56 protein-coding genes, 2 pseudogenes and 4 riboswitches (2 of these 62 cut by a window edge) are annotated in these 57,671 nt (G+C 46.5%); of the genes and pseudogenes, 22 read left to right on the top strand and 36 right to left on the bottom strand.

The window, feature by feature from the left end:
• Both ACMX2I_RS01925 and ACMX2I_RS01920 read left to right on the top strand, forming a co-directional pair.
• Positions 1-104 carry the 3' portion of an SDR family oxidoreductase gene (locus ACMX2I_RS01925; protein WP_414956011.1) on the top strand. Its footprint begins 655 nt before the window's first position, so only the last 104 of its 759 coding nucleotides appear in the window; its start codon lies beyond the left edge, outside the window; its stop codon occupies positions 102-104.
• A gap of 141 nt (positions 105-245) precedes the next feature.
• A complete protein-coding gene (locus ACMX2I_RS01920; RefSeq protein WP_289348710.1) occupies positions 246-1,337 on the top strand; it encodes a branched-chain amino acid aminotransferase in 1,092 nt (363 codons plus the stop codon).
• Between the two features lie 31 nt (positions 1,338-1,368).
• Here ACMX2I_RS01920 and licH read toward each other — a convergent pair whose 3' ends face one another.
• The 7 genes from licH to ACMX2I_RS01885 form a co-directional block, all read right to left on the bottom strand.
• A complete protein-coding gene (gene licH / locus ACMX2I_RS01915) occupies positions 1,369-2,697 on the bottom strand; it encodes a 6-phospho-beta-glucosidase LicH (protein ID WP_414956010.1) in 1,329 nt (442 codons plus the stop codon).
• Positions 2,694-3,026: a PTS lichenan transporter subunit IIA gene (gene licA, locus ACMX2I_RS01910; protein WP_148963361.1), complete on the bottom strand. Its 333-nt coding sequence runs from the start codon at positions 3,024-3,026 to the stop codon at positions 2,694-2,696. The genes licH and licA overlap by 4 nt, the downstream gene beginning before the upstream one ends.
• A gap of 18 nt (positions 3,027-3,044) precedes the next feature.
• Entirely contained in the window at positions 3,045-4,403 is a 1,359-nt protein-coding gene (gene licC, locus ACMX2I_RS01905) for a PTS lichenan transporter subunit IIC (protein WP_087993232.1), read from the bottom strand.
• 15 nt (positions 4,404-4,418) lie between these two features.
• The gene (gene licB, locus ACMX2I_RS01900; RefSeq protein WP_087993233.1) at positions 4,419-4,727 is read right to left on the bottom strand and encodes a PTS lichenan transporter subunit IIB; all 309 of its coding nucleotides are present in this window, start codon (positions 4,725-4,727) and stop codon (positions 4,419-4,421) included.
• Positions 4,728-4,855: 128 nt separating this feature from the next.
• Positions 4,856-6,781, bottom strand: a complete 1,926-nt coding sequence (gene licR, locus ACMX2I_RS01895) for a transcriptional regulator LicR (RefSeq protein WP_414956009.1) — start codon at positions 6,779-6,781, stop codon at positions 4,856-4,858.
• Positions 6,782-6,941: 160 nt separating this feature from the next.
• Entirely contained in the window at positions 6,942-7,100 is a 159-nt protein-coding gene (locus tag ACMX2I_RS01890; RefSeq protein WP_087993235.1) for a hypothetical protein, read from the bottom strand.
• Positions 7,101-7,128: 28 nt separating this feature from the next.
• Positions 7,129-7,719: a DNA-3-methyladenine glycosylase gene (locus ACMX2I_RS01885; RefSeq protein WP_414956008.1), complete on the bottom strand. Its 591-nt coding sequence runs from the start codon at positions 7,717-7,719 to the stop codon at positions 7,129-7,131.
• Positions 7,720-7,847: 128 nt separating this feature from the next.
• Between ACMX2I_RS01885 and katX the strand changes: the two genes are divergently transcribed.
• Both katX and ACMX2I_RS01875 read left to right on the top strand, forming a co-directional pair.
• A complete protein-coding gene (katX, locus tag ACMX2I_RS01880) occupies positions 7,848-9,491 on the top strand; it encodes a catalase KatX (protein ID WP_414956007.1) in 1,644 nt (547 codons plus the stop codon).
• Positions 9,492-9,589: 98 nt separating this feature from the next.
• The gene (locus ACMX2I_RS01875; protein ID WP_414956006.1) at positions 9,590-10,792 is read left to right on the top strand and encodes an MFS transporter; all 1,203 of its coding nucleotides are present in this window, start codon (positions 9,590-9,592) and stop codon (positions 10,790-10,792) included.
• Here ACMX2I_RS01875 and ACMX2I_RS01870 read toward each other — a convergent pair.
• The 6 genes from ACMX2I_RS01870 to sigY are packed head-to-tail and all read right to left on the bottom strand — an operon-like array spanning position 10,789 to position 13,693.
• Positions 10,789-11,565: an ABC transporter permease gene (locus ACMX2I_RS01870; RefSeq protein ID WP_289348722.1), complete on the bottom strand. Its 777-nt coding sequence runs from the start codon at positions 11,563-11,565 to the stop codon at positions 10,789-10,791. The genes ACMX2I_RS01875 and ACMX2I_RS01870 overlap by 4 nt on opposite strands.
• The gene (locus tag ACMX2I_RS01865) at positions 11,562-12,449 is read right to left on the bottom strand and encodes an ATP-binding cassette domain-containing protein (RefSeq protein WP_414956005.1); all 888 of its coding nucleotides are present in this window, start codon (positions 12,447-12,449) and stop codon (positions 11,562-11,564) included. The genes ACMX2I_RS01870 and ACMX2I_RS01865 overlap by 4 nt, the downstream gene beginning before the upstream one ends.
• A 6-nt stretch (positions 12,450-12,455) precedes the next feature.
• On the bottom strand, positions 12,456-12,644 hold the full coding sequence (yxlE, locus tag ACMX2I_RS01860) for a sigma Y negative regulator YxlE (RefSeq protein WP_162103693.1): 189 nt from the start codon (positions 12,642-12,644) through the stop codon (positions 12,456-12,458).
• Entirely contained in the window at positions 12,641-12,847 is a 207-nt protein-coding gene (yxlD, locus tag ACMX2I_RS01855) for a sigma Y negative regulator YxlD (protein ID WP_414956004.1), read from the bottom strand. The genes yxlE and yxlD overlap by 4 nt, the downstream gene beginning before the upstream one ends.
• Complete coding sequence (locus ACMX2I_RS01850) at positions 12,844-13,164, bottom strand: YxlC family protein (protein ID WP_414956003.1); 321 nt, start codon at positions 13,162-13,164, stop codon at positions 12,844-12,846. The genes yxlD and ACMX2I_RS01850 overlap by 4 nt, the downstream gene beginning before the upstream one ends.
• A complete protein-coding gene (gene sigY / locus ACMX2I_RS01845) occupies positions 13,157-13,693 on the bottom strand; it encodes an RNA polymerase sigma factor SigY (protein ID WP_414956002.1) in 537 nt (178 codons plus the stop codon). Before sigY ends, ACMX2I_RS01850 begins: the two co-directional genes overlap by 8 nt.
• A 212-nt stretch (positions 13,694-13,905) precedes the next feature.
• Here sigY and ACMX2I_RS01840 point away from each other — a divergent pair, with 212 nt between their 5' ends.
• Positions 13,906-15,279: a cytosine permease gene (locus tag ACMX2I_RS01840; protein ID WP_414956001.1), complete on the top strand. Its 1,374-nt coding sequence runs from the start codon at positions 13,906-13,908 to the stop codon at positions 15,277-15,279.
• 27 nt (positions 15,280-15,306) lie between these two features.
• On the opposite strand, the gene ACMX2I_RS01835 is transcribed toward ACMX2I_RS01840, so the two are convergent.
• The 5 genes from ACMX2I_RS01835 to cydA all read right to left on the bottom strand — a co-directional run bounded on the left by ACMX2I_RS01835 (position 15,307) and on the right by cydA (position 22,052).
• Complete coding sequence (locus ACMX2I_RS01835; RefSeq protein ID WP_414956000.1) at positions 15,307-16,137, bottom strand: NAD(P)H-hydrate dehydratase; 831 nt, start codon at positions 16,135-16,137, stop codon at positions 15,307-15,309.
• An 84-nt stretch (positions 16,138-16,221) separates the two neighbouring features.
• Positions 16,222-17,949, bottom strand: coding sequence for a thiol reductant ABC exporter subunit CydC (cydC, locus tag ACMX2I_RS01830; RefSeq protein ID WP_414955999.1), 1,728 nt, complete (start codon positions 17,947-17,949; stop codon positions 16,222-16,224).
• Complete coding sequence (gene cydD, locus ACMX2I_RS01825; RefSeq protein WP_414955998.1) at positions 17,946-19,649, bottom strand: thiol reductant ABC exporter subunit CydD; 1,704 nt, start codon at positions 19,647-19,649, stop codon at positions 17,946-17,948. Before cydD ends, cydC begins: the two co-directional genes overlap by 4 nt.
• The gene (gene cydB / locus ACMX2I_RS01820) at positions 19,649-20,662 is read right to left on the bottom strand and encodes a cytochrome d ubiquinol oxidase subunit II (RefSeq protein ID WP_333519011.1); all 1,014 of its coding nucleotides are present in this window, start codon (positions 20,660-20,662) and stop codon (positions 19,649-19,651) included. The genes cydD and cydB overlap by 1 nt, the downstream gene beginning before the upstream one ends.
• Positions 20,649-22,052: a cytochrome ubiquinol oxidase subunit I gene (cydA, locus tag ACMX2I_RS01815; protein ID WP_414955997.1), complete on the bottom strand. Its 1,404-nt coding sequence runs from the start codon at positions 22,050-22,052 to the stop codon at positions 20,649-20,651. The genes cydB and cydA overlap by 14 nt, the downstream gene beginning before the upstream one ends.
• Positions 22,053-22,607: 555 nt before the next feature.
• Here cydA and cimH point away from each other — a divergent pair.
• The 3 genes from cimH to ACMX2I_RS01800 all read left to right on the top strand — a co-directional run bounded on the left by cimH (position 22,608) and on the right by ACMX2I_RS01800 (position 26,036).
• Positions 22,608-23,960, top strand: a complete 1,353-nt coding sequence (cimH, locus tag ACMX2I_RS01810) for a citrate/malate transporter CimH (protein ID WP_414955996.1) — start codon at positions 22,608-22,610, stop codon at positions 23,958-23,960.
• A 123-nt stretch (positions 23,961-24,083) separates the two neighbouring features.
• Positions 24,084-25,772, top strand: coding sequence for a M56 family metallopeptidase (locus ACMX2I_RS01805; protein WP_414955995.1), 1,689 nt, complete (start codon positions 24,084-24,086; stop codon positions 25,770-25,772).
• Between the two features lie 57 nt (positions 25,773-25,829).
• Complete coding sequence (locus ACMX2I_RS01800; RefSeq protein ID WP_253268677.1) at positions 25,830-26,036, top strand: hypothetical protein; 207 nt, start codon at positions 25,830-25,832, stop codon at positions 26,034-26,036.
• A 13-nt stretch (positions 26,037-26,049) separates the two neighbouring features.
• Here ACMX2I_RS01800 and ACMX2I_RS01795 read toward each other — a convergent pair whose 3' ends face one another.
• The 4 genes from ACMX2I_RS01795 to ACMX2I_RS01780 form a co-directional block, all read right to left on the bottom strand.
• Positions 26,050-26,889, bottom strand: coding sequence for a polysaccharide deacetylase family protein (locus tag ACMX2I_RS01795; protein ID WP_414955994.1), 840 nt, complete (start codon positions 26,887-26,889; stop codon positions 26,050-26,052).
• A gap of 99 nt (positions 26,890-26,988) precedes the next feature.
• Positions 26,989-27,717, bottom strand: coding sequence for a ZIP family metal transporter (locus tag ACMX2I_RS01790; protein ID WP_414955993.1), 729 nt, complete (start codon positions 27,715-27,717; stop codon positions 26,989-26,991).
• A gap of 100 nt (positions 27,718-27,817) precedes the next feature.
• Positions 27,818-28,915 (bottom strand): maltodextrin ABC transporter ATP-binding protein MsmX, encoded by a 1,098-nt coding sequence (gene msmX / locus ACMX2I_RS01785; protein WP_087993252.1) that lies wholly within the window; start codon positions 28,913-28,915, stop codon positions 27,818-27,820.
• A gap of 119 nt (positions 28,916-29,034) precedes the next feature.
• Entirely contained in the window at positions 29,035-29,928 is an 894-nt protein-coding gene (locus ACMX2I_RS01780) for a PucR family transcriptional regulator (RefSeq protein ID WP_414955992.1), read from the bottom strand.
• A gap of 184 nt (positions 29,929-30,112) precedes the next feature.
• Here ACMX2I_RS01780 and ACMX2I_RS01775 point away from each other — a divergent pair, with 184 nt between their 5' ends.
• Complete coding sequence (locus ACMX2I_RS01775) at positions 30,113-31,570, top strand: aldehyde dehydrogenase family protein (RefSeq protein WP_414955991.1); 1,458 nt, start codon at positions 30,113-30,115, stop codon at positions 31,568-31,570.
• A gap of 41 nt (positions 31,571-31,611) precedes the next feature.
• On the opposite strand, the gene ACMX2I_RS01770 is transcribed toward ACMX2I_RS01775, so the two are convergent.
• The gene (locus ACMX2I_RS01770; protein ID WP_087993255.1) at positions 31,612-32,448 is read right to left on the bottom strand and encodes a YitT family protein; all 837 of its coding nucleotides are present in this window, start codon (positions 32,446-32,448) and stop codon (positions 31,612-31,614) included.
• Between the two features lie 69 nt (positions 32,449-32,517).
• Positions 32,518-32,620, bottom strand: a riboswitch (guanidine-I (ykkC/yxkD leader).
• Positions 32,621-32,896: 276 nt separating this feature from the next.
• Between ACMX2I_RS01770 and ACMX2I_RS01765 the strand changes: the two genes are divergently transcribed.
• Positions 32,897-33,826: a zinc ribbon domain-containing protein gene (locus ACMX2I_RS01765; protein WP_414955990.1), complete on the top strand. Its 930-nt coding sequence runs from the start codon at positions 32,897-32,899 to the stop codon at positions 33,824-33,826.
• 34 nt (positions 33,827-33,860) lie between these two features.
• Here the strand turns inward: ACMX2I_RS01765 and galE are convergent, their stop codons facing one another.
• On the bottom strand, positions 33,861-34,883 hold the full coding sequence (gene galE, locus ACMX2I_RS01760) for a UDP-glucose 4-epimerase GalE (RefSeq protein WP_289348748.1): 1,023 nt from the start codon (positions 34,881-34,883) through the stop codon (positions 33,861-33,863).
• Between the two features lie 116 nt (positions 34,884-34,999).
• Positions 35,000-35,506 carry a YbhB/YbcL family Raf kinase inhibitor-like protein gene (locus ACMX2I_RS01755; RefSeq protein ID WP_333516364.1) on the bottom strand — a complete coding sequence of 169 codons (507 nt, stop codon included), beginning with the start codon at positions 35,504-35,506 and terminating at the stop codon, positions 35,000-35,002.
• A 131-nt stretch (positions 35,507-35,637) separates the two neighbouring features.
• Between ACMX2I_RS01755 and ACMX2I_RS01750 the strand changes: the two genes are divergently transcribed.
• From ACMX2I_RS01750 to ACMX2I_RS01700, 11 genes and pseudogenes are all read left to right on the top strand, one after another.
• Positions 35,638-36,516 carry a LysR family transcriptional regulator gene (locus ACMX2I_RS01750; RefSeq protein ID WP_414955989.1) on the top strand — a complete coding sequence of 293 codons (879 nt, stop codon included), beginning with the start codon at positions 35,638-35,640 and terminating at the stop codon, positions 36,514-36,516.
• A 78-nt stretch (positions 36,517-36,594) separates the two neighbouring features.
• Positions 36,595-37,068 carry a DUF1453 domain-containing protein gene (locus tag ACMX2I_RS01745; protein WP_289348751.1) on the top strand — a complete coding sequence of 158 codons (474 nt, stop codon included), beginning with the start codon at positions 36,595-36,597 and terminating at the stop codon, positions 37,066-37,068.
• A 17-nt stretch (positions 37,069-37,085) separates the two neighbouring features.
• The gene (locus ACMX2I_RS01740) at positions 37,086-38,324 is read left to right on the top strand and encodes a sensor histidine kinase (protein ID WP_414955988.1); all 1,239 of its coding nucleotides are present in this window, start codon (positions 37,086-37,088) and stop codon (positions 38,322-38,324) included.
• Positions 38,290-38,946: a response regulator gene (locus ACMX2I_RS01735; protein WP_414955987.1), complete on the top strand. Its 657-nt coding sequence runs from the start codon at positions 38,290-38,292 to the stop codon at positions 38,944-38,946. Before ACMX2I_RS01740 ends, ACMX2I_RS01735 begins: the two co-directional genes overlap by 35 nt.
• Before the next feature lie 49 nt (positions 38,947-38,995).
• Positions 38,996-40,228, top strand: coding sequence for a peptidase T (pepT, locus tag ACMX2I_RS01730; protein WP_414955986.1), 1,233 nt, complete (start codon positions 38,996-38,998; stop codon positions 40,226-40,228).
• 105 nt (positions 40,229-40,333) lie between these two features.
• On the top strand, positions 40,334-40,459 hold the full coding sequence (locus ACMX2I_RS01725; protein WP_277986971.1) for a hypothetical protein: 126 nt from the start codon (positions 40,334-40,336) through the stop codon (positions 40,457-40,459).
• Between the two features lie 299 nt (positions 40,460-40,758).
• A pseudogene (locus ACMX2I_RS01720) lies at positions 40,759-41,015 on the top strand (hypothetical protein).
• A gap of 67 nt (positions 41,016-41,082) precedes the next feature.
• Positions 41,083-42,324: a glycosyltransferase gene (locus ACMX2I_RS01715; RefSeq protein ID WP_414955985.1), complete on the top strand. Its 1,242-nt coding sequence runs from the start codon at positions 41,083-41,085 to the stop codon at positions 42,322-42,324.
• Positions 42,325-42,368: 44 nt separating this feature from the next.
• Positions 42,369-42,467 (top strand): annotated as a pseudogene (locus ACMX2I_RS01710) (hypothetical protein); the annotation flags it as partial.
• A gap of 66 nt (positions 42,468-42,533) precedes the next feature.
• A riboswitch (SAM riboswitch) is annotated at positions 42,534-42,640 on the top strand.
• Between the two features lie 84 nt (positions 42,641-42,724).
• The gene (locus ACMX2I_RS01705) at positions 42,725-43,858 is read left to right on the top strand and encodes a 5-methyltetrahydropteroyltriglutamate--homocysteine S-methyltransferase (RefSeq protein ID WP_414955984.1); all 1,134 of its coding nucleotides are present in this window, start codon (positions 42,725-42,727) and stop codon (positions 43,856-43,858) included.
• 68 nt (positions 43,859-43,926) lie between these two features.
• A riboswitch (SAM riboswitch) is annotated at positions 43,927-44,033 on the top strand.
• A 77-nt stretch (positions 44,034-44,110) separates the two neighbouring features.
• On the top strand, positions 44,111-45,247 hold the full coding sequence (locus ACMX2I_RS01700) for a 5-methyltetrahydropteroyltriglutamate--homocysteine S-methyltransferase (protein ID WP_414955983.1): 1,137 nt from the start codon (positions 44,111-44,113) through the stop codon (positions 45,245-45,247).
• Between the two features lie 50 nt (positions 45,248-45,297).
• On the opposite strand, the gene ACMX2I_RS01695 is transcribed toward ACMX2I_RS01700, so the two are convergent.
• The 3 genes from ACMX2I_RS01695 to ACMX2I_RS01685 form a co-directional block, all read right to left on the bottom strand.
• Positions 45,298-45,954, bottom strand: coding sequence for a CoA transferase subunit B (locus ACMX2I_RS01695; protein WP_414955982.1), 657 nt, complete (start codon positions 45,952-45,954; stop codon positions 45,298-45,300).
• Positions 45,951-46,667 (bottom strand): CoA transferase subunit A, encoded by a 717-nt coding sequence (locus ACMX2I_RS01690; protein WP_414955981.1) that lies wholly within the window; start codon positions 46,665-46,667, stop codon positions 45,951-45,953. Before ACMX2I_RS01690 ends, ACMX2I_RS01695 begins: the two co-directional genes overlap by 4 nt.
• 222 nt (positions 46,668-46,889) lie before the next feature.
• A complete protein-coding gene (locus ACMX2I_RS01685) occupies positions 46,890-47,642 on the bottom strand; it encodes a (S)-benzoin forming benzil reductase (protein WP_414955980.1) in 753 nt (250 codons plus the stop codon).
• Between the two features lie 152 nt (positions 47,643-47,794).
• Positions 47,795-47,896: riboswitch (purine riboswitch) on the top strand.
• Between the two features lie 127 nt (positions 47,897-48,023).
• Here ACMX2I_RS01685 and ACMX2I_RS01680 point away from each other — a divergent pair.
• A complete protein-coding gene (locus ACMX2I_RS01680) occupies positions 48,024-49,217 on the top strand; it encodes a NupC/NupG family nucleoside CNT transporter (protein ID WP_202327847.1) in 1,194 nt (397 codons plus the stop codon).
• Between the two features lie 20 nt (positions 49,218-49,237).
• Here the strand turns inward: ACMX2I_RS01680 and ACMX2I_RS01675 are convergent, their stop codons facing one another.
• From ACMX2I_RS01675 to ACMX2I_RS01640, 8 genes are all read right to left on the bottom strand, one after another.
• Entirely contained in the window at positions 49,238-50,605 is a 1,368-nt protein-coding gene (locus tag ACMX2I_RS01675) for an MATE family efflux transporter (RefSeq protein WP_414955979.1), read from the bottom strand.
• 13 nt (positions 50,606-50,618) lie between these two features.
• Entirely contained in the window at positions 50,619-51,380 is a 762-nt protein-coding gene (locus tag ACMX2I_RS01670; protein WP_414955978.1) for an ABC transporter ATP-binding protein, read from the bottom strand.
• Complete coding sequence (locus ACMX2I_RS01665; protein WP_414955977.1) at positions 51,377-52,183, bottom strand: ABC transporter ATP-binding protein; 807 nt, start codon at positions 52,181-52,183, stop codon at positions 51,377-51,379. The genes ACMX2I_RS01670 and ACMX2I_RS01665 overlap by 4 nt, the downstream gene beginning before the upstream one ends.
• A gap of 2 nt (positions 52,184-52,185) precedes the next feature.
• Positions 52,186-52,998 (bottom strand): nickel transporter permease, encoded by an 813-nt coding sequence (gene nikC, locus ACMX2I_RS01660; protein ID WP_414955976.1) that lies wholly within the window; start codon positions 52,996-52,998, stop codon positions 52,186-52,188.
• Complete coding sequence (gene nikB, locus ACMX2I_RS01655) at positions 52,995-53,936, bottom strand: nickel ABC transporter permease (protein ID WP_414955975.1); 942 nt, start codon at positions 53,934-53,936, stop codon at positions 52,995-52,997. Before nikB ends, nikC begins: the two co-directional genes overlap by 4 nt.
• A gap of 2 nt (positions 53,937-53,938) precedes the next feature.
• Positions 53,939-55,468, bottom strand: coding sequence for a nickel ABC transporter substrate-binding protein (nikA, locus tag ACMX2I_RS01650; RefSeq protein WP_414955974.1), 1,530 nt, complete (start codon positions 55,466-55,468; stop codon positions 53,939-53,941).
• Positions 55,469-55,625: 157 nt separating this feature from the next.
• Positions 55,626-55,916, bottom strand: coding sequence for a hypothetical protein (locus ACMX2I_RS01645; protein WP_414955973.1), 291 nt, complete (start codon positions 55,914-55,916; stop codon positions 55,626-55,628).
• Positions 55,917-55,965: 49 nt separating this feature from the next.
• Positions 55,966-57,671, bottom strand: the 3' portion of a protein-coding gene (locus ACMX2I_RS01640) for a catalase (protein WP_414955972.1). The gene runs 355 nt beyond the window's last position; only the last 1,706 of its 2,061 coding nucleotides appear in the window; the start codon falls outside the window, past its right edge — the gene reads right to left on this strand; the stop codon is at positions 55,966-55,968.

Raw genomic sequence — 57,671 nt, 5'->3', positions numbered from 1 at the left:
AAGGCAAACAAGAGATTACAAATGAACGTGTTGAAGGTCTTCGAAACGCCACTCGCGCCGATTATGACAGGGTGTTCAAACAAATGAACATGCAGGAGAATTAATTTCTCCTGCTTTTTTCTTATGAATTTCTTACAAATTTGAGCAAACCTATTGCGAATATTTGTTGAAAGTATACAATAGAATATAAATTATTTTCAAATAAGTTTGATAATATAAACAATTTAACAGCAGGGAGATTGACCATGACTAAACATACGATTCGCGTTGAATTGACATCAACAAAAAAACCGAAACCAGATCCTAATCAGCTTTCGTTCGGAAGAGTGTTTACAGACCACATGTTTGTAATGGACTATGCGGCGGATAAAGGATGGTACGATCCAAGAATCATTCCTTATCAACCTTTTTCAATGGACCCGGCCGCAATGGTATATCACTACGGCCAAACCGTGTTTGAAGGGTTAAAGGCTTACGTGTCAGAGAATGACCATGTCCTGCTTTTCAGACCGGAAAAAAATATGGAGCGCCTGAATCAATCAAACGACCGACTCTGCATCCCGGAAATCGATGAAGAACAGGTTCTTGAAGGTTTAAAACAGCTTGTCGCAATCGATAAAGACTGGATTCCGAACGCGGAGGGCACATCCCTTTATATCCGTCCGTTTATCATCGCAACCGAGCCTTTTCTCGGTGTTGCGGCATCTCATACGTATAAACTATTTATCATTCTCTCTCCGGTCGGCTCTTATTATAAAGAAGGCATCAAACCGGTCAAAATCGCTGTTGAAAATGAATTTGTCCGTGCGGTAAAAGGCGGAACGGGAAATGCCAAAACCGCGGGGAACTACGCTTCAAGCTTAAAAGCGCAGCAGGTAGCCGAAGAGAAAGGATTTTCCCAAGTGCTCTGGCTGGACGGCATTGAGAAGAAATACATCGAAGAAGTCGGCAGCATGAACATCTTCTTCAAAATCAACGGTGAAATCGTAACGCCGATGCTGAACGGAAGCATCCTGGAAGGCATTACGCGCAATTCAGTCATCGCCTTGCTCAAGCATTGGGGCCTTCAAGTTTCTGAACGGAAAATTGCGATCGATGAGGTCATCCAAGCCCATCAAGACGGCATCCTTGAAGAAGCTTTCGGAACCGGTACAGCGGCTGTTATTTCTCCAGTCGGCGAGCTGATCTGGCAGGATGAAACACTGCCGATTAACAACGGTGAAACAGGAGAAATCGCCAAAAAACTATATGACACGATTACAGGCATTCAAAAAGGCGCTGTCGCAGACGAATTCGGATGGACGACCGAGGTCGCAGCGCTGACTGAAAGCAAGTAAGAAAAAGCCGGCCCACTGAAGGCCGGCTTTTCTATGCTTCAATCTTGTTAAAGAACTGCGGCAGATACGCTTTGTGCGCCTCCAGCATTTCGTCTAAAATCTGTTTAGCGACCGTGTCGGACGGAACGAGCGGGTTTATCGCCATGGCGAGGAGCGCTGTTTGGTAGTCGCCTGTGACCGCCGCTTCTGCCGCGACACGTTCAAAGGATTTGATTTGCTGGACGAGGCCCCGGACAGATACCGGCAAGTCGCCGACAGCAATTGGCTGAGGGCCGTTTTTCGTCATCACGCAGTTCACTTCAACCGCGGAATCGTCTGGGATGCTGGCGATCGCACCATTATTGATCGTGTTTACCGGCTGAATATCGTGTTTATCATTGTAAATGGAGCTGATTAAATTACACGCGGCATCGCTGTAGTAAGCGCCGCCCCGTTTTTCCAGCTGCTCCGGTTTGATCGCAAGGTTCGGGTCTTTGTAGAGTTCGAATAGCTCTTTTTCGACCTTCTGCACCACTTCAGCTCTGGTGCCTTCCGTTTGTGATGCTTCCAGTTCGTGCTCCAGCATCTCTTTTGTTTTAAAATAGTAACGGTGGTAGCCGCAAGGGATGATATCGAGCGCTTTTAAAAATTCCGGCTCCCACTCTGCGCCTGAGATGTTTTTCATCGTCATCGCGTTTTTCGGATCACCCATTGCTTCGATGACTTGATCCTTCACACTGACGCCGTCCAAGAAGACATCCAGCCCGAACACCATATGATTCAATCCGGCGAATTGGACTTCTACGCGTTCCACATCTACATCAAGTGCTTCGGCAACGCCCATTTTAATGCCGATTGGAACGTTACAGAGACCGACGACTTTCTTCAGATTGGAGTAGCGAAGCAAGGCTTCTGTCACCATGCCGGCAGGGTTTGTGAAGTTAACGAGCCATGCGTTCGGGCAGAGCTCTTCTATGTCCTTTGCGATCTCAAGGATGACCGGAATCGTGCGCAATCCTTTAAACAGGCCTCCCGGGCCGTTTGTTTCCTGGCCGATGACGCCGTATTTTAATGGGATGCGCTCATCCTTGGCTCTTGCCTGCAGAAGTCCGACGCGGAATTGAGTCGTGACAAAGTCTGCGTCTTTCAGCGCTTTTCTTCGGTCGAGCGTAAGATGAATGTCAATCGGGACACCGGCTTTTTCAACCATCCGTTTGGCGAGCGTGCCGACAATATTGAGCTTTTCTTCGCCCTCGGGGATATCGACGAGCCATAATTCACGAACAGGCAGCTCCTCATACCGTTTAATCAATCCCTCTACGAGCTCTGGCGTGTAGCTTGAACCTCCGCCAATCGTTACAATCTTTAATCCTTTTGTCATATGCTTGCTCCCCTTTGCTCGGTGATTTTTTCATATAGCTCAATGATCTCCGCCGCCAGGTCCTTCACTGTCATCGCATTCATTAAATGATCCTGTGCATGAACCATCAGAAGCGTCATTTCCGTTTTTTCTCCGCCCGCTTCATTTTGAATCAGCTCTGTCTGATAGTGATGGGCTTTTGACAATTCTTCTGCGGCATCTTGAAGCTTGTTCCGCGCTTCTTCTGCGTCACCGCTTTTCGCAGCGGCAATGGCCTCCATTGCGGAGCTCCTTCCGTTTCCTCCGTGAAGGATGATTTGAAAAATGATTTGCTCCATTTTCTCATTCACGCGATTCACTTCCTTTCTCTACAGAGCCGCTTCTTTGTCATCTGATGCTGCAGGCGTTTGGGCCAGCTCCAGATCGTTTTCTTCTTTCAGCTTCTGTTTATCCCACATTCTGAAAAACGGATAGTAGACAACAAAGGATACGGCGAGATTAATGGCTTGCATGACCGCACCTGAGACTTTTCCCCCTGTCGCCAAATAGCCTGAAAAGATTGGCGGCATGGTCCACGGCACTGCGATCCCCGCCGGTTTGGCGACAAGCCCGGTGCTCATTCCGATGTATGTGAGTGTCACTGTGACAAGCGGCGTGATGATAAACGGAAGTAAAAGCATCGGGTTCATGACGATCGGCATACCGAAAATAATCGGTTCGTTAATATTGAAAATGGCCGGTCCGATCGCAAGCTTTCCGAGCTGCTTCATTTGTTTGCTGCGGGCGCGCAGGAACATCGTGACAACCAGCGCCAAAGTAGCGCCGCTTCCGCCGATATTGATCCAGATATCAAAAAATTGCTGGGTGAAAATCTTAGGCAGCTCCTCACCGGCTTGGAAGGCAATCCTATTGGCATCCATGGCGCCGTACCAAATCGGTGCCATGACGCCGCCGACAATGTTTGCTCCATGAAGACCGCAGGCCCATAAAAGCATTTTGACGGCTTCAGCGACAAGGCTGCCTCCGAGACTTCCGCCAAGAATAGAAAGCGGCGTCCCCAATAAAACGCTTACAATATTATGAAGGCTTTCAAACGGTGTTGCTTCAACAATCAGCCGGGCTGCCCAAATCAGAAAGATGACGGCAAAGCCGGGGATTAACGCGACAAATGACTTGCTGACCGCCGGGGGAACACCGTCCGGCATTTTGAAGACCAAATTGCGCTGGATAATGAGGCGGTAAATCTCAGTTGATACCATCGCGATAATCATGGCGACAAACAGACCTTTGCTTCCCATGAGTGTTAGCGGAATTCCGCCGCCGACCATGATTTCTTTCGTCGAACCATCAGGCGTAAACGGCACTTGATACGGTGTCGCTAACAAAAATGCCGCAAGTGAAATGGCTCCGGCCGACAAGGCATCAACACCATATTTCTCGGCGAGCCGGTAGGCGATGCCGAACGCGGCGACAAGGCCCATAATTTCAAAGGTGGCGTCGACTGGGTAGTCCAGTTTATCAGACCAGGAGCTGCCAAACGTTTTTGCCATAAACTCAGCGTAGCCCGGGATCGGGAGGTTGCCGATGATGAGGAAAAAGGAACCGATGATAATCAGCGGCATTGTGAGAATGATACCATCACGCAGCGCCTGCAAATGACGCTGGCCCGCAATTCTTCCCGCTATAGGCATGACCTTTTCTTCTAAGATCTGATTGACTTTATTCACATAGCCCGCCCCTCTCTATGACACATGTCCAAGCTGTTCAGCCGATTTCAGCACTTCCGCCCCGTTGCACGTGCCATAATGGACGGTATTAATGACGTCTACCGGAACCCCCTTTGCCTCTCCTAATTTTTTCAGCTGCGGAAGCATATAACGGACTTGCGGGCCGAGAAGCAATACATCCGCTTTATCAATATGTTGTTGTACAGAATCCCCTGAAACTGCCCAAATGGTATAGTCTTTTCCTTGTTCCTGCGCACTTTTTTCCATCTTGCTCACCAGTAAGCTGGTAGACATGCCTGCTGCACAAACGAGTAATATATTCATGTAAAAGACCTCCTAGAGTTTGATCAATTTTGTCATGTCCTGCTGTTGATATCATCATATTATGAAATCGCTTTCATAAACACTCAAGGTTTTTCCGCAGGAAACGGAAAAAAGGTATATACAGGCTGTCAGCTCAGCATTTTTTGGTCAAACACTTCCGAAAGCTCTTGATACGAACGGCATTTGATCAGCTGGTTTACCGCCGACGGGTCATCCAACATGCTGCCGAGCAATTTGTACATGCTTTGCAAATCCGCTTTGTTCTCCTTTTCAACACAAAGCAGACAAACAAATTGAACACGCTGATTCTCCCAATCTATCGGTTTTTTTAGCGTACAAACGACCCAAAACGTTGTTTTCGTCTGCGGAACGAGCGGGTGCGGGATGGCAACAAGATTGCCGAAGCACGTTGGCGACATGGCTTCTCGTTCAAAAATGGAAGCGATGAGTTCATCATCTGCATAGCCGCAATCAACCGCTTTCCGCCCTAAAAATTGAATCACTTCTTCTTTTGAGCGCAGATCCTTCTGGAAGAAAACGAGGTCTTTTTTTAGGTAGCGGACCGCTTTTTCTTTTTCATCCCTTAGAATGGATTCTATTTTTGTAAAGTCGATTCCGCCCAAGAGTGTGTTAACCTTCAGCACTGGTACAGGCAGCTCTTTTTTGATCGGGATGGTGCTGATGACAAAATCAATGGATTCATAGGATATCTGGTCAAGACTGTAATACTCAGCAGTTCCCAGAATATCGAGCCGCTTGCCGAAATGGGAACGGAGTTTTTCACGCAGAAGCTGGGCGCTCCCGGCACCTGATGCACACACAATGATACAGCGTTTCGGCGGGCTTTCTGTTTTTTTTCGTTCAATCGCGGCGCCAAAATGGAGGGCCAGATAACCCATTTCGTTTTCATGAATGTCGATGCCCGTTTCTTCCTTTATCACCATTCCCGCAATGATTCCGGCCTCAAAAGCGAGAGGATAATGTTCCTTGATCGCTGCCAGCATCGGATTTCGCAGGTTCATGCCGTATCGATTGCGGCTGATCGCCGGCTTCACATGCAGCGCCAAGCCAATTTTCAGCTCTTTGTCATGCAGAATGCCCAACTTCAGTTCACGATCAACTGCCTTGATCATAGCAAAAGTCAGCTGATCGGTTTCTTCGTCTATTGAAAATGTGTCTTCCCCGCATTGGGATTGTGTCATTCGTTTTGTGCCGAGGAGATGCATGGCGATATAGGCCGCCTCGTCTTTCGGAAATGTAACGGCGAGAGCTGATTCCAGCTCTTTTACGATGGCTTTTGCAGCTTGATATTCTTTTTGATGCAGGATATGATCCATATCTTCCGGGAAAAGAGAGACATAGTTTTCCGTTCTGATTCGTTTACAAGCGATGGCGATATGAATGATGAGGTTATTCAGTCCCAAGTTAGAGAGAGGAATGCGGTCGTTTTTCATTTTTTTCAGGATGGCGGTACGGATGATCTCAATTTCTTCCTTCGGCAAAATATTAGCCTTTTCATTCAGAACATCAATCTCCGTTTCTCTTTCATCGACAATGTACTCAGCCATACAATATCTCATCTGCACCTCGTCTCCGCGCAGCTTGAAGCCGTAATTCGGTCGTGTTTCCATGACGATGCGGTAAGGCAGCAGCCGTTTCTTTACTTCTTTTAAATCCGTTTGCAGCGTAGATTTTGAGATAAATAGTTCTTCAGCCAATTCATCGAGCTTGAGGTAATGCTCCGCCAGCAGCAGCCGTTTCATAAGATAAACCATTCTCTCCTCCGGCAACACCGGCAGGCCCTTTTTTTGCTGAAATACATCTTGCAGCAGCGTTCTGAATGTCTGCTCATCATGAATGCGGAGTTTGTAACCGGAGCCTCTTACCGATTTGATCAAGGCGCCATGGCCGCTCAGCACACCTTGCAGTTCCTTTATATCATTGCGGACCGTCCGCGTCGTTACGTTTAATTGCGCGGCAAAAAACGAGCTAGTCACCGGGGCTTCAGCCGCCATCAGCAAGCGCAGAATATCACGAAGTCGCCCATGAAGCATGAGAAAAACCTCCTATCAAGTAGATGCAGGGATAAAGTCAATAGGCAGAAAGGATGGTGAAGGAATGAAATGTATATAAATTCTATAATGGAGAGAATGGCAAGTCAATGAACATCGGGAGGACAAGAGGGGAAACGGACCCATAAAAAAACAGCCGGGTTCAGCCGGCTGTTCGGGATGAGGACGTGTTCTTTTGTTTTGACGCCTTCCGATCCTTCATGATTTTTCGTACAATCGGGTAAATGAGCGGCGCCCATTTGATAACGGTTTTGATCATCTTTTTCAAAGCTCCAATTCTCCCTTCTTTTTTCTCAACCATTCCCCTGATTGTCTTTTGCATAAACATGCTAACGCGACACGTACCTATTTCCCTTCACCCAGAAACGCCACGGATAATCGCGTGCCTCTCCGCTGTTGTCAATGCCGATGCGCGGGCCGGTTGAGATTTCTTCCGGTGTGTACCCGCTTTCAATGTAAAGGGGCTGTTCCGTGATCCAACGTCCGTAATCATTCATCGTGACGCCAAGCGCTTTCGTCAGCTTTCCAGGTCCGTTTGTCCATTCCCTCGGACGCCGGCCCGATCTTCTCTCCTCCATTAACAGCTGCCCTTCATAGGGCTCAATCGCCCTGATTAGTACCGCTTGTGGGACATCCTCTTCTGCGGCAACGACATTCAGCAGTGTATGGGTGTGCATGACGTATGTATACACCCGCCCAGCTTCCGCAAACATAATCTCAGTCCGCTTCGTCCGGCGGTTGTTAAAGCTGTGGGCCGCTCTGTCTCCAGCTCCCATATAGGCTTCTGTTTCCACAATATAGCCTGACGCTGTGCCTTGGTCTGTCTCTTTAACCAGAAGGCAGCCGAGAAGCGCCGGGGCAAGCTCAAGGGCGTTTTTTTGATAAAACGTGATGGGCAGCGGATGTCTTTCTCTCGTCACGAATCGACCTCTCCTTTCACCAATTTTTTTACATTGTACCATTCCCCAACCTGATGAAGAAAAACGGCTGTTTTAAAATCTTTCCATTCAGGGCATATTGTTATCGTTTAAAAAAGGAGGGTCAACCAATGAAAGATGAGCACCAAAACAAGCATCACGGAACAAATGCCCAAAGCAGCGAGGATACGCTTTCTCATAAGACATCCGGGAAAAACGAATCAGAGGATACTTTGACGAACAGGCAGGGGCACCCTGTCACCGACAACCAAAATGTGAGGACGGTCGGGAACAGAGGGCCTACAACACTTGAGAACTACGATTTTCTCGAAAAAATCAGCCACTTTGACCGTGAACGCATCCCGGAGCGGGTTGTCCACGCCAGAGGAGCGGGTGCACACGGGTATTTTGAAGCGTATGGAAGCTTTGGAGACGAACCGATTTCAAAGTACACCCGGGCCAAGCTCTTTCAGGAAAAAGGCAAGAAAACGCCGGCATTTGTCCGTTTTTCTACGGTGAATCATGGAAAACACTCACCCGAAACATTGAGAGACCCGCGCGGTTTTGCCGTGAAGCTTTATACCGAAGACGGAAACTGGGATTTGGTCGGGAACAACCTGAAAATCTTTTTTATTCGCGACCCGCTGAAATTTCCGGATCTTGTCCACGCATTTCAGCCTGATCCAGTGACCAACATCCAAGATGGTGAACGTATTTTCGACTTCATTTCCCAGTCTCCTGAAGCGACACATATGATCACCTTCTTGTTTTCGCCTTGGGGCATTCCGGCCAACTACCGGCACATGCAGGGTTCAGGCGTACACGCCTATAAGTGGGTGAATGAGGAAGGCAAGGCCGTCCTCGTGAAATATCATTTCGAACCGAAGCAGGGCATCCGCAACCTGACACAGAAGGAAGCGGAAGAGATTCAAGGGAAAAACTTTAACCATGCAACACAGGATTTGTATGAAGCAATTGAAAATGGCGATTATCCGGAATGGGAAGTGTATGCCCAAATTATGAGCGATAATGAGCATCCTGAACTGGACTTTGATCCGCTTGATCCGACAAAGCTGTGGTATAAAGACGATTTTCCATGGAAGCAGATCGGCAAACTGGTTCTTAATAAAAACCCGGAAAACTACCATGCGGAAGTGGAACAAGCTTCATTCGGAACAGGAGTGCTTGTTGACGGACTCGATTTCTCAGATGACAAGCTGCTGCAGGGGCGGACGTTTTCCTACTCTGATACACAGCGCTACCGTGTAGGCGCAAATTACCTGCAACTTCCGATCAACTCGCCGAATAAGCATGTCGCCACCAACCAGGAAGGCGGGCAAATGCAATATCGGGTCGATCGAGCAGAAGGCCAAAACCCGCACGTCAACTATGAGCCATCGATTATGGGCGGGCTGAAGGAAGCGAAGCAGGATGGCAAAGATCATACGCCGCATGTCGAAGGTGATGTAAAGCGTGAAGCGCTCGACAGAACGAACAACTTCGGACAGGCTGGAGAGACCTACCGGAGATTTTCAGAATTTGAACGGAACGAATTGATCACGAATCTGGTTAATACACTTTCTACATGCCGAAAAGAAATTCAGGATCAAATGATAGAGAATTTCACAAAAGCTGATCCCGACTACGGAAAACGCGTGGCAGAAGGGCTGAAAAAAGCCTCCGAAAACAACAGCAACGGACCGATCGGCACAACAGAGACTGAACAGGCTGCAATGCAAGCTGAACAGGAAAGTCATCCGTCTGACCCGTATTAAAACATCGAACAGGGCTTTTGGAAGTCCTGTTTTTTATTTTTCTATTGAAACGCTCTCAGCAATTGTGTTGTACTGGAAGAAAAAGGTGGAGAGGGAAGATGGAATTACAGCAGGACATGATGTCTCAGAAAAAAACAATCGGCGCTTTAGATCACGCCGTTTTCTTATGCATGGTATTTTGTTTTTGGTTTTCAGGCTATATTTACGTCCCTGTATTCAGCCTGTATTTGGAGGACCTGCACTTTTCATATGGCGCCATCGGAATCATTCTCGGCAGTTACGGGGTGACGCAAATTCTTCTTCGATTTCCGCTCGGCTTGCTGTCAGACATTCTGTTTTCTATGCGCAAGCAATTGTTAATTGCCGGGTTTGGGTTTTCCATCCTCAGCAGCCTGCTTTTTCTCCTGTTTGATTCTTTCTTCTTCGTGCTGGCCGCCCGGCTGTTTGCGGGGATCACCGCCTCTATGTGGGTCATGGCGACGATTTTATATGCACAATATTTCAACAGCGAAAACGCCTCAAAAGCAATGGGCATCATGCAGTTTTTCACCGTCATGCCTCAGTTTGTCAGCATTGTGTTCTGCGGGCTTGCGGCAGCCCACTTAGGCAGGCAGGTTCCGTTTTGGATGGCGCTGGCGGCCTCGGCCGCCGGTCTGGTGATTTGCTGCTTTATTAAAGACCCGTCGGCTTCTCCCGCGAATCGCGACACAATCGGTGTGCCGCAATACATCAAAGACACATTGCGGCTGCCGAAGCTCAAGCTTTTCACCATCCTGTCTATGACCGCCCACGCGGTGTTATTTATGACAGTGTTTGGTTTTACACCGCTTTACATTCATCAGCTCGGATTGGGTGACGCGGAGCTGCTTTGGGTGATGAGCGCCTTTTTCCTCCCTCACGCAGCCGCCACATTAAGCGTTGTGTTTCTGCGCATGACAAGCCGGATCGCTTACTCCGTGCTGCTCTCCAGTTTTGCAGTGACCGGAGCCTGTTTGCTATTCGTTCCTTTTTCAGCTACATTGTTCACGGTTTGCATCACGCACGCCTGCATCGGGATGGCGCTCGGTTTCGTGTTCCCTTTGCTGCTAGGCCATGTCGTCCATATCAGTTCTGCCCCTTTAAAAATGTCAGTCATGGGATTCTATCAATCGTTTTATGCATTGGGCATCTTCCTTGGACCCCTTCTCGCCGGAAAAATCGCACAGCTTTTCGGGCTTTCGGGGGTTTTTTATGGAGCCGGGGCGCTGGCATTTGCCGCCTTTCTTGTCATGCTCATGCAAAAGCGCAGCATGGCCAATTAATAGCTTTCATATCGCTGAAAGCGCCACACAGAAAACATGGCCAGAAGCACGATGGACAAAATAGAGAATGTGAGCGACCATCCGAAAAAATCCGCCCGCTCTCCATGAAGAAGGATATGCTCCGCCTGCTTGCAAAGCGCAGCAGGAAGCCATTTCGCACCATCAGGAAATAGCGAAACAGCAAAAGAAACCGCGGCCGTCAGCCCGATCCCGGAAGCCGCGGCTGCTCCGAGAGACCGAAACATCGTGCTTCCGGCAAGGCCGGCAGTCACAATAAACATGATCCAAAGAGCGTAAAGACCAAGGCTTCCGGCAAAGCGGCTGAAGGATGTGTCCTCAAACAGCTGCCTGACGTAATAATAAGCAAGCCCGTATCCAGCGGCAAACGACGCGATTCCGATCACGCTTTGGGTCAGCCATTTGCTCACGATATAATGGGCTGCCGTCACAGGCCGCGACATGATCAGCGACGTTACGCCTTGATTTCTTTCATTCGCCACGCTGCCCATCACGCTGAAGATGACCAGAGCCATGCCAAGCGTGTTGAATTGAGAAAGCGTGCTGACCATCACTTCAGACCCTGAGGGCATCGTAAAACTGATTTTCATGCCGTCCGGAAGGTTTCCTCCGTGTTCAATGATTTCCGGCATATAATAAATGGTCAGCGGCTGTGTCAGCCCGACGATCATCATCGCGATCGGCAGCCAGATCAGCTTGCCGCTTTTCCACCCATCGAGCCATTCTTTTTGAAATAGAGTCATCATCACCTTCATGCGTGCACCACCTTTAGATAGACGTCTTCAAGAGACTCCGTTTTCTGTTCAAAATGGGTAACGGTCAATCCCGTTCGGATACAATCACTCAGCAATGTCCGGCCAGCGTGTATACCAGGCAGCTCGAAAACAGCTTGCGACGGATTCATATAGGCAATACCTGATACATAAGGCTTCTCTTCAAGCCAGCCCCTCAGCTCCTCTTTCACTGTAAGGGTGAAAACGTTCGTTTGATGCTGTTTCTTAAGCTGCTGTAATGCGCCTTTCCATGAAACCTCCCCGTTTTTCATGATCACCACCTGATCACACACCTGCTCCGCATCGTGCAAAACGTGTGTGGAAAACAGAACAGTCATATGCTTCTTCAGCTCCCGCATCATATCGAGCACCTCGAACCGTCCTGACGGATCAAGAGCGGACACCGGTTCATCCAAAATCAACAGCTTCGGTTTATGGAGCAGCGCCTGTGCCAGACCGAGTCTTTGCTTCATGCCGCCTGAATAGCCGCCGATTCTTTTGTGTGCCGCTTCCTGCAAGCCGACAAATTCAAGCATCCCGCCGATTTCCTCTTGGCACTTTTTCTTTGAAAGCCCTGACAGTCTCCCGGCAAATGTTAAAAATTCGTTTGCGGTCATCCACGAATAAAAAGCAGGATACTGCGGAAGGTACCCGATCAAACGACGATCCGGCTTTTTCTCCCCTAACAGTTTGATGGTTCCAGAGGTTGGCGAAAGCAGTCCGGCCAGCATGTGCAGCGTTGTGGTTTTACCGGCTCCATTAGGGCCTAATAGTGCGACACACTCGTTTTCATTCACGTGAAAATTGACATTCTTTACAGCTTGATGATGCCGGTACGATTTACATAATGACTCAATAGACAGCATACCGGATCACCTTTGCTTTCTGCCGACGGTAAAAAATAAAATCGGCCCGATAATATTGATACACACAATGACCGCTGCCCACATCCACTTTGGCCCGTTTGTCCGCTCTTCCTTTATACAGCTGATAAGGGCAAACACCGCCAAAACCAACTGCAATACAATCAGCGGCAAAATCATTTCCCAAGAAATATTCATTGCTTGATCCCCCTTTTCTTCCGGTCCGGCCTAATCACAAAAAAGTAATAGCAAATCAGAGGCATCGGTGCTGTAATCAGTCCGACAATCCCCCAAACCCATGCCAGACGATCCCGTTTTTTCGCATCAATAAATAAAAAGATCCCCTGCACCAATACGATGAGATAAGCCGCAGCCGTTATGATCATTTCTGTTTGTGTCATCGGCGCTCCACCTCGCATTCCCCGAGCTGTCTTTTTTTCTCGGCCACAATCAAAATCGGCAGGACAGCCAGCGCACAGACCTGAAGCACGACAAAAACAGCGGGAACTTGATTAAATGCCAGCATCGCCGCGCTTACCATCGCCAGCGCACAGAACATAAATAACATCACTTCTTTCAGCAGGCTTTTTCTTCGTTCGGCTTTCTTTTGTGACAATTGATCAAGCAACTCTCTTTGACTCGGTATTTTCGGGTTAGCGCATTGGTCGATTTTCTGCAATTCCGATTTTAAATGAACAGATCGCTTTTCTTTATTCATCAGTCCACTCCTTTCTGATTTGCTGGAGCCCTTTATGAACCCTAGACTTAACCGTGCCTTCTTTGATTTGCAGCATCAGCCCGATTTCGGCGTAGGTATAGCCGTAGTAATGCCTTAATAAAACTGGCGTGCGCAGTTTAGGGTCCAGCTTTGAAAATAGATCAAGCGTTTCGCTCCATTCTGCCCCTTTCACTGACACGTCCCACTTGATCTTGCGGATTGTTTCTTCCGTCACCGCCTGATTCCGTTTCCATTCTCTCTTTCTCTTTTTCTGGTGATCGAGGTAGAGTCTCGACGCAATAGAGATCAGCCACGTGGAGAATTTGGAACGGCCTTGGAAGCTTCTTAAATGAATGTACCCTTTCAAAAAGGTTTCCTGTACAAGTTCTTCGCTGAGATCAGGGTGAAGGGAAAGCTTTAACAAATATTTGTATAAAAAAGAATAATGATAGTGAAAAAGGGCTGTAAACGCCTCATCGTTTCCCTCTTTCGCCTGCTGAATCAGCTGCTGTTCTTCACATGTATCCAATGGCCGCGATCCCCCCTTTTTTTGTTTTTCTGCCTTATGAGACGACACCGGATTCGAAACCGTTCAGCTTTTTTTACAATTCTATTCAGCTATTGACAGATCAGGCTTCTCGGACGTTTGGCTGTACATCCGCATTTGTAAACCCCCTCATAGTCTGCTAAGCTATGTCTTTATGTCGATTTTAAATAACATCCAATATGGAGGACGATGCATTGAAAGTAGAAAGGCGAACGATTGAACATATTCCAAATGAAGAAAGACATGGTAAAGCGAAAGATTTATTCCCCGTATGGTTTGGGGCTAATATGCATATCACCACGTTAGTGACCGGTACTCTTCCCGTGGCAATGGGACTTAATCTGTTTTGGAGTGTTGCCGCTATTATTTGCGGAACCTTAATCGGTGCCATATTTATGGCGTCTCATTCCGCGCAAGGCCCTCAGCTTGGCATCCCGCAAATGATTCAAAGCCGTGCCCAATTCGGCGTAATCGGAGCGATTCTTCCCCTCTTCTTAGTTATGTTTATCTACCTTGGTTTCTTCGCAAGCAGCACGATTCTGGCGGCCGGAACCTTAAGCAGCTTTGTTCCCATTCCGGGATCATGGAGCATTATAGGCTTAAGCGCCGTATGTTTTTTACTCACCATTTTTGGCCATGATTTGATTCACAAAATGCAAAAAATCCTTTCTTGGACCTCTTTTGCTGTATTTTTTGCTGCAACGATACTCATTTTTCAATTGCCGATTCCGGAAGGCAGCTGGATTCCCGGAGCGGTTGATCTGCCTGTTTTATTGGTGGCGGTCAGCGCAGTCGCGACGTGGCAGCTTGCATACGCGCCGTATGTTGCCGATTATTCACGATATCTGCCAGTTAAAACACCGGCTTCTCAAACATTTTGGTACAGCTATGCAGGGACATCTGTCAGCTCGATCTGGATGATGCTGCTCGGCGCTTTGCTGACGACGGCATTGCCTGACTTTACGGCAAACTCAGGCAGCCAGATTGTCCAATTGTTCGGCCCCTTCTCGTTCATTATGCTGATCATTGTGTTATTCGGGCAAATGGCGATCAATGTCTTTAACCTGTATGGGGCTTTCATGTCCACGACAACAACGCTTGAGCCGTTTCTGAAGTTAAAAGTCACACCCAAAGTCAGAATCATCATGATCCTCGGCGTCACTCTTGTCGGCACAGTCTTAAGCCTTCTCGGACAGAGCAATTTTATGGAGCTGTTTTTGAATTTTATCTTTTTCATCAGTTATTTCTTAATTCCATGGACGGCAATCAATTTAGTCGATTACTACTTCGTCCGCCATGGAAACTATCAAGTCAAAGCCATGTTCGATGTGAACGGGCCGTATGGAAAGGTCAATTGGATCACCACGATTGCGTTCGTTCTGTCCATCTTGCTGGAAATCCCGTTTATCAATACATCCTTTTACATCGGACCGCTGGCCAAAATGTTTGGCGGCGGAGACATCGCATGGATTGTCGGCTTGGCCGTGCCTTCTGTTCTTTACTATGTATTGATGAAACCGCGTCTGAAAAAACAAGCGGGTTATCAAGAAAAGCTGTCTTCCTTGTGAAGACAGCTTTTTATGTTACTGCTATTTTTATTCAAACCGTTTCCACACGCGAGGCAGCACGTCAGAAAGCTCGTGAGCGAGCAGCGTATGGGCTGAGTGCTCGTCCGTCCAGAGCTCGGCGCACGCACCGTGCAGATAGACCGCGTTTAATATCGCATGTTTCAGGTCTTCATGGCAGCAGAGCATGCCCAATATCATGCCTGTCAGCGTGTCACCGGTGCCGCCCTTGGCGAGCGCTCCGTTTCCAGTTGGATTGCACCAGCAGTCGCCATCGGGGAACGCAATAATGGTTTGATTTCCTTTTAACACAATGACAGCCTGCAGCTGAGCCGCCCATTCCTTTGCATATTCCGCTCTTTTGTTTTGCAGCTCTTTCACAGGAACACCTGTCATACGGGAAAACTCGCCCGGGTGCGGCGTGAGGATGACAGGCGCCTTCCGTTTCGGATATGTGCGCTTTGCCAGCGCTCCGGCATCCAAGATAACAGGGCAATCGGCCGCAAGCACATGATCAACTGCCTGCTGTACGCTTTCGGTTTGCGGAAGCCCCGGTCCGATAGCAATAGCGCGGTACGCCTCTTTAAGCTGAGCGTGCGCCGCTTTTTGCCAGCCGTCACGCCAATAGGTCGCCTCGGGCAGAACAGAAACGGTCAGCGGGATCACGTTTTCAGACGTGCCTATAACAAGCTTCCCTAGTCCGCTCCGCATGGCCCCAAGCCCCGCCAGAAGCGCTGCGCCCGGCATGTCGTCGCTTCCCGCCAGAAGCAATGCGGTACCGTACGTGCCTTTATGGCTCTCCGCATCTCTTTCAGGGAGCGAGGCCCTCACATGCTCCTCCGTCCAAATTGGAATATTCATCTCTATCCCTCCTCTGCTTTCTCTTCCTATTTTTCCTGTACCTCTTCTATTTCAAACAAAAAAAGACAGCCTTAGGGAGCTGTCTTATTTCACAGGAACATCAAGATGATACAAGCGGCGATACCGCTCGTTTACCGCCAGCAGTTCCTCGTGCGTTCCTTCCATTTCTGTTTTGCCGTTTTCGAGAAACACAATTTTATCTGCCGCTTCCACTCCCGCGAGGTGGTGCGTAATCCATAAAATCGTTTTTCCTTTCAGTACTTCAAACACCGTATTCATTAGTTCGCGTTCTGTAATGGGATCGAGTCCGACTGTCGGCTCATCGAGGATGATGATCGGCGTATCCTGCAGCAAAATCCGGGCGAGTGCGATCCGCTGGCGCTCCCCTCCGGAAAACCGGATGCCGGTTTCCTGAACAGAAGTATGATATCCGTCAGGCAGTGACTCAATATAATCATGCAACTTCACCTGCTTTGCAGCACGGCGCACATCCTCGTCGCTTGCGTCGCCATTTCCAAGCCTGATGTTGTTCAGAATGCTTGTATCAAATAGATGAGGTTTTTGATTTAACACAGCTACCGTATCAGCAATCTGATCCTTTAACAGCTCGGTCTCCACTCCGTTTAACGTCACAGATCCTGAATCCGGCTTTAAGGCGCCCTCGATTAATGCGAGCGACGTTGATTTCCCAGACCCGCTCCGGCCGAGTAGCGCCATTTTTTCTCCTTGGCCCAGCGTAAAGGAAAAGCCGTTCAGCACTCGGCTGCTGTTATCATAAGCAAACGCCACATCACGAAAGGACAGTGTGACATCTTGGAGATCGAGCGTTTCAGCCGCTGATTCTGTTTGTGACGCTTCCGTTTGAGGGGCTACCTTGTTCATGCGCCTGATGGAATCCTGATAGCCGGGCACTTCGCCCAAAGCATCTGAAAGCGGCAGAAAGGCTTCCGTCAAAGGGAACACCACGAGCACAAAGGCCGCAATCATCGTTTTGGCGAGTTCGCCGTCTGCATGCTGCCCCGCCGTCCAAAACAGCATCAGCAAAATGAGGCCCGCGACAAAGCATTGCGCGGCGAAATCCCGCCATCTTGTGAAGCGCTGTTTGTTCCATTCAAGCTCAAACCAAGCATGTTCTTCTTTTTCATAGGAATCAATAAAAGCATGCCGGCGTCCGCTGAACATCCAGTCGCTGACACCCATCACGGCATCTGTCAGCCGGCTGTACAGCACATTCCGCCCGCTTTTCAGCTTCGCATTCTTCGCTCTCGTCACGAGCAAAGACACAACCGGAAACAGTATAACAAGAACAAACAAGTAAAGCGCAAGCAATATGGCAAACGGCCAAGAGAAGAAGCCAAGCGCGATTACTGAAACAGCATACAGAAGCAAGGCCGAGATCGCAGGAAAAATCGTTTTTAAGAAGGCATCCTGCAAATGCTCAATATCCTCCGACAAAATGCCGAGCATATCCCCCGTGCGAAATCGGGAACGCAGCATCAAAGCACCCGGCTCAAGCATGTTGTAAAGGCGGACGCGCATGTCGGACACGATTTTTAAAATGATGTGATGGCCGACAAGGCGTTCCGCATATCGTGACACAGACCGTGCAATCCCAAAGGTGCGCACAGCGACAATCGGCACATAAATGAGCAGGATGTTTTCCGGCCTTGTCGCCGCCTTCGAGATCAAAAATCCTGAGGTGAACATGAGAAAAGCAGCAGAAAAAATCGTCACCGCTCCCAACAAGATAACCAGAACGAAAAGGCGGGCATTTTGCTTGATATACGGCAGAATCCATTCTTCTTTCTTCATGCTCTTTCCCCCAGTTGCGCCTTCACCAGTTTGGTGTACACACCGTTTGTCGCCAGCAATTCATCGTGAGTCCCGATTTCTGCAACCCTGCCCCCGTCAAGCACGATGATTTCATCCATATCGAGCATCCAGTGAAGGCGGTGTGTCGCGAGAAAGACGAGCTTATCCTCAAATAAATCCAGCATCGTTTCTTTTAATTCATATTCTGTTTCGATATCAAGATGGGCGGTCGGCTCATCCAGCAGCAGGATTGGGCGGTTTCTCAAAAAGGCACGGGCCAGTGCGACACGCTGAGCCTGGCCGCCGCTGAGCGCCCGGCCGCCTTCCCCGATCCGTCCCTCTAATCCGTCCGGAAGTTTGTCCACCAGCTCCGTCAGTCCCGCCGAGGCAGCGGCGCGGGCTGTATCCTCGGCCGACGCGCTTGGATGGTAAAAGCGAATGTTGTTCGCCAGCGTGTCATCAAAAATGTACGGATGCTGCGGGATATAAAGGAGGTTTTTCTGCCAGCTTCCGTCCTGCAAGTGGGACCGGCTTGAGCCATTGACCTCGATCATACCGTCATCAGGCTCCAAAAATCCGCCAAGGACATCAATGAATGTTGATTTCCCGGCACCGCTTGCACCGATGATACCGATTTTTTTCTTGCCTTTCAATGACAAATCAATATCGGACACCGACCGGCCGACTGACACGCCGGACACTTTCAGCTCATCCTGACCGGACCACGTCCCAAGCTGAAGCGGCGCCTCTTTTTTAAAACCAGGCTGCGACAAAATCTCTTGAATGGTTTTGCCTGCTTCCTGTCCGTTCAGCGTTGCATGATAATCATTCCCCACTTCCCGCACCGGCAGAAAATACTCAGGTGCCAGAATGAGCGCCGTTAAGGCGGGACCAAGCAAAATATCTCCGTCAATTAGGCGCAGGCCCAAAAACACTGCAACTGTCGCCACTGACAGCATCGTGAAAAAATCGAGGGCGAATGAAGATAAAAATGCCACCCGAAGTGTGCTCATCGTTGCTTTGCGATACCGCTCACTAACGTAGAAAATGTTTTTGCTGTGCGACTTGCTCAAACCTAAAAAACGCAATGTCTCCAGCCCGCGAAGAGAATCAACGAAATGATTGGAAAGTCTCTGATAGGATTTCCACTGGCGATCCGCTTTTCTCTGCGCGACAAGGCCGAGGAGAATCATAAAGATGATCAGAATCGGCATCGCAGCGGCTAAAATGACGGCTGACGTGCGATCCTGAAAAAACACATAAATGACAACCGCCGCCGGCACAATCGCCATGCTGACCATTTTCGGCAGAAACAGCTCCAGGTAGCGGCGGAACTGGCTGATGCCTTCCATCGCCAGCGTCACCATTTGCCCCGTCCCCTCTTTCTTTGCAAAGCGGGGACCTAACCGGAACAGCTGATCAAGAAAACTCTTTCTCAAATCGGCTCCTGTCCGGGCGGCATATTGATAGACGATTTTCTGGCGTGCCACCGTCACCCCGTGCCGGGCGACAAAAGCGATGAGGAAAAAGCCGATCACAGGAAACAGGGAGGCCATGCTCTTCCCGTTGAACAGCCCGGTTACGGCTTCACTCAGCCACTCTGCCTGCATAATAATGGCAGCTGTCTGAATCAGCGTTAAACAAGTAATCACGGTGAGAATCCGCTTCATTCCTTTATATCGAAACAGGTCTTTTCCCATTAATAAGTCATAGGCTCCTTATGGCTGACGCGCTTCCGGAAGACATAATAGCTCCAGATCTGACTGCCGATTACAAACGGCAATAGGGTTAATGCCGCAATTGACATGACTTTAAGCGAATAATCACCGGAAGAAGCGTTAGCTACTGTTAAATCGTACGCGCTTTGAAGCGAGCTGACCATGACCCGAGGGAATAATGAAATAAAGATCATTCCTACAGTCAGCGCCAGCCCCGCGCCAGTCATCCCAAATGTCCAGCCGTCTTTTTTCTTACGGATAAAGACAGCCGCGAGCATAAAGCAGATGACAATCAAAACAACGAGCGGAATGGTTATCTCGCCGCGGCGTGTAAACATGTCTGTCTGATAGGCAGAAAGAGCCGCGAAAGCTAGTACCGCTACAAAAACAACACCCATTATCTTTTGCGCCATGTTCCGGGCGCGGTTTTGCAAATCACCGATCGTACGCAGCGTGATAAACATTAATCCGTGCTGGAAGCAAAGAAGTGTTACAGTCACACCGCCAAGTACAGAGTACACATTGAAATAATCGGATACTTGCGCGTGAATGTTCATATCGGCATCAATCGGCATCCCGCGGAATAATGTCGCGAACAGCACACCAAGCACAAACGGAGGAATCAGACTGCCGAAGAAAACGACCCAGTCCCAAACCTTTACCCATTTTAAATGATCAACCTTGCCGCGGAATTCAAACGCGACCCCGCGGCCTATTAATGCAAGCAGCACAATGACAAACGGAATGTAATAACCGCTCAGCATCGTTGCATACCAGTTCGGAAATGCCGCGAAAATGGCGCCTGCACCAGTCAAAAGCCATACTTCATTCGCATCCCAAAACGGTCCGATCGTGTTGATCAGCACTCTGCGTTCTAATTCATTATGGCCAAGAAAACGGGTCGCCATGCCGACCCCGAAATCAAAGCCTTCTAAAAAGAAGAAACCTACAAACAATACAGCAACGAGTATAAACCAAAGATCATGAAGAGACATGGTATACCTCCTGACTAAATGGATCTGTTGATACAGGAGCATCATGATGATCACCATGCTCCGCGCCTTTTTTAATTTCACGGACGAATAAGAAGGCAAGCAGCGCCCCCAGAGTCAAGTACATCACACCGAACGCGATGATTGAGAATAACAGAGAGCCGGCTGTTACGTTAGGTGACACGGATTGAGCGGTGGTCATCAAGCCCATGACCGTCCAAGGCTGACGTCCGATTTCTGTCATAATCCAGCCCGCGGAGTTGGCAATAAACGGGAAGGAAATCAGCGCAATCATGATGCGCAAATACCATTTGCTGTTTTCAAGCTTTTTGCGGCGGTTTAACCAAAGGCCGCCTAACGCAGCAAGAATCATGACAACACCTGCGCCAACCATGATGCGGAAGCTCCAGAATGTCGTTTTTACAGGCGGAATGTAATCGCCTTTTCCGTATATTTTTTCGTACTCAGCCTGAAGTGTTTTCATCCCTTTGACACTTCCGCTGAATTTTTGATATGCCAGGTAGCTCAAAGCATAAGGAACTTTGATTTCATTTGAGCTTTTTTCATTTGTTGTATCAATCGTGGCAAAAGCCGTCCAAGCAGCAGGGTCACCACTGTCTTCCCAAAGGCCTTCACTGGCAGCCATTTTCATCGGCTGTGATTCCATCAAGTGCTCAGCCTGCGCGTGTCCGCTAAGTGCGACGCCAAGACCGGCACAAAGGCCGACAATCATTGCGAGTTTAAAAGATTGTTTGAAAAACGGCACTTCTTTTTTCTTCAATAGTTTAAAAGCACTCACTCCGGCGATAAAGAAAGCCCCGGTGGCAAGCGCACCGAAAATGACGTGCGGAAATTCAACCCAAAGCTGAGGGTTTGTAATCAGCGCGGCAAAGTCGTTCATTTCCGCGCGGCCGTTTTTGATCGTAAAGCCGACAGGCTCCTGCATAAAGGAGTTCGCGGTTAAAATCCAGAAAGACGACATAATCGTTCCAAATGATACGAGCCAAATGCAGAGAACGTGAATTTTTTTCGGCAGGCGGTCCCAGCCGAAAATCCACAATCCGATAAAGATCGATTCCATGAAAAACGCCAATAATGCTTCAATCGCAAGCGGAGCGCCAAATACATCTCCGACAAAACGGGAGTAATCAGACCAGTTCATTCCAAACTGGAATTCTTGCAAAATCCCCGTTACAACACCGACTGCAAAATTGATTAAGAATAAGTGTCCCCAAAACTTTGCCATTTTGAGGTACAGCTCATTTTTTTTCACAAGATAAAGAGTCTCCATCAACGCAACCATAAACACAAGCCCAATAGACAACGGCACAAACAAGAAGTGAAACAATGTTGTTGATGCAAATTGAATGCGGGCTAAAACTAATTCACTCATGCTTTCTCCTCCATTTCCGGTTAAAAACTGCATTTTGCTCACTATTTCACAAATAAAAGCGATACTTTGATCACCAATTCACAAAGCAGACGAAAAAAATGTTTGTTCAATATTTCACAAACATGTCAAAAAATCATTCAATATGATTCCTGATTGCCAGACTGATCAAATGACACATTCTCTTACTGGTTCATATTAAGTACTTTACAACGATTTATTTCAAAAATAAAGACCAAAATACCCAAAAAGTCCCGCACTGTGTGACGGATTATTGTCTATTTTGTTGAGGATTTATGACGGATGCTAGGATAAATGACCCTTTATTATCGTACATCAACATTTCGTTCCTTGCGAATAAAATGCTTGTCCGTCACCAGCCCTCACTTCTCAGCACTCCGTCATAGACCGTTTTTAGTCGGAATGCCTCTTTCTATTTGAACCGGGAAGATTTGAAAACCTGAATAGTAAATTTTTAATATATTAAACATTTCAATTTTTTAGTATAATTCATGTAGTGAACAATTTTACTACATCAAGAATAGGGGAGGTTTTTCAATGGGAGAGCTTCAAACCCAAATGCAATTGCAAACGGATACAATTCACGAAGGGGTTCGAAAAGAGAATTGGTTTGCGAGAGCCATGAATATAAAAGTAGGCATTATACCGCTTCCTGTGTATGCCTTGCTGTTTATATTAATCACTGTTTTTGTTATGCATCACGATGTGAAAAGTGACATCTTGACATCCATTGCCGTCATGGCTTTTTTCGGGTTTACCTTTGCCCAAATCGGTAAATCGATACCGATTGTTCGTTCTATCGGCGGCCCGGCCATCCTAGCTACTTTTATTCCGTCCGCTGTCGTCTACTATCACCTGCTGCCTAATGATATCGTCAAATCCACCACAGAATTTACAGAAAACTCAAACTTTCTTTACTTATTTATCGCTGGGATTGTTGTCGGAAGCATCCTCGGCATGAAAAGAGAAACACTCGTAAAAGCATTCATGAAAATTTTTATTCCGCTTATTGCCGGTTCTGCCGCGGCCGCTATTGTCGGACTGGCTGTCGGCACATCGCTCGGGCTTGGATTTCAGCACACATTGCTGTACATCGTCATCCCTATCATGGCAGGGGGTGTCGGAGAAGGCGCTATCCCGCTGTCCATCGGTTATTCTGACATCATGCCGATGTCTCAAGGGGAAGCGTTTGCACTTGTTCTGCCGTCGATCATGCTGGGCAGCCTGTGCGCGATCATTCTAGCGGGATTGCTGAACAGAATCGGTAAGAAAAAACCGGAATGGACAGGCAACGGCAAAGTGGACCGATCTGAAGAAGAGCCCCCTGCGCTGGAAGAGTCGCAAAGCGGACAGCAAATGTTCAACCTTTCCTTATTTGCGTCAGGCGGTATCCTTGCTGTTTCTTTATACTTAGTCGGCATGCTCGCTCACGACTTTTTTGGATTTCCGGCACCCGTTGCCATGCTGTTACTGGCTGTTCTGATTAAGCTGTTCAGATTGGCGCCCGCCTCAATTGAAAATGGCGCGTTTGGGGTGTCCCGCTTCTTTTCAACCGCTGTGACCTACCCGCTGCTCTTTGCGATCGGGGTGTCCATGACGCCGTGGGACAAGCTTGTCGCCGCCTTTAATCTCAACAACATCATTACGATTCTATCTGTCGTTGTGACCATGATGGCCGTCGGCTTCTTCACCGGAAAGTGGCTGAACATGTATCCGATTGAGACCGCCATTATCAATGCGTGCCACTCAGGACAAGGCGGCACCGGGGACGTCGCCATTTTAAGCGCCGCAGAAAGGCTTGAATTGATGCCTTTCGCCCAGGTGTCTACCCGAATCGGGGGAGCCATTACAGTGTCCTTAACCTTATTGCTGCTTCACCAGTTTTATTGATAAACCGCAAGCAAGTTCTTCGTCAAACGAAAGAGCTTGCTTTTTTTACATATTCCTGTTTTTGCAAATTCCCACGCCATGGTATAGTAATAGTTGGAAATACCAGATAGAAAGGACTCTAGCATGCCTATGGGAATAGATCTATTTCTCGTTATGATTCTCGGGCTGGGATTATATTTTATATCAGCCCTGGCAGCAAAACTCATTCCGTTCATAGACTTCTGGATTGACATCGTTCTTTGGGTTTGCGCTGCTGTTTATATCTTCTCTCATCAATCATTCATGGACGGCATTGTCTCGATCGCGACAATGTTCTACTGTTACTGGACCGCAATGGATCTCACAGTCTCAGAACGTGCGGAAAAACCTTCGGGAGACTGGCAGGAAATCGAGCTTGCCAGAAACAAAACACGCCTCCTGTCAGACATCATGCTGACCGCCGTTGTGTTTGCGGGCGCCATTATTTTTTTCATCTATGGACCTGATCCAAGCGCTCTCAAATATGTGATCCTTTTAGGCATGATCTCCGGCGGAGGAGCACTGGTGAAACGAATCTGGAATGTTTTCAGTGTAACCGTTTTGTATTCGGCGTCCTTAGAAAAATTGCACATTAGCTCGCGTTACGAAACCCGTACATACCCGCTTTCCGATTTGAAAGACATCCAGCTTGAATCAACAGCTGATCTCTTAAAGCTCCATCCGCTTCTGACGATGTATTCATCTCGTTTAGATTTGACAACAAGCTTTCAGCAAGTCATCAAACTGTCCCTTCCCGGTGAAACGCTGTTTCTGACGGTGAAGGAACCGCAAAGATGGAAAGCGATTCTCCGGGAATACACAGACGCGGAAAACAACGAGGGCACTGTGATTTCTGTTTTGCCGTTTTATCATAAAAAAAATGTGAAGCGGCTGCTTGGGAAGCTTTATTTTGCTGCCAGCGTAAAAGGCGTGTCAGCTTACGCCTTACTGGTGCTCGCATTATACGGATTACAAACCTCTCCATGGGTCATGGCCGTTGCCGTGATGTTGTACTGGATTTTCAATATGTACCTGTCAGACATTGTTTTGCGGGCGGCAATGGATGCCAAGCCTTGTGATCATCCGCATGTACAGGCAGCGGCCGACAAGATTTTCCGCAAAGCCGGCATTTCCCATGTCCGCATATACGAAACAGAGAGTGATGATTACAACGGAATGGCAGTCGGCATGAATGTCGGAAGGTCGATGGTCATACTGACAAGCGCCACACTAACACTTCCGCAGCGTGTCATCGAAGGCATTCTGGCCCATGAAGCGATTCATATTAAAAAACGTGACGTTTTGTCATCACAGCTTTTGCGTTTTCTATATCTTGGAGCCGTCGTTGGGATCATCCTCTTATTTGAGCAGCATATCGCCCATCCCGCGGACCATAAAGTGGCGCTTTGGGTCTTCATCATGGCAATCATCATCCTGTTTCAGCTCTATCAATCCTTTTGTTCACAATGGATGGAGGTGCGCGCTGACAACCTTGGCGCCTCACTGTTGGAAGGCGGGTACAAACAAATGGCGGAAGCATTGAGGATCTTGGCGGTTCGGCAGGATGAGGATATACAGAAACAAAGCGCCTACAGCTCTGAAGCAGATGAGGACGAGCTTACCATTGACTCTCTCTCCCGTGATAAAAGCTGGCTTTTCAGATTCATTGATTTTCAGTTCGCACCTCATCCCCCTATGTATTGGCGTGTCAGCACGTTATTGTCAAACAAAGGACACGGGGTGTTGAAGCGCTGGTTCAGAGACCGGCTGAAGGAATCGATTTCTCTGAAATGAAACCGGCCAGCGTTTCGTTCGTATAACAGATATGGTGAAAAAAGGGAGTGACCAGAAGTGATTGTGATTATCTTATTCATTATAGCGATTATTGTTTTCGTTTCAGTCGTACAGCCAAAGCCCTTGGAAAACAAAAGCCGCCAGCATGCGGACAGCGGGTTTTTCGGGGGTTATTCAGACCATGGCTCGCACCATAACGGAGGATGCGGCAGTGACGGCAGTTTCAGTGATTCCGGCTGCGGAGGAGGAGACGGCGGCGTTTAAGCGCCGCCTTTTTTTATTTCATCGACTCAATGTATGCGCCAAAAGCCGCACCTGACATGCCCGGAGACACGCGCACTCGGTGGAGGGCGTACATTCCCTGGTCTCTCGATGCCGCGCCCGGTTCTGTCGTCACACCCATTTGATAGCCCGTTTCTTTGGCTGCCTTCAGTGTCTCCTCATTGTAGCGCCCCACTGGATAACTGATGATGGAGGTTTCTTGATGAAACATGTTGTCAAACAGCTTTTTCGAATCAGCCATCTCATTGTACTGCTGTTCAGGCGATAACCCGTTCAGTTCAAGGTGGTCAATTGTATGGCTTTCAATCGATACGCCGTTCTGCGCCATTTCTTTCATTTGGTTCTCTGTCAGATGATGTTGATGTCCGATCGATTTGCCGATCATAAAAATCGTCGCCTTCATCCCGTACAATTTCATCACCGGATACGCGTATTGATAATTGTCGGTGTATCCGTCATCAAACGTGATCAGCACGCATTTCTCACTCGGCTTTTTATCCTGCGTCAGCATGAGGTACGCCTCTTTCGGCGTTAATGTCTGATAGCCGTTATCGTGCAGCCATTTCATATGCGCTTCGAATTCTTCCTTCGGGACACGGAGGCTGTTTCCTGAGGAAATGCTGTGATACATCAAAATCGGCAGCTTTGCCGGTTTCTCTGTTTTGATCCATGCGGATGTATCGTCCTCTTTTTTCTGAACATGTATTGTCTTTTCTTCCGGTTTCTTTTGTTCCGCTTTCGGCATCTGCTGCTCCGCGTTCGCCTCTTGATCAGCGCAAGCCGCCAGAGCCAAGCAGCTTCCCAAAAGAAAAATGCTTAAAATCAATTGTTTCATCGTTCTCCTGCTTTCTGTCTATTTCTTCCTCCTTTTTCATCGGTTTTTTTCTGAAATTTTCAAGCAAAAAAACCGGACATGGAAGTATGACCGGCACATTTAAGAAAACTGATTCAAAACCAGCGAGGTTAACAGCCCAAGTGCAGCGATTAAACCTGTCATCGGACCGCTGTCTTCGTACGCCTCGGGCATCATCGTCGACGCAACCATCGCAATGATTCCTCCGCCCGCAAACGCCGCGATTGCTGACATCACTTCTTCAGAAGCACCGTTTAGAAAGAAATAACCTGACCATGAAGCGAGAATTGAAATCACGAGCACTGCGGCCCAAAGCAGCAAAATTTTCGTTCTGGTATACCCGCTGCTTTTCATTCCTGTTGTACTGGACAGCCCTTCAGGTATATTGCTGATAAAAATAGCGATCACCAAAAGGAAGCTGACCGATTGTTCTTCGAGAAGACTGGCGCCAATCATAATCGATTCCGGGACAGCGTCCATGACGGTACCGATAAAAATGGCGATTCCTCCGCCGCTGGCAGCTGCTTGTCCCGATCTTTTTCTATGTGACGCGCCTCTTTTAGAAACCGCGTAATCAAACATCGTAAAAACGACCGCGCCCGCAATAAATCCGGCGCCTGTCGACACAATTCCGCCTTCAGCCACTGCATCCCCGAGAAGTTCGTAAGCCGCCGCGCCAATTAATACCCCTGTGCCAAAAGCCATAATATAGCCGATGATCTGTTTGCGAATCGAAAAAAACATGGACGCCAGCGCGCCCAGCAAAACAGCAGAGCCTGAGATCCCGCCCCACATTGCCGCATGCCACATCTCTATCTCTCCTTTCTTACCAACCACTACCCGCTGCGGTTTTTTCTGTAAACCTTAGAGAAAGAAAAAAACCGGACATGTCTCCATGTCCGGTTTAGAACTAGCGAATTCTCACTTCTGTCTCACTGTCAAAGAAATGGCTTTTATTCATATCAAACGCAACCGTCAGCTCATCACCTGATTGAATATCGAGACGGGCATCGATCCGCGCAATAAAGTCTTGGTTTTCGATCTGCGAATAAATCATGATTTCTGAACCAAGCAGCTCTGCGACATTGATTTTCGCTTTAATCGAAGAGTTCTTATACGATTCAACCACAATCAATTCATCATGAATATCCTCAGGACGAATGCCGAAGATGACTTCTTTGCCGATATAGCCCTTTTCACGCAGCACTTTCATTTTTCCTTCCGGCACGGTTAATGCCGCAGACCCGATTTTGATGACGCCTTCCGTCAGCTTTCCTTTGAAAAAGTTCATCGCCGGTGACCCGATAAAACCGCCGACAAAGACGTTTTCAGGGAATTCATATACATCCTTCGGCGTCCCGATCTGCTGGATTTTTCCATCTTTCATGACCACGATCCGTGTCGCCATCGTCAGCGCTTCTGTCTGGTCATGCGTTACGTAAATCGTTGTGGTTTGCAGTCTCTGATGGAGCTTAATAATTTCCGCACGCATTTGCACCCTCAGCTTCGCGTCCAGGTTCGACAAAGGCTCATCCATCAGGAACACCTTTGCATCCCGCACGATCGCCCGTCCAAGCGCGACCCGCTGTCTCTGTCCGCCTGACAGCGCTTTCGGTTTACGGTGTAAATATTCTTCCAGCCCGAGAATTTTAGCGGCTTCTTCTACTCTTTTTTTGATTTCAGGCTTCGGCATTTTCCGAAGTTTCAGCCCGAATGCGATATTATCGTAGACCGTCATATGCGGATAGAGCGCGTAGTTTTGAAAGACCATCGCGATATCCCTGTCCTTTGGCGCTACATCATTTACCCGTTTTCCCTCAATATAAAAATCGCCTTTTGAAATTTCTTCAAGTCCTGCCACCATCCGCAGCGTCGTTGATTTCCCGCAGCCGGACGGGCCGACGAATACGATAAATTCCTTATCGTCAATGTGAAGGTTAAAGTCATCAACAGCCGCTTCCTTCTGCTCATAATATTTATAAATGTGCTCCATCCGCAATTCAGCCATCTTGATTCCCCCTTTGTTATTGTAAACGCTTTCCTAACTTGAGTGTAACAGCATTTCCATATCACTGATATGGGCAGTGTTCATAAAATCAACCAGCCATTTTCGTGCATATTTCCAATTTATTCTGAACTTTTGCTTTGCAGGCAGATAAAATAGGCGAGCAGCGCGCCTTTATATGTTTTAATGTCTATCCCTGACCGCTCAACAAACTTGTCAATTCGATATTGCAGGCTGTTACGGTGCAGATGCAGCTGTTTCGCCGTTAACGTCACGTTTGAGTTGTTTTCAATAAAGAGCTTGATTGTCTTTCTCAGCTCAGGTTCATTTTCAAATAAAAGCTCAGCTTCTTCAGAGAGCAGCGTTTGCAGCTTTTCTTTTTCTGTTTCTAATAATAAAAAAGGAAAGAGCATGTCAAAGGTCACACTTTGCATCTGAGGCAGCCGCTTTTCAGCAAAGAGGAAATACGTCTGTTCACGGGCGTAATGAGTACGGAGACTCTCATCCGGTTCATAAAATCTCCCGGCGTAAAAACGGACACTGAAGTAGAAATCACTCTCAAGAACCTTAGCAAGCGATTCAAGTTCGTCCTTCCCCGCCGCCGCTTCACTTTCCTGCTCGACAATCACGCCTCTGTCCTCATGCATCCACACAATCACAAAAGACACCGGCCAAAAATGACGAACAGCTTCCGCAAATGACGTCCGCTCTATATTACCGATCAAATGAAAATGAACAAATCTCGTTCGCTTCTTTATATCCGCCGGCACTTCCCCTCTAGAAAAAAGAAACGCAAACCACTTATTTTCTTCCGCCGACTTCAAAGACATTTGATTGACCTCATCCGCAGGCGTCAAAAATGACTGCAGCAGCATCATCTCTTTTTCGCTGATCTCTGTTTTTGGAATGGAGATATATCTCTGACTGTTCTCATCAAAAAAACATAGACAGCCTTCCTGTACGCAAAGCTCCTCAGACACAATCGAACCGGGATAAATAGCCAGCAGCGATTTCATATGGTCTCCTCTCTTTATGTAAGGATCTGTATATCCAGTATAAGGCGAAACACTCATGTTCTCCAATAAAAAAGAGTATATCCTGCACAGCAGACGAGAAACTGAAAGGGAAAACCGATTCGTTTACATATCGGTCTCAACGGAAATAGAAGAGTAATGCAGGACCAAAGGAGGATGATCATCAATGGCTTTAGAAGCGTTAAACAAAAGTTTTATCTACGGAAGATGGACAGAAGGGGAAAGCGGACGTACGGAGGATATCTTGAATCCATACGACCAGTCTGTGATTACAACAGCATCTTTGGCAACAAGCAAGCAGCTGGAGGATGCGTTTGACATTGCACAGCGGGCGCAAAAAGAGTGGGCCAAGAGCACAACAGAAGATCGAAAAGCAGTTCTGCAAAAAGCGCGAGGCTATTTACAGGAAAACCGCGATGACATCATCATGATGATCTCCCGCGAAACCGGCGGAACGATCATTAAAGCCACGATCGAGCTTGAACAAACCATTGCGATTTTAGATGAAGCCATTACGTATACCGGCGAATTAGGCGGCATCAAAGAGGTTCCATCCGACATTGAAGGGAAAATCAACAAGATTTACCGCCTTCCGCTCGGCGTGATTTCATCGATTTCTCCATTTAATTTTCCGATGAATTTATCAATGAGAACGATTGCGCCTGCGATTGCGCTGGGAAACAGTGTTGTTCACAAGCCTGATATCCAAACCGCTCTTTCCGGCGGAACCATTATTGCGAAAGCGTTCGAACACGCTGGCCTTCCTGCGGGTGTCCTTAACGTCATGTTGACGGACTTAAAGGAAATCGGAGACGGCATGCTGACTAACCCAATCCCAAGATTAATCAGCTTTACAGGATCAACCGCAGTCGGGCGCCACATCGGTGAAATCGCCGGGCGCAACTTCAAGCGAATGGCCCTTGAGCTCGGCGGCAACAACCCATTTGCCGTCCTTTCCGACGCGGATGTCGATCGTGCCGTAGACGCAGCGATTTTCGGGAAATTTATTCATCAGGGACAGATATGCATGATTATCAACAGAATCATCGTTCACCAAGATGTGTACGATGAATTTGTTGAAAAATTCACTGCACGTGTCAAAGAGCTTCCGTACGGCGATCAAACCGATCCGAAAACCGTAGTCGGACCGCTGATCAATGAGGGCCAAATCGAGAAAGCGCTGGAAATCATTGAGCAGGCAAAAGCAGACGGCATCGAGCTTGCGGTTGAAGGAAAACGCGTCGGAAACGTACTCACACCGTATGTCTTTGTCGGCGCTGACAACAACAGCAAAATTGCCCAAACAGAGCTGTTTGCCCCGATTGCCACCATTATCAAAGCCTCCAGCGATCAGGAAGCGATTGACATGGCAAACGATACTGAATACGGGCTCAGCTCGGCAGTTTTCACTTCTGATTTAGAGAAAGGTGAAACGTTCGCCCTGCAAATTGACAGCGGAATGACCCATGTCAACGACCAGTCTGTCAATGATTCACCGAATATCGCCTTTGGCGGAAACAAAGCAAGCGGTGTCGGCCGCTTCGGAAATCCGTGGGTGGTCGAAGAGTTTACCGTAACGAAATGGATTTCGATCCAGAAGCAATACCGCAAATATCCGTTCTAAACGAACAAATCCCTCTGCATCAAGTGCAGAGGGATTTTTCTTTATTTCGATATATCAACAAACCCTTCTCCAAACACATCACGTACGTCATGAACGATCACAAACGCTTTTTTGTCACAGCTTCTGATGATTTTCTTCAGCATAGACAGCTCTTGTTTGTTAATGACAATATATAAAATCTCTTTTGACTGGCCTGTATAGCTTCCCTTCCCTGATAAAATCGTCACACCCCGATCCATCAAGTTATTTACCTTCTCTGAAATCTCACTCTTATGTTCTGAAATGACCGTAATGGCTTTTTTCGTATTCAAGCCTTCAATAATAAAGTCCATCACTTTCGTACCGATATACAGCATCACGATCGTGAACATCATTTTTTCCGCGCCAATGATAAAGTAAGAGCTAAATACCACGATTAAATCAAAAAACAATAACGCATAGCTAATATTCCAATCTAAATATTTATTAGCGATTCTGGCCAAAATCGCAGAGCCGGCTGTCGTCCCCCCGACCCGGATAATCATTCCGATCCCGACTCCCGCAAAAACACCCGCGAAAATCGTATTAATGATCAATTCATCAGACGGAGTGCTCCACCCATGTGTCAGATGGAGGAATAGCGAATTCGCCGCAACAGCAATGATGGTATAGACCGTGGTTTTACCGTCTAAAAATTTGTAGCCGATTAAGAGCAAAAATGCATTTAAAATAAAGTTTGTCACACCGGGAGACCATTGAAAGATATAGTATAAAATCAGCGTAATCCCAGTGACCCCGCCTTCCCCAAGGTCATTGGGAATCGCAAACAAATTCACCGCAAGCGCGAAGAAAAAAGCGCCAATCACAAGCATCAGCACATCAAGCATTTTCTTTTTCACCACAAAACACTCCTTCTCCAGATAGTATCAACAAAAAAGCCCAGGAGTACGCTCTCGCAAAAGAGCAGAAACTCCTGGGCTTTTATCCCACCGTGTCATAACAGCCGGGCTGCTATGTGTTTTCTCTCGGTCACAGTCCAATATGCATTGCGGAACCCTAGAAAACCAATGTTTTTATCCTATCATTTTTTCTTTCCAATATTAGCATTATAAGGGACGGTTTGAATTGGTTCAAGAGGTATTTGCGGAGATTTATTCAATAAATTAAGAGAAACAAAAAAGATCATCAGCTGTTAATAAATGAAAGATTCGGTCGATATGATACAAAGTGCCTTTTTGAACAGATATAAATTAAAAGGTTTTTTCCAATTTATCATTGACTGTATGAAAATATATAGGCAAAATAGAACGTATATTTAAAGAAATTAATTACATAGGAGGGAACATAATGTCAGGAAAGCTACTACACTGTAAAGCTTGCGGCCAAGAGATTGCAAAAGGTGTTAAGAAATGTCCGAATTGCGGTAAAGATCAACGTAACTTTTTTATGAGGCATAAAATCATTACGTTTATTCTAGCGATGGTAGTCATTATTATTATTATTGCGAACATCGGAAATAGCGGAGACTCTCAAGCTTCTACTACAACCAGCTCCGACTCTACAAAGTCAACTAAAACAGTACAAAAGGCTGATATCGAAAAACTATATACTAATGCCGATCAATTTAAAAATTATAAAGTCGATCTGTATGTAAAAGTTTTTGACGTTGAACAAGACGACGATGGTACATATCTTCAGGGCTATAATAATCCGGAAAAGTTAAGCAAAAATACTCTTATTATGATCGACGACCCTGATTTAGATATTAAAGATGACGACATTATTCATGTAGTAGGTACGGTGAAAGACAAATATGATGGTGAAAACGCATTGGGCGGATCAGTTTCAGCCCCTAGAATCATTGCCGATTCCATTGAAAAAAGCGACTATGCAACAGCTTTCGCCCCAGCTCAAAAAACAATTAACGTAGATAAAACACAGAACCAGCACGGATTTGCGCTCACACTTCAAAAAGTTGAACTTGCGGAAAAAGAAACTCGCCTGTATGTAAAGATCGAAAACAAATCACAAGATGAAATCAGCTTTTATGACTTTAATGCCAAAATTACAGCTGATAATAAACAGATTGAGCCTAAATCCGACCTTTCAGAGTATCCTGAAATTCAAAGTGAAATCTTACCGGGCGTTAAAACTGAAGGGATTATTGTCTTCCCTAAAATCGAAAGCAAAACAGCAAATGTTATTTTAGAAGGTTCTTCCGAAAACTACGATATTACAATTAATCCATTTACATTTGAAGTAAACTTGGATCAATAAAAAGAAGGGCTGGGGAAATCTCCAGCCCTTTTGTTTATGATTTTACACTCTTATACCCATTCACATTCAAAGACTGCCATCTCCAAGAATCAGCACACATTTCCTCAAGGCCGCGTTTCGCTTCCCAGCCCAGTTCCCGCTTGGCTTTTGCAGGATCTGCGAAGCAGGTCGCGATGTCTCCAGGACGGCGGTCCGCAAAACGGTACGGAACCTCTTTCCCTGACACTTTTTCAAAGGCTTTGACCATTTCTAGCACGCTGTAGCCTGTGCCTGTTCCGAGGTTGTACGCATCGGCTCCTGTGGTGTTCAGTACTTTTTCCAGCGCTTTGACATGGCCTTCAGCGAGATCAACGACATGAATATAATCGCGTACGCCTGTCCCGTCTTTTGTCGGATAGTCATTCCCGAATACGCTTAATTGCTCTAGCTTTCCTACCGCTACCTGCGCTACATATGGCATGAGGTTATTCGGAATGCCGTTCGGGTCTTCACCGATTCGTCCGCTTGGATGAGCGCCGAACGGATTAAAGTAACGAAGCAGCGCAACGCTCCACTCATTGTCGGCTGTATACAAATCACGCAAAATTTGTTCCAGCATGAGCTTTGTCTGCCCATAAGGATTGGTCGCACCTAATGGGAAGTCTTCGGTAATCGGCGATGTTTCCGGAACGCCGTACACCGTCGCGGATGAACTGAACACGATTTTCTTGACGCCGTATTTCTCCATGACCTCACATAACATAAACGTTCCCGTCAGGTTGTTATGATAATATTTGAGCGGAATCGCAACAGATTCACCGACCGCTTTTAACCCCGCAAAATGAATCACAGCTTCAATTTCATTTTCCGCAAAAACAGAATCTACCGCTTCCCGGTCCAATAGATCCGCTTCATAGAACGTTACATCTTTTCCTGTAATCTCCTTGACGCGGTTCAGCGCCTCAGCCGAACTGTTGGACAGATTATCTAGAACGACAATCTCATAGCCGCTGTTTAATAATTCAATACATGTGTGGCTCCCGATGTATCCCGCTCCGCCTGTTACAAGTATTGCCATGATGAATAACCTCCTAAAGAGAATGTATTGTTTAATATTATAAAGTTTTCAGAAGCTTTCTACATCCATTTTCAAGAAGTTTAATTGTTTATTAACCGTTTCTTCATATTTTCTTCTTAAACCCTTGCCAGTAATTCAATAGAGGTCTCATCGAGAATGCGCCCCTTCATTTCTTGATAGAGCTGATTCATATAAAAGCCCTGCTGAAGATTCAGCTCTGTGTCTAAAGCATAAACTGTCAGCGCGTAAGCATGATCCTTGTCAGGCGGTGTCGGTCCGCAATACTGGTGAATCACCTTTGGATTGCTGCTTCCCGCAAGCGGTGAAGCGAAGCTATTTTGCCCTTGTATCATCAAGTCCTGTCTTTCCTCGCTCGCATGTTCAGGAAGCTCTCCGATGCGCGCCGGAATGTTAGCCGCTGTCCAGTGAATCCAGCTGAACCCGCATACGGGAATGGCGTCATGATCAATGAAAGTAAGCGCGAGCGTCTTTGCGCCGGGTGGGACGTCCTCAAAACGAATCGGAAAGGATACAAATGGATTCCCTTCTCTTTTATATTTTTCATCAGTGTATTTTGAAAACTTGTCATGTAAATACGGATTTGCTTCTACGTATATGTTCATATATGAATCCCTCTCTCTATTTTCTCGTTCTATAGGTATACTAAACGAATGGATGTATAATCAGTGATAAGCAAATGCGCATGTTCACTTAACAATTTGTTATTGATTACTTGCAGTGAAGGAGATAGGTTATGGATTTAAAATGGCTGCAAACCTTTATTGTCGCAGCGGCATCAGAGAACTTCAGGGAAACGGCTGAGCGTCTTTACCTCACCCAGCCGGCTGTTTCTCAACATATAAGAAAATTGGAAAATGAACTGGACATGCGGCTGTTTTTGCATCGCGGGAGACGCGTCGTCCTGACTGACGAAGGCAGGCTGTTTTTGCCTTATGCCAAAGAAATGATCAATGTATACCAAGCCGGAAAGCAAAAAGTCAGCCAATGGAAGCAGGGATACAGCCGTTCACTTACACTGGCCGTCCATCCCTACATTGCATCCTATATCTTGCCTCGCTTTCTCCCGGCTTATATCCAAAAACATCCGCATGTTGAACTTTCAACTCATGTGGCTGGATCTGATGAGATCAAAAAAGCGGTGGAACAAAATGAAGCGGATATTGGTTTGTCGCGGAAAGATCCGAACTCAAACACACTCTATTATCAGCACATATGCGAAGGCACGCTGTGTCTTGCGGCCCCATTCCAGGAAAACAGGCCTGCTGATGCTGCTTCTGTCTTCAGCCATTATCGGCTTCTCACGCATGATCACCCTTCATATGGGGATACCTTTTTACATAACATCCGTTCACATTACCCTCACCTTCAAACGATGGCTGCCGGGCAGACTGATACGGCTGTCCATATGATAAAAGCGGGAATGGGAGCGTCTTTTCTCCCCGCCTACATCATCAAGCAGGAAGAAGCGGAAAAAAAGCTGATGGCTGTAAGTACGCCCCCGCATCTTGAATTGCCGGCGTCCCAGACGTTTATGATGTGGAAAAGAAACAATGAGGACATTCAGCACTTTCACGCCATGTTACATGACTTTATGCGGCGCGAACAAGTATAGCAGCTGAAAAATCAATCTGCCGGTTGACGTTTTCTTTTCCAATATTCGCTATGCTTAATGCAGAAAGGATTTGATGACATGGCGATGAGCCCCTATATGTTGATTGGATTTATTTTTATTATTTTATCGATGTATCGAGAACGAACGGTAAAGCCTGGGAAATTGCTGATCATTCCGCTGCTGCTCTTATGGGGTATATCTGCCTCATTTCAGCCGGTATATTTTCATTCTATTTTACACGTGGTGATCAGCGGCATTTTATTACTAGTCGGGCTGGCCTGCGGGTTTGGCATCGGGAAGATGGTAACCGTGCGGGTTCACCCTGAAACTGGAAAGGTCACTTCACGAGGCTCCCTTGGAAGTGTTATTCTCATTCTAGTGATACTTTCTTTGCGCATGGCCGCGAGAACATGGCTGCCTGAGAGCAACGAGATGTTTATGGCTATTATTCATTCTATGTTCTTCATTCCCCTCGGCACCATCACAGCCCGTAACGTCATGCTTTATAAAGCATACAGACGGCTGACCGCTGGCAAAGTATCGATTCAATAACTGAAAGAAGGACCAGCATGAACCGACAATCTCCGGCCCGGCACTACAAGAAGCTTGTGCCGAGCCTTATTCTCATTTTGAATGGCATACAATTTTTATCTCACCCATCCAAAGCCGATCCCATTTTGTTAGCGTTTGTGTTTGCGGTGTATCTAGCATTCATTTGGGTCATTCCCTTTGTGGCATCTGCTGCTGTCAATTTGGTCATATTCACCGGACTTTGGCTCCTGACCGTTTTTCTTTGGGCTGTTTCCGGCCAAGAGCAGGGAGCCGCCTATTTTTTGATCGTGTTTTTAATGGTTTATGCGGCCTTTAGGCTCTCTTCACGGCTTTCCTTGATTTTTACAGCGTGTTTGATTGGAGGCAACATATTATTGCTATCCACACATGGGGGAGACTTGGATACCATTATAGGCAACATCTCGATCATGATCGGACTGTACGTTTTCTTCTCCTCCATGCGTTTCAGAAGAGAAGCGAGAAAAGAGGCTGAACGGAATCATACCCAACTAGCCAAAATGCACCTGCAGCTGGAGCAGGCGCATGAAGAACTCCAGAAAGCGCATACAGAACTGCAAGAGGCTTCTGTTCTCTCTTTAAGGTACGCGGTCCTTGAGGAGCGTACTAGAATTGCCCGGGACATCCATGACAGCATCGGCCATGAATTGACTTCTGTGATTGTACAGCTTCAATCTCTTCCCTATATCCTGAAAAGCAGCAAGGAGAATTCAGAAAAGGTCATCCAAAATGTACTGAGTGTCGCCAGAGAATGCCTTCAAGAAGTACGGTCTGTCGTTCATCAAATGGGCCGAAGTGAATCAATGGTCGGTCTTACCGCTTTGCGGGGGCTTATCCATCAAGTGGAGGAACGGAGCGGCTTGCACGTCTCTTTAGACACCGCCGGCCTTTCAGGAGAGTCTTGGCCTCAAAACGTAAGCGAGACGATCTACCGCATCTTGCAGGAAGCGCTGACCAATACCATTCGTCACGCTCACGCTTCCCAAGCCGCGGCTGTCATTTCTAACGACGAGACCCATCTCTATGTCACAATAAGCGATGACGGCCAATTCACAGGCCATCTTACTTATGGTTTTGGGCTGACAGGAATGAAAGAGCGCGCTGAAAAAGCAGGCGGTTCCCTATCTCTCAGCGCCATACAGCCGAGCGGCCTCAAAATCGAGCTGGCATTGCCGCTTACGACAACGAACAAGGAGCAAAAAGATGAACAAAGACAAAATACGCGTTGCACTAGCTGATGATCAGCCGCTTGTGCGTGAAGGGCTCCGCTATGTCATCAACGCACAGCCGGATATGACGGTTTCCGGTGAGGCCGGCGACGGTCATGGCATGATTGCACTGGCAAAGGAAACAAAACCCGACATCATCCTCATGGATGTCCAAATGCCGCATTGCTCAGGCATTGAAGCGGCGAAAGACATTATGTCCGCACTGCCAGAGACAAAGATTGTCATTTTAACTACCTTTGATACAGAGGAATATGTCTTTGAAGGCATCCGCGCGGGCGCTGTCGGCTATCTGCTGAAGGATACAATTCCAGAAGAACTGATAGACGCCATCCGAGCTGCTGCCAGAGGTGAAGCTATTTTTCGCACAGCCACAGCCGCGAAAATCATCAGTGAAACATTTCGCGCGAAGCAACAGACACAAGCTGATAAACTGGCAGAATCGTTTACCAAAAGAGAGCTCGAGGTTCTTCAGCAAATGGCCTACGGATTGAGAAATGAAGAGATTGCTGAAAAGCTATTCGTCAGTGAAAGCACTGTGAAAACCCACGTGCACCGCATCCTGCAAAAATGCAACGCCCAAGACCGGACACAGGCAGTCGTGTTTGCCATCCGTAACGGTATTGTGCAATAGAAATCTCTCGTCCCGCCATGATAAGATAAGACAAAGGAGATGATTGGAAATGAAAGAAGAAATCATTGAACGGTTTACTACATACGTAAAAGTCGACACGCAGTCTGATGAATCCGTCGACACCTGCCCTTCCACACCCGGCCAATTGACGTTAGGAAACATGCTTGTTGATGAATTGAAATCTATCGGCATGCAGGATGCAGCGATTGACGAAAACGGTTATGTGATGGCGACTCTTCCCTCCAATACTGAAAAAGACGTGCCGACAATCGGCTTTCTCGCTCACGTCGACACCGCTACAGACTTTACCGGCAAAAATGTGAATCCGCAAATCGTTGAAAGCTACGATGGAAAAGACATCGTTCTCAATGAAAAACCGCAGGTCATCCTGTCACCTGATCAATACCCTGAGCTATCTGGCTATAAGGGCCACACACTCATCACCACTGACGGCACAACCCTGCTCGGCGCAGACAATAAAGCCGGGATTGCCGAAATCATGACAGCCATGGATTACCTCATCAAACACCCTGAAATCAAGCACGGCACCATCAGAGTCGCGTTTACGCCTGATGAAGAAATCGGAAGAGGACCGCACAAGTTTGATGTGAAACGGTTCAATGCGTCCTTTGCCTATACAGTTGACGGCGGCCCGCTTGGCGAACTTGAGTACGAAAGCTTCAATGCCGCGGCCGCAAAAATCACAGTCAAAGGCAACAACGTACATCCCGGCACGGCAAAAGGAAAAATGATCAATTCCGCCAAAATCGCGATGAAGCTGAACAGCCTGCTGCCGGCAGATGAAGCGCCTGAATATACAGAAGGCTACGAAGGCTTCTACCACCTGCTGTCAATTCAAGGAGATGTAGAGGAAACAAAGCTTCACTACATTATCAGAGACTTTGACAAAGAGAAATTCCAAAGCAGAAAAGCAACGATGAAGCGTGTCGTTGAGGAACTTCAAAACGAATATGGGCAAGACCGGGTTCACCTTGATATGAACGATCAATACTACAACATGAGAGAGAAAATCGAACCTGTCATCGAAATCGTAAACATCGCCAAGCAAGCGATGGAAAACCTCGGCATCGAACCGAAGATTTCCCCAATCCGCGGGGGCACGGACGGTTCCCAGCTGTCCTACATGGGGCTTCCGACGCCAAACATCTTTACAGGCGGCGAAAACTTCCACGGTAAATTCGAATACATTTCAGCGGATAACATGGTTAAAGCCGTAAACGTCATCGTTGAGATTGCAAAGCAGTTTGAAGAACAAGCATAATGCCAAAAGCCAGTCTAAAAAAAGGACTGGTTTTTTTACGTGAAAATGAAACATTTTTCATACGTCCTCCGTAAAACAAGTATCAACGGATGAGGGGGAAAAACAATGACAAAACATGCAATCGCTGCAAAAAGTTTATTGAAAAAATGGATCATGACCCGGCCGCTTAACACACAAAAGAAATCAAGCGCATTTCAAAAGATTAGAAAAATGTTCAAACGCTTCTTCTGATCAGTCATCCAAATCCTCAAAACCACAATCTGCATACCCTCGTACCGCCCAAATGCTCCGTGATTTGGGTTTTTTGTGTTTAATTAAGATAAATAGGGTATACATCAAACAAGCAAGAAAAAAACATCCAAAAATAGGTATTTGTAATCACATAATTTTAGGTTAAAAGTTATATAAAGGAATTTATTTTCTCGTCGATAGTAACTATAGAACTAAACATCAACTAGAACATTCACCGTGATTCAAGACTATTTTCAGGTCATCAGGTTAAACTGTTTTAGAGGGGCAGTTATTTATTTTTGATTGATTTAGAATTTTTTGAATACTTTTTGACAATTTATCCGTACAATAGAGATACCAAAACTTTTTTTGGGAGGTATGTAAAATGATCCTATTTATTATCATCGCATTATGCGGCTATCTTCTTTTTTCTTTCAGCAAGGACAATCGCCGCAAACCGCAAAAGACAAACCCTCTGCCAGCAGCCGCACCTCATCATAACAACCTAATCGACCTTGACGCCATCCGCCAAAAACGCCGGATGCATCTTTCCTAAAACGATATTTCAAACGAAAAGGCTGCTGAACAACGCAGCCTTTTTTCATTTCATGAACAGAGAAAGGATGTCTGTCATTAAAACGCTAATATTTGCGCCAGAAACTTTCAATTTGGCTGAAACAACCCGAGCCATTGAAACCGCTAAACATTGCAGAAATCAATTCCATTGTATTTTTATGGGGTACTCTACAACATATTCGTACCTCATTGAAGAAGCCGGTTTTACATTTCACCTGTTATCGCCACATTTAACAGATGCTCAAATTGAACTCATCATGAAAGCCGATCAAATGAAAACGGTCAAAAATCCTTTCACCTTTAAAATGGTGAAGCAGAGAGTTGAAAGTGAAATTGAACTCATTTCTCTATATAAACCTGCCGCCATCGTGATTGGAACGACGTTAAGCTTATTTATCTCAGCAAGAGCTTGTGATGTAAAACTCGTTTATATAAAGCCTTTCGCATACACAAGAACCCATCTTTCATACGGCAATGTAAAGTTGCCTGGTTTTTTAAGTCGCTTATCAAAATTAATGCCAGAGAAGAGGCTTTTATCGATTTACCGAAATATGATTTTACATATGCGCTACATCCCCCGTTCATTTTCCAAAGTTAGTGCGATGTACAACGTTCAATTCCCAAAATACACGATAGATATGTTAGACGCTGATTATAACTTGATTACAAACATCTCTGAAATCACAGGCGTCAGCAGATTACCGAAAAACGATCGATACGTTGGCCCCATTTTCGCTAAACTGGACACAGAAATACCGCACGAACTCACTCGTTTGAATCGAGATAAACCTCTTATCTATTTTGCAATGGGAAGTTCAGGCGGAAAACAGCTGGTGTCTACTATCCTTCATATTCTTGGCAAATTAAATGTAACAGTGATTTGCCCTATGAAAAAACTGTTAGGAGATAGTGTAAGAGAATATCAGAACAATCCACATATTCACATTTGTGATTTATTGCCTGCACATGAAGTTTCTAAAATCGTGGATTTATCTATTATTCATGGCGGTGAAGGGACTGTACAAACCGCTTGCCTATCTGGAAAACCGTTTATTGGCATTGGTTTGCAGGCTGAACAAGAAGCAAATATTGATGATTGCTTGACGTTCGGAAATGCATTGAAGCTACACAAAAATAAAGTAAATAAAAGAAATATAGAACAAACCCTTCATTTGTTATTAAACAACAAAAGTTATCAGGAAAGTGCCGCTGCCATGGAACAATTATTACGCGGAAAAAACGGTGCAAAAAAATCAGCAGAATTTCTGATCACTAGATTTGGAACTTGAAAACCCTTGCCCCCAGTCCGTGATCAGGCAAATTCAAAAGTAGGCTTCAGATTGCAAACGAGGAAGATGTGCTGCTTTGCACGGCCATCGCTATCGTGTTGGATATGGTCTTATATGACGATGAAGATGAGAGTCTTTTCTAAAAAAGTGTTGACAATTGATTCAAAAGTAATAATATTAAGATAATTAAAATGTAAATATGAAGATGTACCTTATCAAGAGAGGTGGAGGGACTGGCCCTGTGATACCCGGCAACCGCTGTTTCAAACAGAATGGTGCTAAATCCTTAAGAACATTGCGTTCTTGCAGATGAGGCGGAGATTTGATCATTCAAGCTCTTCCTTACTCAAAGGAAGAGCTTTTTTCATGCTTACCATATTTCAGAAAAGAGGCGAATGACATGGCTCAACAAACAAATGTTGCAGGACAAAAATCAGAAAAACAAAACAAAGCTCCTTTCCGCGCCGATCATGTCGGCAGTTTACTGCGTTCTGCTCCGGTGAAAGAAGCCCGCAAGAAAAAAGCGTCCGGCGAGATCACAGCTGAACAGCTTCGTGAGATTGAAAACAAGGAAATCACTCGCATTGTCAAAAAACAAAAAGAAATCGGTCTCGACGTGGTAACAGACGGTGAATTCCGCCGTTCTTGGTGGCATTATGATTTTCTCGAAGGGCTTGACGGTGTGGAACCGTTCATTCCCGCTGAAGGGATTCAGTTCCATAACGTAAAAACAAAAGCACGCAGCATCAAAGTGACAGGAAAACTCGATTTTACGAACCACCCAGCGCTTGCTGATTATCAATTTTTACATGAGATTGCCGGCGACGCGACACCTAAATTGACGATTCCGAGCCCGAATATGCTGTTTTTCGGTGAAAAGGCCGATAAAGGAATTTATGACGATCAAGAGGAATACTTTCATGATCTGGCCCAAGCGTACAAAAAAGCAATCAACGCCTTCTATGACGCTGGATGCCGCTATCTTCAGCTAGATGATACGTCATGGTCTCTCTTCTTTGAGGAAAAAGGCAGAGAGGTCGTTAGGGCACTCGGCGGCGACCCTGACACATTGCCCGCCTTATTTGCCAAAACGATTAACGATGCAGTCGCGGACCGCCCTGATGATTTAACAATCACGATGCACATTTGCCGCGGCAACTTCAAGTCGACTTGGGCGGCATCAGGAGGCTATGACGCTGTAGCGGAAACGATTTTGGACGGCTTAAACTTGGACGGCCTGTTCTTGGAATATGATGATGACCGCTCCGGAAATTTTGATCCGCTCCGTTTCGTGAAACGCAAGGATCTGCAAATTGTGCTTGGCTTAATTACATCAAAATACGGCGAGCTGGAAAACCCTGAGGATGTGAAACGCCGAATCAATGAAGCGGCGCGCTTTGTCAGCCTTGACCAGCTTTGCCTCAGCCCGCAGTGCGGTTTCGCCTCTACAGAAGAAGGAAATCTTTTGACAGAGGAGCAGCAATGGGCGAAGCTGCGCCACGTCATCGACATCGCCAACGATGTGTGGAGATAATCTATCATTGACAGAAATATAAAATGTGTGAATAATAGATACTATCAGAAAATTTCATAAAAAGGTTTTCCTTATCAAGAGAGGTGGAGGGACTGGCCCTGCGATACCCGGCAACCGCTGTTTAACAGAATGGTGCTAAATCCTTTAGAGCATTGATTGCTCTTGAAGATAAGGTTGAGATTGTCACGCAAGCTCTTCCTTATCCAAAGGAAGAGCTTTTTTATATTTGAATGGAAAGAAGGAATGAACAACATGCCACAACAAACAACACCCGCAGAACAAAAATCACTTCAAAGACAAAAACCGCCATTTCGCGCGGATCAAGTCGGAAGCCTGCTGAGGTCTGAGCCCGTCAAAAAATCGCGGCTGCAAAAAGCCGCCGGCGAGATTACGGCTGAACAGCTTCGCCAGATCGAAAACGATGAAATTATCCGCATTGTGGAAAAACAGAAGGAAACCGGCCTGAACGTCGTGACAGACGGCGAATTCCGCAGAGCGTGGTGGCATTTTGATTTTCTGGAAAACTTGGATGGGGTTGAGCCGTTTATTCCTGAGCACGGCATTCAATTTCATAACGTACAGACAAAAGCACGCGGCATTAAAGTCACAGGTGATATCGACTTTTCAACTCACCCATTGCTTGAAGATTATTCATTTCTCCATAGCATTGCAGGTGACGCGACGCCGAAGATGACGATCCCAAGCCCGAATATGCTGTTTTTCCGCGGAAAGCTTGAAAAGGATGCGTACAAAAACGACTATCAGCTTTTCCAGCATGATGTATCCAAAGCATATAAAAAAGCGATTCAAGCGTTTTATGACAGAGGCTGCCGCTACCTCCAGCTTGATGATACGGCATGGGCTGTTTTCTTATCTGAAAAAGGCTTAAAACAAATCGAAGCATTCGGAACAACGCCAGACGAGCTTCGCCAGCTGTTTGCGAAATCCATTAACGACGCGATTGCGGATCGTCCGGATGACCTGACGGTGACCATGCACATTTGCCGCGGCAACTTCCAATCCACTTGGACAGCTGAAGGCGGCTATGACGCGGCAGCCGAAACCATTTTTGACGGTTTGAATCTGGACGGGCTGTTCTTGGAATACGATGATTCACGCTCAGGCGGATTTGAACCGCTCCGTTATGTGAAGCGCTCTGACCTTCAGCTTGTCCTTGGCTTAGTGACCTCTAAATTCGGCGAGCTTGAACATCCGGACGCTGTGAAACGCCGTATCGAAGAAGCGTCCCGTTATGTGAGCTTAGACCAGCTTTGCCTCAGCCCTCAATGCGGATTCGCTTCCACTGAAGAAGGCAACAAGCTGACTGAAGAACAGCAATGGGCGAAGCTGCGCCATGTGGTTGAGATCGCTAATGATGTTTGGAAATAAGCAAAGAAAAACACACCTGTTCCCTGGCGGAGCAAGTGTGTTTTTTCATATCAAGCTTTTGATTTGAGCACAGACTGGCTGACAGCGAAATCGGCTTCTGTTTTTTCATAAACCTCTTCCATTGTGACACCTTCCTGAAGTTCAGTCAGTGTCATGCGGCCGTTATCAAAATCAAACACAGCCAAATCTGTAATCAGCCTGTGAACAACTTTCTGCCCCGTGAGCGGAAGAGAGCATGTCTTTTTCACCTTTGGCTCGCCATGTTTATTGACATGCTCCATGATGACAACGATCCGTTTCGCGCCGTTGACGAGATCCATGGCGCCTCCCATCCCTTTGACCATTTTGCCGGGGATCATCCAATTGGCCAAATCGCCTTGCTCTGAAACCTCCATCCCGCCAAGGATTGCCAAATCGATATGACCGCCTCTTATCATCGCGAATGACTCGGCACTGTCAAAATAGGAAGCGCCCGTCACTTCAGTGATCGTTTCCTTTCCCGCATTGATCAAATCCGCGTCTTCCGTTCCTTCCGCAGGATACGGGCCGATCCCGAGCAAGCCGTTTTCTGACTGAAGCATGACGTGAACGCCATCGGGTATCTCATTTGCGACAAGCGTTGGCATTCCAATCCCAAGGTTGACGTTCATGCCATCCTTGATTTCTTGTACAGCCCGTTTGACCAATCGTTGTCTCGCTTCCTTCATTTCGCCTCACCCTTTCCCGCCGCTTGTCGGACTGTCCGCTTTTCAATCCGTTTTTCATGGCTCGCGCCAAGCACCACATGCTGTACGTATATGCCCGGCGTATGGATGTGATCTGGATCGAGCTCTCCCGCTTCCACGATGTTTTCCGCCTCGGCAATCGTGATCTTGCCTGCCATAGCGGCAACAGGATTGAAATTTCTCGCCGTTTTCCGAAAAACCAAATTTCCCATGGTGTCCGCTTTCCACGCTTTAACAATCGCTACGTCGCCGGTAATGCCTCGCTCCAGCACATACGTCCGGCCGCCGAACGTTTTATGTTCTTTACCCTCTGCTATTGAAGTGCCAACGCCAGTCGCCGTATAAAATCCCGGTATGCCCGCGCCGCCTGCACGAATCCTCTCAGCCAGTGTTCCTTGAGGAACAAGCTCGACCTCAAGCTCTCCGCTTAAAAACTGCCGCTCAAAAATTTTATTTTCACCGACATAGGATGAGATCATTTTCTTGATTTGCCTGTTAGCCAAAAGCAAACCAAGACCCCAGTCATCAACTCCGCAATTGTTGCTGACAACGGTTAAATCCTTGACTCCCTGATCTCTTATCGCCAAAATGAGCTGTTCCGGAATGCCGCACAGCCCGAATCCTCCTGCGATCAGCGTATCTCTATCACGAATCAATGCCGCAGCTTCCTTACTTGATGCCAGCACTTTCCCCATATTCATGCCCCTTTCGTTTTCTCCATCATCCTTACGAACGAAAGCGTTTACAACCATCTCGGTTGTTTTCTTCCCCTTTCCATATGTACGGGGAGCGGAGGCCAACTATTCCGATTAAAAAGGAAAGCTCTTTTTTCGGAGCTTTCCTCTGCCTAATAGGATATCGACATCAACCGTTTCTCTATTTTGCTTCATGGAGTTTCCCTCCCCTGTATACAACCATTATTCATAAATGGGAAATAGATGTTCAACGATTGCTTGTTCTCCAAATTCATCATGAGTCAGAAATTGAATTAACGCGTCTGCCGTTTCTTCAGGAGACTGTAATTTCCCTGTTTTCTTTAACTGAATGAATTCATCAACATAAGGAAAATCTTCTTTGCGGACCGAGCGGATTTCGGTTTGCAGCTGTGTATCAATCACTCCGGGATAAACCGCTGCGATTTTCACTGGATTCTGCTGATTCTCCTGTTCCAATTTGATGCTTTTCGTAAATGAATCCAAACCAGCTTTTGACGTGCTGTAGCAGCTTTGTGAGGGCAATACATATTTGGCTGAGGCTGACGAGATATTCATGATTCGCTTATCCGTATCGATGAGCTTTGTGTGCTTCACAAATTGGGAGGTCATGACCATCGGAGCCATTAAATTCACTTGCATATGTTGGACCATGTCTTCCGCTTTATTGTGTTCAATCGGCCCCACAGGCGATAGCACGCCGGCATTATTGATCAAATAAATGCCTTCCGGATGCGGATCATGATTGATGTCTGCAAATAAGTCCTGAAAAAGCGCTTCAATCTTGTGGTTCTCTCTGAGGTCGAAGGAGTAATATCGCAATTGGGGATCTTGGTTAATCAGGCTTTGATTCGCCCGTCTTGACATACAGTACAGCCGATGGTTAGAATGGATGAGCTTTTTGCCTAATGCTTCGCCAATTCCTTTTGACGCGCCCGTAATAATGATATGCTTCATTTTTCCCCTCCTGATTTCCTAAACATCATTTCAACATAGCAATCCAGCGTGTTAAGCCTTTATTTCCTCAAATTCAAAATATAAATTTTATTATTGTGAAAATAGTTAAAAAGGTTGATTTTCAAAAAGTGAAAGGATAAAATACTGCTATCAACCTAGAAATTAGACATTCTTGTATATGATCAGTAATATGGTCTGATTGTTTCTACCTAGTAACCGTAAAAAACTAGACTACAAGAAAGTTTGAATAAATTTGAACGAGTTGAAAAGGACATGTTCTTTTCTGTTTGCTCTTATTTTTCACACTTTCTGCATTTCCAGAATTTGTGAAGAATAAGAGCTTTTTTTGTTTCCAAAATAAACCTCATAGGAGTTGCTATCATGTACTTTTTATTAAACCTTGTCGGTCTCATTGTGATTATGGCAGTTGTATTCCTATGTTCTCCGCAGAAAAAGAAAATCAAGTGGCGCCCGATCATTACGTTAATTGTTCTGGAATTGCTGATTACTTGGTTTATGCTGGGAACAAAAATCGGGAGCTGGACCATCGGTAAAATTGGTGATTTCTTCACTTGGCTGATTGCTTGCGCCAGTGATGGTATCGCGTTTGCCTTCCCGTCAGTGATGGCGAATGAAACAGTAGATTTTTTCTTTAGTGCGCTTCTTCCAATTATCTTTATCGTCACATTCTTTGATATTTTAACCTATTTTGGAATTTTGCCTTGGATGATTGATAAAATCGGCTGGTTGATTTCAAAGGCTTCCCGCTTGCCGAAATTAGAGAGCTTTTTCTCTATTCAAATGATGTTCCTGGGAAATACTGAAGCACTTGCGGTCATCCGCCAGCAGCTTACGGTATTAAACAACAACCGCCTGCTCACGTTCGGCTTGATGAGCATGAGCAGCATCAGCGGCTCCATTATTGGATCTTATCTGTCAATGGTGCCGGCGACATACGTGTTTACAGCGATTCCGTTGAACTGCTTAAACGCACTGATAATCGCAAACCTGCTGAATCCTGTTCACGTGCCGGAGGATGAAGATATCATCTATACGCCACCTAAAGAAGAGAAGAAAGACTTTTTCTCTACAATTTCTAACAGTATGCTTGTCGGCATGAACATGGTTATCGTTATTTTAGCAATGGTGATCGGATATGTCGCGTTAACGTCAGCAGTCAATGGCATTCTTGGCGTTTTCGTCCACGGCCTGACCATCCAGACAATCTTCGCTTATCTCTTCAGTCCGTTCGCATTCCTGCTTGGGCTGCCGGTACACGATGCGATGTATGTCGCTCAGCTGATGGGAATGAAATTGGCAACGAACGAGTTTGTTGCGATGCTTGACTTGAAAGAAAATCTCACATCACTTCCGCCTCACACCGTTGCGGTGGCGACGACCTTCCTGACGTCATTTGCCAACTTCAGTACCGTCGGCATGATCTACGGCACGTACAACTCGATCCTTGACGGAGAAAAGTCAACGGTCATCGGAAAAAACGTGTGGAAATTGCTCGTCAGCGGAATTGCGGTATCTTTACTAAGTGCTGCGATTGTCGGCCTGTTTGTGTGGTAATGACGAAAGCCCAAAACCATTTATAGCGGTTTTGGGCTTTTTGTTTTGCTGTCAAATGAGGGCGGCTGATCTTCAGATGCAAACCCGAGTTTTTTGGTGAGGCGGGGAAGATACATCATTAAAAATACAGAGCGCGCTAAACTGAAGATGATAAAGGAACACCACAGTCCATGATTTTGAAATACGCCTGTCAGCGCAAAATATGCAGCCATAAAGGCGGCGGCAGCGTACACCATAGATTGACGGACATATCCGGTTTCCGTTGCACCAGTAAAAACTCCATAAAAAATGACGCCGAAGCCTGCACAAAGCGAATACAAAATGAGCCACTCGTGATACATGTGTATTGTTCCCAGAACCTCTTCAATCTTGGTGAAGAGCGGGTATAAGTACATTTTCCCCGCAAAAATGACAACTGCTGATGCAGCTGAAGCAATGATTGCCCATTGATAGGTAAGTTTGATTACCGATTGAAACAGCTGTTTATTCTTTTGACCAATCGATTTCCCCGTTACGATGCTCGATGCATTCGCAAATCCATCATAAAAGTATGCAATGAGGTAATGTACTTGAAGAAGGACGGCATTCGCGGCCAGTGTTTCAGTTCCATAAGAAGCACCTTTGGCCGTAAATACATTGAATACAACAAGAAGACAAATCGTTCGTAAAAACAAATCCCGGTTGACTAGGAGCATTTTTTTCATACTCTTTGCATCAAAAATCTGATCCATTTTTTCTTTAACAGCTTTCAAAATACTGATATGAAAATGCCGTTTTACAACCCACAATCCTGCTAAAACAGCGTATATTTCCGCGGTTAACGAGGCAGCTGCAACACCACTGACATGAAAGTCAAATCCTTGGACAAATAATAGGTCGAGCAAAATATTCAGGATATTGGCAGAAAACTGTATCCATATCACAGCTTTAATGCGGGACATTCCCATCAGCCATCCTAAAAGCGCGTAGCTCATCAGGACGAAAGGCGCCCCCCAAACTCTAATCAAAAAATACTGTGCGCCAAGTTCGTTTACCTTGGGATCAGCCCCTATTATATACAAAGCCGATTGAAGCAGCGGCTGTTGAAAAACAATCAGCAAAAATCCTACAATACCCGCAAGCAGGAGCGGCCGCAATAAGACCAGCAGGCTCTTTTGTAAGCTGTCCGCTCCGAGCGATTGCGCGGCAAAACCGGAAGTGCTGACACGCAGAAATCCAAATAACCAGTACATGGTATTAAAAATCAGCGTCCCAACAGCTACACCCCCTAAGTAGGAGGCATCTGACAGATGCCCCACAACCGCCGTATCTGCAACTCCTAAAAGCGGTGTCGTAATGGCTGAAAAAATGAGCGGAATAGCTAGTGAAAGATAAGCTTTATGGTTCAATCATGTCACCTGCTTACATAAAGACTTGAAGAAATTGTTTTGTATGTTCATGGCGGCCTTCCGCAAGCAAATCTTTGGCTGAAAAACGGTCAATGATTTCACCGTCGTTCATTACCATTATCCGCTGACTGATCTGATAAACGGCCGCTAAATCATGGGATATAAACAGATAAGACAAGCCTAATTCCTCGCGCAGTTCTGAAAGCAGCGTTAACAGGGACGCTTGAGAAGAAACGTCTAAGCTTGCGGTCGGCTCATCACATACGATTAATGAAGGCTCTATGCTGATAGCCCGGGCAATGGTAACCCGCTGTTTTTGGCCGCCGCTTAGCTCATGCGGATAACATTCTCCGATCCGCCGCGGAAGACCGGTAAGATCCAGTAGCTGATTCACAAAGTCTTTTTCTGAGACATAAGAAAAGTATGTTAAATCAATTGAATCTAAATACTGCTGAATCGGATCAACAAGGGAATCTTTAATTTTGAGCTTCGGGTTTAACGCCGCAGAAGGATGCTGCAAGACGGCTTGAATCTCTTTTCGCATGGCCCGAAGCTGTTTTCCTTTTGCTTGGCTGAACGGCTTCTGGTTTAAGAAAATCTCTCCCTGCTCGATCGTTTCGATCCCAAGCAGGCATCTCGCCAGTGTGCTTTTGCCGCACCCGCTTGCACCTACAAGACCCAGGCATTCTCCCTTTTTGATGTGAAAATGAATATCCTTTAAGACTGGGTCGCCCGAATAGCTTTTAAACAATTGTTGAACATCTAACGTATTCATGCGTTTCCTCCTGCTTTGGCCATTGATGTTCCTAAGCCCTCAATAACCGGAACAGATGAAATTAAGTGCTTTGTATAAGGATGTACGGGCTGTGCCAACACTTTGGATTTTTCGCCTGTTTCAATAATCCGGCCTTCTTTCATAACTGCAATCCGATCGGCATGGCGACCGATATGGCGCAGATCATGAGTGATGAAAAGGACCGCGCAGTTTGTCTCCTTTTTCATTTTGCAGATGAGGTCTAATATATGATGGGATGTAATGCTGTCGAGCGCTGTCGTCGGCTCATCCGCGATGAACAGTTTCGGTTTAAGCAGCATAGCCATTGCAATGGAAGCGCGCTGAAGCTGCCCGCCGCTTAGCTGAACAGGATAGCTTCTGTATACACGCTCAGCCGGCAAACCCGCCTCATGCAATGCTTCCAGAGCAAGCGCTTTACAGGCTCGTTTGCTTAGATCCCGATGTGTTTTCATATATTCTGCAAAGTGCCTTCCTATCGTGAAAAAAGGCGTAAACGAACTATAATAATCTTGAAATACATATGAAAAAAGACTTCCTCTTGCTTTCTGCATGTCCTTTTGTTTCAGGCTGCTGATCTTGAGGTTCTCAATCAAGATACTGCCCTTCATTTGCATCTCCGGCGGCAAAAGCTTCCCTATCGCTGCTGCTGTCAGGCTTTTTCCACTCCCGCTCTCTCCGATTAGACCAAGCCATTCTCCGCTTTCAATAGATAGAGAGACATCCTGAAGAAGGCAATATTCTCCCTTTTGGACTGTTACATGTTTGATCTCAAGCAATGACATGGCTACGCCTCTCTCCTTACATCAAATCTGTCTCTTAGATAATCACCAAACAAATGAATGACCATGACCGTCAGCGCTATGGTGACTCCCGGAATCACCATGAGTGAAGGCCTGCTGGAAAAGTAAGGGCGTGCCTCATTCAGCATGGTGCCCCACTCGGGTTCAGGAGGCTGCGCACCGAGTCCGATATATGACATGGCCGAGATCAGCAAAATAATTTTGCCGGCGTCTATGGTTGCCAAAATGAACACATGTCCAATTACATGGGGGAACAGATGCTTTTTCATGATGCGGCTCGTACTCAACCCGTTAATTTGGGCTTGTAAGATATAATCTTTCTGTTTCTCTGTGAAAACTGTGCTTCTGACTAGACGGGCATAACCGACCCATTTCACAAAGATTACAGCTATAATCAGATTCATCATACTAGGCCCCAACAAACCGGTTAAAATAATGGCCGCAATCGTATCAGGAAAAGACAGGAACGCATCTGCTATTCTCATAAACAACCGATCGATTACTCCGCCTGCATAGCCTGAGAACACACCTATAGACACACCAATTAACACTGCGATGAAAACGGCAAGCAAGCTGTACCCGATGGTCATTTTTGCCCCGACTAAAATCCGCGTCAGCAAATCCCTCCCCAGATGATCTGTTCCGAGAGGATGAATCAGGCTTGGGTCCAGCAGCCGTTTCGACATATCCGCCTGTACCGGATCATGACGAAGAAGCACACCGTAAAGGATCACAGCTGCCGCCAAAACAACAGAAATAACAACAAAAGGTTTTATACACTTAGATGCAGCCGTCATTTCTGCTTCACTCCTTTCAAACGAATAGAGGGATCTAAAAAGCGATAGGACAGATCAACGCAAGTATTAATCAAGAGCACCCCGGCAGCCATGAATAAAACATAACCCTGTATCACGGGATAGTCCCTTCTGCTGATTGAATCGACTACCAGCTTGCCGATTCCGGGATAAGAAAACAGAACTTCAATAACCACAATTCCGCCAATTAAACTGCCGATACTGACGCCAAAGACCGTTATAACAGGTGTTAAACAATGGCGAAACGCATGCATGAAAAAGATCCTGATCTCAGATAAACCTCTGGCCCTTGCCGCCCGAATAAAATCCTGTCCAAGGGATTCCAATAAACTAGACCTGATCAACCGGATATACATTGCAGACATCGCGATGCCTAATGTAAGAGCAGGCAGAACCAGCGAACTGAGTCCCTCCCTGCCCATTGTCGGAAACCAGTTCATTCTGACTGCGAATAAATCGATTAACAGCAACCCCAGCCAAAAGCTCGGCACAGAAGAACCTGCAAGCGCAGCGAAACGGCTGACCTTATCGATCCAAGAAGACCTGTAGACAGCAGCCAAAGAGCCTAATGGGACGGCAATCATCAGCATTACCGCGAGTGACCCCGCCATTAATTCAATCGTAGCAGGGAGCTTAGAAAGCAATAGCTGAATGACAGGTTCATTTGTTAAATAAGACTCTCCAAAATCCATCCGGAAAAACTGGCACAGCCATCTCCAATATTGAACATAGATCGGCTGGTCAAAGCCCAGTTCCTGACGGAGTTCTTCGACCTGATCGGTTGTTGCGGACACATCATCGACGCGCAAAATCGATTTCACAGGATCTCCGGGCGCCATTTTCACCAAAACGAAGCTGACAAATGAAAATAGCAATAAAAAGATCAATATCTCGGCTGTTCTCTTCAAAAAACGCCTCATTGTTATTTCACTTCCAACTCATTCGTCAGCATATAATACTCGCTTCTGGTTGTTTTCCAATTTTTTACACGTTCTTTATTATAGGCAACGATAATATTCGGATGAACCATAAAGGAATTAAGCACCTTTTCATCGATGATTTCCGCTGCTTCTTTTGCAAGACTCTCGCGTCGAGGTATATCAACAGTTTGGTTTAACTCGTCCAATATGCCGTTCAGCTTAGCGTCATTTACTTGTCCGTAGTTCAATGCCCCTTTTTCATGGTAGGCCGCATTCAGAAAATAGCCTGCATCGCCCCTTGGTGCGGTAAGGCTGCTATATGTGGCGAGACCCCAGTCATGGTGTTCTGCCATATACTCATCTACGTTTTCCACTTGCTGAATGTCGATTGTAATGCCTAGCTTTTTCGCATTGGACTGAATCAGCTGGGCAATCAGCGGCAGCTCCGGTCTCGATTGATAAGTCAACAGTGTAAAGGAAAGCGTTTTTCCATCTTTTTGCAAGATGCCATTCTCTTTTTGATATCCTGCTTCCTTCAAATATTTCTTGGCAGCTTCAATACCGCTTTTTTCCGTTTCGTAGTCAGGTGAAAACGGAAAACTCTTTAAAAATGGGCCTCTTGCTACCTCACCATGGTTTTCCAAAATGGATGTTGCGATTTCGTCTTTATCAATTAAAGCGTTTATGGCCTTTCTGACTTGGATGTCTTGAATTAGCGGGTTCGCCAGATTAAAAGTTAATTGGTGCGTACGAAGCCCTGCGATTGAATCAATCTGGATATTCCCCTGTGCCTCTAGTTCTGATAAACTCTCAATCGGAGGACGATAAGCAATATCCACGTCGCCACTCTTTATAGCCAAAAGCCGGGCATTTGCGTCCTCATTGAACGAGAAAACAGCCTTGTCCAATTTTGCAGCGCCGTCCCAATAATCTTCAAATTTTATGAGAGAGAGAGAAGATCCGCTTGTAAATGATTCCACCTTAAATGGACCGGTTCCCACTGGAGCTTTCGCTTCATTTTTATCGGCCACATCGATAATAGCGGTATTCGGATGAACCAGTTCGGATGGAAATTCAGGCCGCACCTTATCCGTTTTAATCACGAGCTGACGGTTATTCGCTTTCATGGACTCAATGTGAAGTGCGTTTTGAATCGCTTCATTTTCGCCAATAGCTCGTTCTAACGATTTTTTCACAGCTTCAGCATCCGCTTTTTTCCCATTTTGAAACGTTAGATTTTCCTTTAACGTAAATGTCCATGTCTTTCCATCCTTGCTTTCCCATTTCTCGGCGAGCCATGGCTTTATTTTTAAATCCTCATCATCAATTTTGACCAATGTTTCTGCCACACCGGCCCTGACCGCCGTATAGTTTGTATCTATATGCGGATCAAGTGTGTTTGCAGGAAAATTAAACAACAAATTTATCGACTTCTCATTTTCTTTATTATCGCTGCTGCCCTCTGTCATAGAACATCCGGAAGCGAATAAAAAAACTGCCAGAAGGCAGCACATCTGCCATCTCTTCCTCATTTCTCCACCTCTTCTTAGTAATTATTACGATTTGTATTTTCATATCATAATATAATTTATCTCTTTTGGAAAGGAACGATTACGATTTACCATAAAAAAAAGCAAAATCTTTTGAAAGACTTTGCTTTTACGTAAATATATGAAGTTACGTCCTTATTTATTTTGCCCTCTCAGCAATCGCTTCATGAACCGCTTGTGCCAAATCTATATTTCCAAACATCTCTAACACCGCAATGACGGTCTGGTCCGGAATGTGCTCGGATTCGTGTTTCGGCACGGCCAGTTCGTCCATGGTTTTTTTCAAGCTTTCATTGAGCTTTTGCTGCGGATACGCCTTGGCGTACAGCTCCAGCGGATCAAGGTCATGGTTGACGCACCATTGGGCAAACACCAAAATCATCATATTTTCATCGCGTTCGTAAGCTTCGGCGAGCTGTTTTTCGTTCATCTGTCATGCTCCTTATGAAAAGTATCTTCTTTTAAGATACAGGAGCAGATCAAATTCGTCTATCCCAATGGCGGTGAGCGGCGACCGCCTCGATAAACGTCTTGCTGAAGGCGTTGTAATCAGCATCATCTTTAGCAGTCACAAGTCCCGGCCCCTCTGTTGTCCCGACAGCTGATAGAAGAAGATCAATTCCTTCATTTGCCGCACCGATCGACTTATAGTGATTGTAGGCTTCTCTGATAAACGCCATCGCTTGTTTGTCGTCTTTTAACTCTGGTCCTCCCGCGGCATAGACGGCATCATACAGAACAGAGTCAGTCGTCAGGAACGTGCCGCCTGCCTCAAGCTGCCGTCCGTTGCCGCTCGTGATGTACCCCAGCGTTTGGCTGATGATATCCGCTGTGATTCCTTCTTGCTTTAAGGCATCCAGCACGGTTTGCAGCTCTTTTTCATGAAATCCGTTTCCAGCGAGAACAGCCACTTTTCTTGATGACGCTGTTTTCACTGTGCGGGCTTGGCTTAACGCAGGCGAGGTCAAGATTTCTTTAGACGCATTACGTTTCGCCGGCGGCGCCACACCTACTCCTTTGGCGATTTCTTCCGCTAAGCCTTCATCCACATTGCTGAAGACATCAACGACCTGCCGCTGTACATCCTTGCTCTTGACCTTCCCGACCTCGAAGCAGAAGGCGGAGATGATGTGCTGTTTCTCGACAGGAGACATGCTGTTCCAGAACAGCTTCGCCTGTGCGTAATAATCGTTGAAGCTGTCGCTCCGCTGGCGGATTTTTTTGCCCTCGACTTTTTCCTGATAGTGGACGTAGCCGCCTTCTTCGGCTGTCGCAGGCGACGGGTCATTGTTTTGCAGAGAGTTTTTATGATAAGCGACCGGCCCCTTATTGATCGTCATCCGGTGATAGCCGTCGTACTGGTTGTTATGGAACGGACATACCGGGCGGTTAATCGGAATCTCATGGAAGTTCGGGCCGCCAAGACGGATGAGCTGTGTGTCCGTATAAGAGAAAAGCCGGCCCTGCAGAAGCGGGTCATTTGTAAAATCGATGCCCGGCACGACATTTCCCGGGTGGAATGCGACTTGTTCTGTTTCCGCAAACACATTGTCCTGGTTGCAGTTCAGCGTCATTTTCCCAATGATTTTCACCGGCACGAGCTCTTCCGGCCACAGCTTGGTTGGGTCAAGAATATCAAAATCAAATTTGAACTCATCTTCTTCATCAATCATTTGCACGCCGAGCTCATATTCAACCATGCCGCCGTTTTCAATCGTTTCCCACAAGTCGCGGCGGTGGAAGTCGGGATCTTTCCCGGCAATTTTCTGCGCTTCATCCCATACGAGAGAATGCACGCCGAGCACTGGCTTCCAATGGAATTTCACGAAACGCGCCTTTCCTTGTTCATTAACAAAACGGAATGTGTGAACGCCGAAGCCCTCCATCATTCTGTAGCTGCGAGGGATGCCTCTGTCAGACATCGTCCACATCACCATATGCGCTGACTCTGGATTGTTGGCGACAAAATCCCAAAACGTATCATGAGCGGTTGCGGCTTGAGGCATTTCATTATGAGGTTCAGGCTTAAACGCGTGAACCAAGTCCGGAAATTTGATCGCATCCTGAATGAAAAACACCGGGATGTTATTTCCCACAAGATCATAATTTCCTTCTTCTGTATAAAATTTCGTCGCAAAGCCTCTGGCGTCGCGCACCGTGTCTGCGGAGCCTTTAGAACCCGCGA

The sequence above is a fragment of the Bacillus sp. SW14 genome (assembly GCF_047608225.1).
GTDB classification, from domain to species: domain Bacteria; phylum Bacillota; class Bacilli; order Bacillales; family Bacillaceae; genus Bacillus; species Bacillus subtilis_G.
Note: the sequence above shows the minus strand (reverse complement) of the source record. Positions and strands in the feature narration are given on the sequence as shown.

Coding starts and splice junctions, on each gene's coding strand:
- licB (WP_087993233.1), bottom strand. CDS start 4,727: ATGAATATATTACTCGTTTGTGCAGCAGGCATGTCTACCAGCTTACTG.
- ACMX2I_RS01695 (WP_414955982.1), bottom strand. CDS start 45,954: ATGAAGGAAGCGAGACAACGATTGGTCAAACGGGCTGTACAAGAAATC.
- ACMX2I_RS01665 (WP_414955977.1), bottom strand. CDS start 52,183: ATGTCATTGCTTGAGATCAAACATGTAACAGTCCAAAAGGGAGAATAT.
- ACMX2I_RS01795 (WP_414955994.1), bottom strand. CDS start 26,889: ATGAAACAATTGATTTTAAGCATTTTTCTTTTGGGAAGCTGCTTGGCT.
- ACMX2I_RS01715 (WP_414955985.1), top strand. CDS start 41,083: ATGTCTGTCATTAAAACGCTAATATTTGCGCCAGAAACTTTCAATTTG.
- ACMX2I_RS01700 (WP_414955983.1), top strand. CDS start 44,111: ATGCCACAACAAACAACACCCGCAGAACAAAAATCACTTCAAAGACAA.
- ACMX2I_RS01865 (WP_414956005.1), bottom strand. CDS start 12,449: ATGCTGTCTATTGAGTCATTATGTAAATCGTACCGGCATCATCAAGCT.
- licH (WP_414956010.1), bottom strand. CDS start 2,697: ATGACAAAAGGATTAAAGATTGTAACGATTGGCGGAGGTTCAAGCTAC.
- ACMX2I_RS01790 (WP_414955993.1), bottom strand. CDS start 27,717: ATGTGGCATGCGGCAATGTGGGGCGGGATCTCAGGCTCTGCTGTTTTG.
- ACMX2I_RS01680 (WP_202327847.1), top strand. CDS start 48,024: ATGTACTTTTTATTAAACCTTGTCGGTCTCATTGTGATTATGGCAGTT.
- ACMX2I_RS01685 (WP_414955980.1), bottom strand. CDS start 47,642: ATGAAGCATATCATTATTACGGGCGCGTCAAAAGGAATTGGCGAAGCA.
- katX (WP_414956007.1), top strand. CDS start 7,848: ATGAAAGATGAGCACCAAAACAAGCATCACGGAACAAATGCCCAAAGC.
- yxlE (WP_162103693.1), bottom strand. CDS start 12,644: ATGAATATTTCTTGGGAAATGATTTTGCCGCTGATTGTATTGCAGTTG.
- ACMX2I_RS01745 (WP_289348751.1), top strand. CDS start 36,595: ATGGCGATGAGCCCCTATATGTTGATTGGATTTATTTTTATTATTTTA.
- cydD (WP_414955998.1), bottom strand. CDS start 19,649: ATGGGAAAAGACCTGTTTCGATATAAAGGAATGAAGCGGATTCTCACC.
- ACMX2I_RS01645 (WP_414955973.1), bottom strand. CDS start 55,916: ATGAACGAAAAACAGCTCGCCGAAGCTTACGAACGCGATGAAAATATG.
- ACMX2I_RS01920 (WP_289348710.1), top strand. CDS start 246: ATGACTAAACATACGATTCGCGTTGAATTGACATCAACAAAAAAACCG.
- ACMX2I_RS01690 (WP_414955981.1), bottom strand. CDS start 46,667: ATGGGGAAAGTGCTGGCATCAAGTAAGGAAGCTGCGGCATTGATTCGT.
- ACMX2I_RS01775 (WP_414955991.1), top strand. CDS start 30,113: ATGGCTTTAGAAGCGTTAAACAAAAGTTTTATCTACGGAAGATGGACA.
- cimH (WP_414955996.1), top strand. CDS start 22,608: ATGGGAGAGCTTCAAACCCAAATGCAATTGCAAACGGATACAATTCAC.
- galE (WP_289348748.1), bottom strand. CDS start 34,883: ATGGCAATACTTGTAACAGGCGGAGCGGGATACATCGGGAGCCACACA.
- cydC (WP_414955999.1), bottom strand. CDS start 17,949: ATGAAGAAAGAAGAATGGATTCTGCCGTATATCAAGCAAAATGCCCGC.
- ACMX2I_RS01875 (WP_414956006.1), top strand. CDS start 9,590: ATGGAATTACAGCAGGACATGATGTCTCAGAAAAAAACAATCGGCGCT.
- ACMX2I_RS01735 (WP_414955987.1), top strand. CDS start 38,290: ATGAACAAAGACAAAATACGCGTTGCACTAGCTGATGATCAGCCGCTT.
- ACMX2I_RS01890 (WP_087993235.1), bottom strand. CDS start 7,100: ATGGTTGAGAAAAAAGAAGGGAGAATTGGAGCTTTGAAAAAGATGATC.
- ACMX2I_RS01835 (WP_414956000.1), bottom strand. CDS start 16,137: ATGAATATTCCAATTTGGACGGAGGAGCATGTGAGGGCCTCGCTCCCT.
- nikB (WP_414955975.1), bottom strand. CDS start 53,936: ATGAGGCGTTTTTTGAAGAGAACAGCCGAGATATTGATCTTTTTATTG.
- msmX (WP_087993252.1), bottom strand. CDS start 28,915: ATGGCTGAATTGCGGATGGAGCACATTTATAAATATTATGAGCAGAAG.
- pepT (WP_414955986.1), top strand. CDS start 38,996: ATGAAAGAAGAAATCATTGAACGGTTTACTACATACGTAAAAGTCGAC.
- ACMX2I_RS01725 (WP_277986971.1), top strand. CDS start 40,334: ATGACAAAACATGCAATCGCTGCAAAAAGTTTATTGAAAAAATGGATC.
- ACMX2I_RS01780 (WP_414955992.1), bottom strand. CDS start 29,928: ATGAAATCGCTGCTGGCTATTTATCCCGGTTCGATTGTGTCTGAGGAG.
- ACMX2I_RS01755 (WP_333516364.1), bottom strand. CDS start 35,506: ATGAACATATACGTAGAAGCAAATCCGTATTTACATGACAAGTTTTCA.
- ACMX2I_RS01740 (WP_414955988.1), top strand. CDS start 37,086: ATGAACCGACAATCTCCGGCCCGGCACTACAAGAAGCTTGTGCCGAGC.
- yxlD (WP_414956004.1), bottom strand. CDS start 12,847: ATGACACAAACAGAAATGATCATAACGGCTGCGGCTTATCTCATCGTA.
- licR (WP_414956009.1), bottom strand. CDS start 6,781: ATGCTTCATGGGCGACTTCGTGATATTCTGCGCTTGCTGATGGCGGCT.
- nikA (WP_414955974.1), bottom strand. CDS start 55,468: ATGAGGAAGAGATGGCAGATGTGCTGCCTTCTGGCAGTTTTTTTATTC.
- ACMX2I_RS01870 (WP_289348722.1), bottom strand. CDS start 11,565: ATGAAGGTGATGATGACTCTATTTCAAAAAGAATGGCTCGATGGGTGG.
- ACMX2I_RS01765 (WP_414955990.1), top strand. CDS start 32,897: ATGTCAGGAAAGCTACTACACTGTAAAGCTTGCGGCCAAGAGATTGCA.
- cydB (WP_333519011.1), bottom strand. CDS start 20,662: ATGTCTCTTCATGATCTTTGGTTTATACTCGTTGCTGTATTGTTTGTA.
- ACMX2I_RS01850 (WP_414956003.1), bottom strand. CDS start 13,164: ATGAATAAAGAAAAGCGATCTGTTCATTTAAAATCGGAATTGCAGAAA.
- ACMX2I_RS01705 (WP_414955984.1), top strand. CDS start 42,725: ATGGCTCAACAAACAAATGTTGCAGGACAAAAATCAGAAAAACAAAAC.
- ACMX2I_RS01670 (WP_414955978.1), bottom strand. CDS start 51,380: ATGAATACGTTAGATGTTCAACAATTGTTTAAAAGCTATTCGGGCGAC.
- nikC (WP_414955976.1), bottom strand. CDS start 52,998: ATGACGGCTGCATCTAAGTGTATAAAACCTTTTGTTGTTATTTCTGTT.
- ACMX2I_RS01750 (WP_414955989.1), top strand. CDS start 35,638: ATGGATTTAAAATGGCTGCAAACCTTTATTGTCGCAGCGGCATCAGAG.
- cydA (WP_414955997.1), bottom strand. CDS start 22,052: ATGAGTGAATTAGTTTTAGCCCGCATTCAATTTGCATCAACAACATTG.
- ACMX2I_RS01805 (WP_414955995.1), top strand. CDS start 24,084: ATGCCTATGGGAATAGATCTATTTCTCGTTATGATTCTCGGGCTGGGA.